The sequence below is a fragment of the Hugenholtzia roseola DSM 9546 genome (assembly GCF_000422585.1).
Taxonomy (GTDB): domain Bacteria; phylum Bacteroidota; class Bacteroidia; order Cytophagales; family Bernardetiaceae; genus Hugenholtzia; species Hugenholtzia roseola.
The window spans coordinates 115,343-172,832 of the sequence record NZ_AUGI01000025.1 but is presented as its reverse complement, the minus strand read 5'-3'; the positions used below and the strand labels follow the sequence as shown (position 1 = coordinate 172,832).

Annotated in this window: 49 protein-coding genes; 30 read left to right on the top strand and 19 right to left on the bottom strand. The window is 42.6% G+C overall.

Features of this window, described 5'->3' with window-relative positions; genetic code table 11:
• The first annotated feature begins 170 nt into the window (after window positions 1-170).
• The 3 genes from G500_RS0100820 (at window position 171) to G500_RS26420 (ending at window position 3,783) form a co-directional block, all read left to right on the top strand.
• On the top strand, window positions 171-1,535 hold the full coding sequence (locus G500_RS0100820) for a serine hydrolase domain-containing protein (RefSeq protein WP_154656960.1): 1,365 nt from the start codon (window positions 171-173) through the stop codon (window positions 1,533-1,535).
• Between the two features lie 58 nt (window positions 1,536-1,593).
• A complete protein-coding gene (locus tag G500_RS21840; protein WP_051203190.1) occupies window positions 1,594-3,513 on the top strand; it encodes an acyl CoA:acetate/3-ketoacid CoA transferase in 1,920 nt (639 codons plus the stop codon).
• A gap of 141 nt (window positions 3,514-3,654) precedes the next feature.
• Window positions 3,655-3,783 (top strand): hypothetical protein, encoded by a 129-nt coding sequence (locus tag G500_RS26420; protein ID WP_281169303.1) that lies wholly within the window; start codon window positions 3,655-3,657, stop codon window positions 3,781-3,783.
• Window positions 3,784-4,076: 293 nt separating this feature from the next.
• Here G500_RS26420 and G500_RS0100795 read toward each other — a convergent pair whose 3' ends face one another.
• On the bottom strand, window positions 4,077-5,429 hold the full coding sequence (locus G500_RS0100795; protein WP_027001214.1) for a hypothetical protein: 1,353 nt from the start codon (window positions 5,427-5,429) through the stop codon (window positions 4,077-4,079).
• A gap of 132 nt (window positions 5,430-5,561) precedes the next feature.
• Here G500_RS0100795 and G500_RS0100790 point away from each other — a divergent pair, with 132 nt between their 5' ends.
• Window positions 5,562-8,393: a T9SS type B sorting domain-containing protein gene (locus G500_RS0100790; protein WP_161626052.1), complete on the top strand. Its 2,832-nt coding sequence runs from the start codon at window positions 5,562-5,564 to the stop codon at window positions 8,391-8,393.
• Window positions 8,394-8,496: 103 nt separating this feature from the next.
• Here G500_RS0100790 and G500_RS0100785 read toward each other — a convergent pair whose 3' ends face one another.
• Window positions 8,497-9,318: a hypothetical protein gene (locus G500_RS0100785; protein WP_027001212.1), complete on the bottom strand. Its 822-nt coding sequence runs from the start codon at window positions 9,316-9,318 to the stop codon at window positions 8,497-8,499.
• Between the two features lie 45 nt (window positions 9,319-9,363).
• Between G500_RS0100785 and G500_RS25580 the strand changes: the two genes are divergently transcribed.
• The 4 genes from G500_RS25580 (at window position 9,364) to G500_RS0100765 (ending at window position 11,037) form a co-directional block, all read left to right on the top strand.
• Complete coding sequence (locus tag G500_RS25580; RefSeq protein ID WP_154656959.1) at window positions 9,364-9,543, top strand: hypothetical protein; 180 nt, start codon at window positions 9,364-9,366, stop codon at window positions 9,541-9,543.
• Window positions 9,544-9,568: 25 nt separating this feature from the next.
• Window positions 9,569-9,997: a SufE family protein gene (locus G500_RS0100775; protein WP_035755819.1), complete on the top strand. Its 429-nt coding sequence runs from the start codon at window positions 9,569-9,571 to the stop codon at window positions 9,995-9,997.
• Window positions 9,998-10,254: 257 nt separating this feature from the next.
• Window positions 10,255-10,569, top strand: coding sequence for an iron-sulfur cluster assembly protein (locus tag G500_RS0100770; protein ID WP_051203194.1), 315 nt, complete (start codon window positions 10,255-10,257; stop codon window positions 10,567-10,569).
• A 51-nt stretch (window positions 10,570-10,620) separates the two neighbouring features.
• Window positions 10,621-11,037, top strand: a complete 417-nt coding sequence (locus G500_RS0100765; protein WP_027001209.1) for a BrxA/BrxB family bacilliredoxin — start codon at window positions 10,621-10,623, stop codon at window positions 11,035-11,037.
• Between the two features lie 103 nt (window positions 11,038-11,140).
• Here the strand turns inward: G500_RS0100765 and G500_RS0100760 are convergent, their stop codons facing one another.
• Window positions 11,141-12,022 carry a YicC/YloC family endoribonuclease gene (locus tag G500_RS0100760; protein ID WP_027001208.1) on the bottom strand — a complete coding sequence of 294 codons (882 nt, stop codon included), beginning with the start codon at window positions 12,020-12,022 and terminating at the stop codon, window positions 11,141-11,143.
• 345 nt (window positions 12,023-12,367) lie between these two features.
• Here G500_RS0100760 and G500_RS0100740 point away from each other — a divergent pair, with 345 nt between their 5' ends.
• Window positions 12,368-12,931: a hypothetical protein gene (locus tag G500_RS0100740; RefSeq protein ID WP_027001207.1), complete on the top strand. Its 564-nt coding sequence runs from the start codon at window positions 12,368-12,370 to the stop codon at window positions 12,929-12,931.
• A gap of 309 nt (window positions 12,932-13,240) precedes the next feature.
• Here the strand turns inward: G500_RS0100740 and G500_RS0100735 are convergent, their stop codons facing one another.
• The 4 genes from G500_RS0100735 to G500_RS25575 form a co-directional block, all read right to left on the bottom strand.
• Window positions 13,241-13,918 carry an RDD family protein gene (locus G500_RS0100735; RefSeq protein ID WP_027001206.1) on the bottom strand — a complete coding sequence of 226 codons (678 nt, stop codon included), beginning with the start codon at window positions 13,916-13,918 and terminating at the stop codon, window positions 13,241-13,243.
• A 56-nt stretch (window positions 13,919-13,974) separates the two neighbouring features.
• Complete coding sequence (locus G500_RS0100730) at window positions 13,975-14,343, bottom strand: BAR domain-containing protein (protein ID WP_161626051.1); 369 nt, start codon at window positions 14,341-14,343, stop codon at window positions 13,975-13,977.
• A 65-nt stretch (window positions 14,344-14,408) separates the two neighbouring features.
• Window positions 14,409-16,529, bottom strand: coding sequence for a penicillin-binding protein (locus G500_RS0100725; protein WP_027001204.1), 2,121 nt, complete (start codon window positions 16,527-16,529; stop codon window positions 14,409-14,411).
• 273 nt (window positions 16,530-16,802) lie between these two features.
• The gene (locus tag G500_RS25575; protein ID WP_154656958.1) at window positions 16,803-16,964 is read right to left on the bottom strand and encodes a hypothetical protein; all 162 of its coding nucleotides are present in this window, start codon (window positions 16,962-16,964) and stop codon (window positions 16,803-16,805) included.
• Between the two features lie 103 nt (window positions 16,965-17,067).
• Here G500_RS25575 and G500_RS21835 point away from each other — a divergent pair, with 103 nt between their 5' ends.
• Window positions 17,068-17,943, top strand: coding sequence for a DUF2911 domain-containing protein (locus tag G500_RS21835; protein WP_051203187.1), 876 nt, complete (start codon window positions 17,068-17,070; stop codon window positions 17,941-17,943).
• Between the two features lie 216 nt (window positions 17,944-18,159).
• Here the strand turns inward: G500_RS21835 and G500_RS0100700 are convergent, their stop codons facing one another.
• From G500_RS0100700 to ytxJ, 7 genes are all read right to left on the bottom strand, one after another.
• The gene (locus G500_RS0100700) at window positions 18,160-19,371 is read right to left on the bottom strand and encodes a hypothetical protein (protein WP_154656957.1); all 1,212 of its coding nucleotides are present in this window, start codon (window positions 19,369-19,371) and stop codon (window positions 18,160-18,162) included.
• 116 nt (window positions 19,372-19,487) lie between these two features.
• Window positions 19,488-20,165: a TetR/AcrR family transcriptional regulator gene (locus G500_RS0100695; protein WP_027001202.1), complete on the bottom strand. Its 678-nt coding sequence runs from the start codon at window positions 20,163-20,165 to the stop codon at window positions 19,488-19,490.
• 383 nt (window positions 20,166-20,548) lie between these two features.
• The gene (locus G500_RS0100685; RefSeq protein WP_086047764.1) at window positions 20,549-22,780 is read right to left on the bottom strand and encodes an MBL fold metallo-hydrolase; all 2,232 of its coding nucleotides are present in this window, start codon (window positions 22,778-22,780) and stop codon (window positions 20,549-20,551) included.
• 127 nt (window positions 22,781-22,907) lie between these two features.
• The gene (locus G500_RS0100680; RefSeq protein WP_027001199.1) at window positions 22,908-25,652 is read right to left on the bottom strand and encodes a leucine-rich repeat domain-containing protein; all 2,745 of its coding nucleotides are present in this window, start codon (window positions 25,650-25,652) and stop codon (window positions 22,908-22,910) included.
• Window positions 25,653-25,805: 153 nt separating this feature from the next.
• Window positions 25,806-26,783, bottom strand: a complete 978-nt coding sequence (locus G500_RS0100675; RefSeq protein WP_027001198.1) for an SIR2 family protein — start codon at window positions 26,781-26,783, stop codon at window positions 25,806-25,808.
• Between the two features lie 28 nt (window positions 26,784-26,811).
• Window positions 26,812-27,954, bottom strand: a complete 1,143-nt coding sequence (gene bshA, locus G500_RS0100670; RefSeq protein WP_027001197.1) for an N-acetyl-alpha-D-glucosaminyl L-malate synthase BshA — start codon at window positions 27,952-27,954, stop codon at window positions 26,812-26,814.
• Between the two features lie 55 nt (window positions 27,955-28,009).
• A complete protein-coding gene (gene ytxJ / locus G500_RS0100665; protein WP_086047759.1) occupies window positions 28,010-28,396 on the bottom strand; it encodes a bacillithiol system redox-active protein YtxJ in 387 nt (128 codons plus the stop codon).
• Window positions 28,397-28,608: 212 nt separating this feature from the next.
• On the opposite strand from ytxJ, the gene G500_RS0100655 reads away from it, so the two are divergent.
• The 4 genes from G500_RS0100655 (at window position 28,609) to G500_RS0100635 (ending at window position 35,077) form a co-directional block, all read left to right on the top strand.
• Complete coding sequence (locus G500_RS0100655) at window positions 28,609-29,109, top strand: acyl-CoA carboxylase biotin carboxyl carrier protein subunit (RefSeq protein WP_027001195.1); 501 nt, start codon at window positions 28,609-28,611, stop codon at window positions 29,107-29,109.
• A 251-nt stretch (window positions 29,110-29,360) separates the two neighbouring features.
• Entirely contained in the window at window positions 29,361-31,646 is a 2,286-nt protein-coding gene (locus tag G500_RS0100650; RefSeq protein WP_027001194.1) for an NADP-dependent malic enzyme, read from the top strand.
• Between the two features lie 357 nt (window positions 31,647-32,003).
• Window positions 32,004-33,590: a hypothetical protein gene (locus tag G500_RS0100640; protein ID WP_027001193.1), complete on the top strand. Its 1,587-nt coding sequence runs from the start codon at window positions 32,004-32,006 to the stop codon at window positions 33,588-33,590.
• A 308-nt stretch (window positions 33,591-33,898) separates the two neighbouring features.
• Window positions 33,899-35,077 (top strand): hypothetical protein, encoded by a 1,179-nt coding sequence (locus tag G500_RS0100635; protein WP_027001192.1) that lies wholly within the window; start codon window positions 33,899-33,901, stop codon window positions 35,075-35,077.
• 95 nt (window positions 35,078-35,172) lie between these two features.
• Here the strand turns inward: G500_RS0100635 and G500_RS0100630 are convergent, their stop codons facing one another.
• Window positions 35,173-35,598: an organic hydroperoxide resistance protein gene (locus G500_RS0100630; RefSeq protein WP_027001191.1), complete on the bottom strand. Its 426-nt coding sequence runs from the start codon at window positions 35,596-35,598 to the stop codon at window positions 35,173-35,175.
• 525 nt (window positions 35,599-36,123) lie between these two features.
• On the opposite strand from G500_RS0100630, the gene G500_RS0100620 reads away from it, so the two are divergent.
• The 4 genes from G500_RS0100620 (at window position 36,124) to G500_RS0100605 (ending at window position 39,258) form a co-directional block, all read left to right on the top strand.
• Entirely contained in the window at window positions 36,124-36,711 is a 588-nt protein-coding gene (locus tag G500_RS0100620; RefSeq protein ID WP_027001189.1) for a hypothetical protein, read from the top strand.
• A 139-nt stretch (window positions 36,712-36,850) separates the two neighbouring features.
• The gene (locus G500_RS0100615) at window positions 36,851-37,063 is read left to right on the top strand and encodes a Sec-independent protein translocase subunit TatA/TatB (protein ID WP_027001188.1); all 213 of its coding nucleotides are present in this window, start codon (window positions 36,851-36,853) and stop codon (window positions 37,061-37,063) included.
• A 148-nt stretch (window positions 37,064-37,211) separates the two neighbouring features.
• Window positions 37,212-38,666, top strand: a complete 1,455-nt coding sequence (gene gatA / locus G500_RS0100610; protein WP_027001187.1) for an Asp-tRNA(Asn)/Glu-tRNA(Gln) amidotransferase subunit GatA — start codon at window positions 37,212-37,214, stop codon at window positions 38,664-38,666.
• Window positions 38,667-38,808: 142 nt separating this feature from the next.
• A complete protein-coding gene (locus tag G500_RS0100605; protein ID WP_027001186.1) occupies window positions 38,809-39,258 on the top strand; it encodes a MarR family winged helix-turn-helix transcriptional regulator in 450 nt (149 codons plus the stop codon).
• A gap of 35 nt (window positions 39,259-39,293) precedes the next feature.
• Here the strand turns inward: G500_RS0100605 and G500_RS0100600 are convergent, their stop codons facing one another.
• From G500_RS0100600 to G500_RS0100585, 4 genes are all read right to left on the bottom strand, one after another.
• Complete coding sequence (locus G500_RS0100600) at window positions 39,294-39,734, bottom strand: nuclear transport factor 2 family protein (RefSeq protein ID WP_027001185.1); 441 nt, start codon at window positions 39,732-39,734, stop codon at window positions 39,294-39,296.
• Between the two features lie 132 nt (window positions 39,735-39,866).
• On the bottom strand, window positions 39,867-41,195 hold the full coding sequence (gene rseP, locus G500_RS0100595; protein WP_027001184.1) for an RIP metalloprotease RseP: 1,329 nt from the start codon (window positions 41,193-41,195) through the stop codon (window positions 39,867-39,869).
• Between the two features lie 264 nt (window positions 41,196-41,459).
• Complete coding sequence (locus tag G500_RS24650) at window positions 41,460-42,311, bottom strand: septal ring lytic transglycosylase RlpA family protein (protein WP_051203186.1); 852 nt, start codon at window positions 42,309-42,311, stop codon at window positions 41,460-41,462.
• Between the two features lie 302 nt (window positions 42,312-42,613).
• A complete protein-coding gene (locus G500_RS0100585) occupies window positions 42,614-43,513 on the bottom strand; it encodes a hypothetical protein (protein ID WP_027001183.1) in 900 nt (299 codons plus the stop codon).
• Window positions 43,514-43,635: 122 nt separating this feature from the next.
• Between G500_RS0100585 and G500_RS0100580 the strand changes: the two genes are divergently transcribed.
• From G500_RS0100580 to G500_RS21810, 12 genes are all read left to right on the top strand, one after another.
• Window positions 43,636-44,055 (top strand): 6-pyruvoyl trahydropterin synthase family protein, encoded by a 420-nt coding sequence (locus G500_RS0100580; RefSeq protein ID WP_027001182.1) that lies wholly within the window; start codon window positions 43,636-43,638, stop codon window positions 44,053-44,055.
• A gap of 161 nt (window positions 44,056-44,216) precedes the next feature.
• Complete coding sequence (locus G500_RS21825; protein WP_051203185.1) at window positions 44,217-44,669, top strand: hypothetical protein; 453 nt, start codon at window positions 44,217-44,219, stop codon at window positions 44,667-44,669.
• A 363-nt stretch (window positions 44,670-45,032) separates the two neighbouring features.
• On the top strand, window positions 45,033-47,252 hold the full coding sequence (locus tag G500_RS0100565; protein ID WP_027001181.1) for a peptidase domain-containing ABC transporter: 2,220 nt from the start codon (window positions 45,033-45,035) through the stop codon (window positions 47,250-47,252).
• A gap of 142 nt (window positions 47,253-47,394) precedes the next feature.
• A complete protein-coding gene (lgt, locus tag G500_RS0100560; RefSeq protein ID WP_086047758.1) occupies window positions 47,395-48,318 on the top strand; it encodes a prolipoprotein diacylglyceryl transferase in 924 nt (307 codons plus the stop codon).
• Window positions 48,319-48,592: 274 nt separating this feature from the next.
• Window positions 48,593-49,102 (top strand): dihydrofolate reductase, encoded by a 510-nt coding sequence (locus G500_RS0100555; RefSeq protein WP_027001179.1) that lies wholly within the window; start codon window positions 48,593-48,595, stop codon window positions 49,100-49,102.
• Between the two features lie 34 nt (window positions 49,103-49,136).
• Window positions 49,137-51,989 carry a hypothetical protein gene (locus G500_RS0100550; RefSeq protein ID WP_027001178.1) on the top strand — a complete coding sequence of 951 codons (2,853 nt, stop codon included), beginning with the start codon at window positions 49,137-49,139 and terminating at the stop codon, window positions 51,987-51,989.
• A gap of 290 nt (window positions 51,990-52,279) precedes the next feature.
• On the top strand, window positions 52,280-53,041 hold the full coding sequence (gene sufC / locus G500_RS0100540) for a Fe-S cluster assembly ATPase SufC (RefSeq protein WP_027001177.1): 762 nt from the start codon (window positions 52,280-52,282) through the stop codon (window positions 53,039-53,041).
• 89 nt (window positions 53,042-53,130) lie between these two features.
• Window positions 53,131-54,447 (top strand): Fe-S cluster assembly protein SufD, encoded by a 1,317-nt coding sequence (gene sufD, locus G500_RS21820; RefSeq protein WP_035755811.1) that lies wholly within the window; start codon window positions 53,131-53,133, stop codon window positions 54,445-54,447.
• A gap of 80 nt (window positions 54,448-54,527) precedes the next feature.
• On the top strand, window positions 54,528-55,385 hold the full coding sequence (locus G500_RS0100530) for an MbnB/TglH/ChrH family RiPP precursor modification enzyme (protein ID WP_035755808.1): 858 nt from the start codon (window positions 54,528-54,530) through the stop codon (window positions 55,383-55,385).
• A 108-nt stretch (window positions 55,386-55,493) separates the two neighbouring features.
• Entirely contained in the window at window positions 55,494-56,288 is a 795-nt protein-coding gene (locus G500_RS0100525; protein WP_027001175.1) for a class I SAM-dependent methyltransferase, read from the top strand.
• A 9-nt stretch (window positions 56,289-56,297) separates the two neighbouring features.
• Window positions 56,298-56,822, top strand: coding sequence for a peroxiredoxin family protein (locus G500_RS21815; RefSeq protein WP_051203184.1), 525 nt, complete (start codon window positions 56,298-56,300; stop codon window positions 56,820-56,822).
• Window positions 56,823-56,907: 85 nt separating this feature from the next.
• Window positions 56,908-57,462, top strand: coding sequence for a nitrous oxide reductase accessory protein NosL (locus tag G500_RS21810; protein WP_051203183.1), 555 nt, complete (start codon window positions 56,908-56,910; stop codon window positions 57,460-57,462).
• The last annotated feature ends 28 nt before the right edge of the window (window positions 57,463-57,490 follow it).

The window sequence follows — 57,490 nt, the reverse complement described above, 5'->3', positions numbered from 1 at the left end:
AATTTGACAAAACTTTGACAAAATAAGGCTTTTTACAGAACTTAACATTACTGGGGTTTGGGGTGGGGTGCATTTAAGACTTTTATCGTTGCAACAACGCCCTCTTTTCGCTAAAAAATGCAATTTTGGTAGATTTTTATTTTACTAAAATAAACTATATTTTTACAAAAATGTATAAAAATTTCACTCATCTGTTTTTTTTGCCTATCCTTTTGGCGATTGTTTTTGTGGCAGAAGCGCAAAAAAAGGTCGTTGTGCCAACTGAAAAAATCGATTCCCTGCTGCTGCACTTCGAAAAACACGACAGAATAAAGGGGAGTCTTTCTATTTTTCAAAATGGAAAAGAGGTCTATCTCAAATCTTTTGGGCAGCCGCAACAGTCGGAATCGCCTACTTTGTACCAAATTGGTTCGGTAACCAAACTTTTTACGGCAGTTCTCATTTTTGATTTGATAGAAAAAAAACGCCTCGATTTGCAAACGTCTTTGGCTACTTTCTACCCCCAAATGCCTCAGGCTGAAAAGATTACCGTTCAACACCTGCTCGAACACAAAAGCGGCTTAGGCGATTACACCCAAAAAGAGGACAGTCTTTTTTGGCTTGTCGGAAAAAAGTGGGAAGAAACAGCTATCTTAGAAGAAATAAAAAAACAAGGCGTACAGTTTGAGGCAGGCACACAGACGGCTTATTCTAATTCGGCTTATTTTCTTTTGGTCGGAATTTTAGAAAAAATACACCAAAAGCCTTATTATCAGATTCTAAACCAAAAGATAGAAACTGTTTTGAAGCCAACTTCCGAACGCTTATTGAGTGCGCAAGAGCCGAATTGGGCGCGTTTGAAGGCTGAAAAAGTGTTTAATTCCTACGAATACAAGGGCGATACAAAGGAATGGACTTTGATAGAAGATTTCGAATTTGCCAACGTGGTAGGAGTTGGCGATTTGGCAGCTTCGCCTACTACTTTAAACCGTTTGATGGTGGCACTTTTTGAGGGCAGCCTTTTAGAGCCGAGCAGCCTCGAAAAAATGCTTCCCACAGCCGACGAGCCTACTTTTGGGCGTGGCTTGATGCGGATTCCTTTCTATCAAATTAGGTATTGGGGGCATGGCGGCGATACCTATGGCACGCATACGATTTTAGCCTATCAGCCTGAAAATCAGACAAGTATTGCCCTGTGTGTCAATGCACAGCGATATTCTCACAATGAGCTTATGATAGGCGTTTTGAGCCAACTTCATAGTGTAGCCTTCGAATTGCCAGACTTCAAGCCCCTACTTTCCTACACAGAAAACGAACTGCAAGCCTATGAAGGGACTTATAGCAGCGAGGATTTTCCGCTCCAAATCAAGATTTGGGTAGAAGCAGGGGCATTGAGGGGACAAGCCACAGGGCAGCCCGATTTTCCTTTACTTTCCTACCAAAAAGACGTTTTCGAGTTCGAATTAGCCAAACTCAAATTGCACTTTGAGCCTCAAAAAGATAAAATGACCCTTTATCAGGCAGGCATGGCAATAGAGATGCAGCGTCAGCGATAGAAAAGGGCGCGTCGGGTCTTGTTTTTAAGTCAGATTTTCCACTTTTTTCACTTTTCAGATGCAAGCAAATCGAAATAAAATTGTTTCAGCCCAAGATGCTGCTTCTTTGGTGCAGTCGGGCGATTTACTCGTTACGGGGGGCTTTGTGGGCATAGGTTTTCCCGAAGCCTTAGCGATTGCCTTGCAGGAGCGTTTCCTCAATACGGGCTATCCGCAGGGGCTTACCCTTTTCTATGCCGCAGGGCAGGGTGATGGCAAAACGCGCGGACTCAATCACCTTGCCTATCCTACCCTTATCAAGCGCGTGATTGGCGGACATTGGGGCTTAGTGCCACAACTGGGGCAGCTTGTTCTCAAAAACCAAATCGAGGGCTATAATCTGCCGCAGGGTGTGATTTCGCACCTTTTCCGCGATATTGCCGCTGCAAAAGCAGGCACAATTTCGAAAGTGGGTTTGCATACCTTCGTAGACCCGCGCATAGAGGGCGGCAAGATGAACAACCTAACCGAAGAAAATTTGGTAGAGTTGGTAGAATTGGCAGGCGAAGAATACCTTTTCTACAAAGCTCCCAAAATAGATGTCGCCTTTTTGCGTGGCACAACGGCAGACGAGGCGGGCAATATCACGATGGAAAAAGAAGCCCTTTCTTTGGAAGCCTTAGCCATTGCACAGGCAGCCAAAAATAGCGGTGGTATCGTCATTGTGCAGGTAGAAAGGGTTACGACGCGCCACAAACTGCACCCCCAGATGGTGGTCATTCCCAGCATTTTGGTCGATGCCGTTGTGATTGCACCTGCCGAGCATCATCAGCAGACCTTTTCAGAAACCTATAATCCTGCCTATACGGGCGATATTAGTGTTCCCAATTCGCTAATTGCCCCTTTGGAATTAGATGAGCGCAAAATTATTGCACGCCGCGCCGCCCAGATGCTCAAAATCAATTCTATCGTCAATTTGGGAATCGGCATGCCCGAAGGAGTGGCTTCGGTGGCAAACGAAGAAAATATTTTGGACTTTATCACCCTGACGGTAGAACCCGGCGGTATCGGCGGTATTCCTGCTTCGGGGCTTAGTTTTGGGGCAGTAGCCAATGCACAGGCGATTATTTCACAGCCCTCGCAATTTGATTTTTATGATGGCGGCGGCTTAGACCAAGCCTTTTTGGGCATGGCAGAGGTGGATAGGGAGGGAAATGTCAATGTGAGCCGCTTTCACAATCGCATTGCAGGCGCAGGAGGTTTTATCAATATCAGCCAAAATGCAAAGGCAGTCTATTTTTTGGGAACTTTCGCAGCCAAAGCCCAAGTGGAGGTGCAGGAAGGCGCACTCAAAATTGTAGAAGAAGGCACGCATTTTAAGTTTGTGGAAAAAGTAGGGCAAATTACTTTCAGTGGCAAGTATGCCCAAATGCGAAAACAGACCGTTTATTACATCACCGAAAGAGCCGTTTTCAAACTGGTAGAGGGCGGACTTCTGTTGATAGAAATTGCAAAAGGCATAGATTTGGAAAAAGACGTATTGGAAAAAATGGCATTTCTCCCCCAAATTGCCCCCGATTTGAAGCAGATGGATAGCCGTCTTTTTGCCCCTGCCCTGATGAAACTAAGGCGCGAAGAAAAGCTCGACTTTTCCAATCGCGTGCATTACAACGCCTCAAATAATACACTCTTTCTCAATTTGGAAGGCATTAGCCTTTTTACCGCTGCCGACGTGCCGCCTTTGCAAGCCTATTTGGTGAGCGAATATGATAAAATTGGTAGGAAATTTAATATTGTCGTTAATTACGACAACTTCTTTATCGGAAAAGATGCCGAACCCGCCTATTTCGAAATTTTAAAGCACAACACCGAAAAATATTTCCTTTCCGCTACTCGTTACTCTACCAACGCCTTCTTCCGCCGCAGCGAAGCGGCTAATTTTGCCGCCGTCAATGCCAAACTTTATGCCAGCAGCCTTGAAGCCTTGCAGCACCTATAAAGGCAGCCCAAGCCATTTTGGTCTTGTGCGGTCTTGCTTTTTTGCCAAATTTCTTTCATAACATATCTTAAACCCTTATTTTTGCGTTATAGAAGCAAAGTTTGCTTTTGCCCATCTTCACCCTTAAATTTTCTTTATCCTATGAAAATCTACTCAAAAATTGTAGTGGCGACGCTTTTAGTAGCACTTACGGTTTTGGCTTCTTGTTCCTACAAAACTTGCCCTACCTACGCCAAAAATCAAAATCAGGCGGCTGCGAAAAATTACTAAGCGCATTTTTCCATTTTTTTCGGCGTTGTTACAACGATAAAAGCCTTAAATGCACCCCACCCCAAACCCCGCCCCCATAGGGCGGGGCTTTGATTCGGAATCATTTTTTTTGCATAAATGCAAAAAAAATGATTTTGTTTTCGAACCCTCCCCTATGGGGGAGGGCAGGGTGGGGGTTCAGGAGGCTTGTGCGAAGCACAAAACCTCGTTTTTTGACTTTCTGACCGTTATAGCAACGCCATTTTTTCCGAAAAAAAAGACAAGCCGATTGAAACGCTCAATCGCTTGTCTTTTTATTTTTTTATCAAAATAAAAACCAAATAAGGCAAAAATCCTACCTTGTATCGCACCAAACTCCCCAAATTAGGAGCAGAAAGGGCTAAAAAAAGAGCCATCAGCAAAATAAAAATCCAGAGGCTTAGGTGTAGCAGTGCCAATTCAGAGCCGCAGTTTCGCGCCTTATTTTTTAGGTAGGCTAAAAAAAGCAGTAGCAAAAGCCAATTTTCTACCGCTGCCAAAGGCGAAAGAAGGGCAGAAAAAAAAGATTGTTTTTTGTTTTCCCACAAAAAAGGACGAAAAAGTCCTGCCCAGAGTGCGGCAGGCGCATTTTTTAATATCGAACCCCAAGTAGGTGTTAAGTTTTGATACCGAACCAAGTTATGAGCAGGCGTAGCCGCTGCAATTTGGTCGTGGCTAATTACGATAACGCGCAAAAGGCGGTCGGGTTTGAATTTGGGGTGCAAAAAAGGCAAAAGCGCAAGACCCAAAAAGCCAATTCCAACAAAAAAAAGCACCCTGCTCCAAAAAGACGACAAAAAGGAAAGGCGATTTTGAAAAAAAGTAGAAAAAGTAGATTTGAAGCCTGCCCTAAAAAAAAGTTTTTCTACCCAAAAAATAATGCCGTAGCTTATCAAAATTCCAAGCCAAGCCCCTACATAATAGAACTTTATTTTCCAAAGTGCGATTGTAATAACTCCAATCCATAACCCTTGCAGCCCTTTTTTGTAGAAACTTTCACTTTTCCAAAGGTGCGTTTTTTGTAAAAAAAAAGCCCACATAAAACCCATGCCGCCCACTAAAAGGGCTTCTTTCAAGATGCCACTGCTCCAAAAAACAACCGAAGGAAAGAGGAAAAAGGCAATTCCCAACGCCCTTACGCTTTTTGAATGGGTAGAAAGTGCTGCATTTTTTGTTTTTTTTGCGTTTAGCTGCAAAAGCGAAAGCCAACTTTCTGCGGCGGCAGCCAAACCTGCAAAGCTAAAAAGAGAGAAGTAGGCACTGCAAATCCAATAGTTTTTGCCCGAAATCAGAACCAAAAAACTCAAGATTTGGATTAGTAATAGGGAGCGGTCTTCGCGCAAAGGTGCAAAGGCTTGTCCCTCGAAGTTCAAAAGAAGTTTTGTATATTGCCAAAGGTTTCCTTCGCTGGCTTCTACTAAGTGTCGCGCCTGTGTGAAAAAATAAAACGTGTCGCCCTCTTGATAGTGCCACTGGTAGAAGATTCCTACGCCAAGCCCTGCCGCTATTTTGAGCGGAAAGCCCAAGCGCAAATAGTGGCGCAAAAGGCTATGGCGGCTTTTTTGCCACAATCGACAATAGAGCCAAACGAAAAAAAGCAGGTGCAAAAGGCTAAGAAGTAGGGACATGACAAAGCGAAGGGGAAGAAGGTAGAGCCTCGCGTGAGTTTTATCAAAAATTAAGCTACTTTCGGATTTCGCCCTTTTTAGAAAAAAATAGGGAAAGACCGAATCATTGAAAATACCAAAAATATGAAAAAAATGACTCCTTTACACGCTTTTTTGAAGCCTACATATCTTGCTTGCTATCCGCTTTGGCAAAGTTGGATAAGTGGCTGTCTTTTACTTTTCCTGACGCTGCTGCCTTTTCAGGTGCAGGCGACACACATACGCGCAGGCGACCTAACGGCAGAGCGCATCTCGGAAGCAGGGCTTACCTATCGCTTTACCGCAACCATCTACCGCGACGTAGGAGGCGTAGATGCAGACCCCGAAATTGAATTTAAGTTTGGCGATTTGGCTACCCAAATGGTGCCTTTGGCTTCGCGCCAAAATATTGGAAATGCGACAGAAAGGCTTACTTATATCACTACCTTCACCTTTCCCGGGGCAGGGCAGTATGATGTAGGCGTTTTTATCCGAAATAGAAACGAAAATGTGCGCAACATTCCCAACTCGGTCAATGTGCCGTTTTATATCGAATCGACGTTTCTTATCAATCCTTTTTTGGGTCTGAATCGCTCGCCTATTCTCTTAGTTCCCCCTGTGGATTTGGCTACCAAAGACCAGCTTTATATTCACAACCCCGGTGCTTACGACCCTGACGGTGATAGCCTTGCCTTTCGTTTTGTCTTGCCCAAACGCAACAAAAATCAGCCCGTAGATGGTTTCAGACCCTTAGATGACCCTATTTTTGGCGGCGCAAGTACAGATGGCGGTGTCGTTACGGCGACGCTAAATGCTTTCAACGGCGATTTGATTTGGGACACGCCTGCACAGACAGGGCAGTACAATGTCGCCTTTATTGTAGAGGAGTGGCGTGATGGTATTTTGATTGGGCAGGTCAATCGCGACATGCAAATTATCGTCCGCGACAATCCTAATAAGCCGCCCAAACTGCAAATTCCGCGCGATACCTGTGTCGTAGCCGAAACTTTTTTGGAAGACCGTATTATCGGTACAGACCCCGACGGCGATAGAGTGAGTCTAACGGCTTATAGTGCGCTTTTTGCCGAAGCGAATCTTATCAGCGTGCCACCGCGCAATTATGCAGAATTTGAGGTTTTGGGTTTGCAGCCGCCCAACGGACGCGAAGAAGCCGATTTTCGTTGGCAGACCGTCTGTGAAGATGTGCGCCTACAACCCTATTTCGTAACCTTCAAAGCCGAAGACAATCCGCCTCGCACTGTGGATAGGTTAGCCGATTTGCAGACTTGGGGAATTACTGTGGTCGGTCCTGCGCCTGATACCCTTTATGGCGATTTGGATATTGTCAATTCCGCCATTCGCTTATTTTGGTTCAATTATCAATGTCCTAATGCAAGCCAAATGACGGTCTGGCGCAGGGAAGGTTCGTTTGATTTTGTGCCTGATAATTGCGAAACGGGCTTGCCTGCCTATACGGGTTATCGTCAGATTGATGCCGTAGATATCAACCAAACTACTTATTACGACGACAACGGCGGCAGAGGCTTGGAAAAAGGCAAGACCTACTGTTACCGCATCTTTGCCATTTTTCCTTTACCGGGGGGAGGCGAAAGTTATGTTTCGGAAGAGTTTTGCCTTACCATTCCTACCAATGCGCCCTATTTGACCAATGTTAGTATAGAGGATACGGATACGGCGGAGGGTGAAATTCTTGTCCGTTGGGCTACGCCACGCGATATCGACACTACCGTCTTCAAACGCCCTTATACCTACACCCTTTCGCGTGCAGAAGGCTTTACAGGAGGGCAAAATTGGGCTGCCGTAGGGGGACTTTTCAATGAAAATGATACCACTTTTATCGATACGAACCTAAATACGACAGACCAAGTCTATAACTACCGCGTTACCCTTTTTGCAGAAGGAGCTGTTGTAGATTCTTCGGCTTCGGCATCTTCGGTGCGCCTTTCGCTCAATTCTACCGAAAGTAGTATCAATCTTTCTTGGCAGGCAGAAGTGCCTTGGACAAACTCTATTTCGCGCTTTCCCTTTCACTACATTTATCGGGCAGAGCGTGATGCGGCGGGCAATTTAAGTCCTTTGGTCTTGTATGATAGCGTCAATGTGTCAGAAGGGGGCTTTTCCTATCGCGATGAAGGGCGCAATCAAAATCCGCTTTTGCCCAAAACGGATTACTGTTATTACGTCATGACGCAGGGCAGTTATGACCGCCCCGATATTTTTGAGCCGCTACAAAACAAGTCGCAACTCATTTGTGGGCAGTTATTAGATTTAGAGCCACCTTGCAACCCTTCGGCTTTTACGGTCTTAGAGGTTTTGGATTGTAGTACGATAGATTTCACCGATAGCCGTTTTTGTACTGATAGTTTGTATCAAAATCGCCTAACTTGGCAAGCCTTTGCCGACCCTGCTTGCGACCCTGATATTATCGGCTATCGCCTTTATTTTGCGCGTTATGAAACCGATTCGCTTACGCTTCTGCTGCAAACGCCTGATACCTTTGCCCTTCATGAACAGGTGCGCTCGTTGGCAGGCTGCTATGCGGTTAGTGCAGTAGATGCGGCAGGAAATGAAAGCCCTTTGAGCAATCGCATTTGTTTGGATAATTGCCCTAACTACGCACTGCCCAACGTTTTTACGCCCAATGGCGATGGCATCAACGATACCTTCCGACCTTTCGATTGCCCTGCTTTTGTGCGCAAAGTCGAGTTTGTTGTCTATAACCGTTGGGGTAGGAAAGTCTATGAAAGTCAGGACGACATCTTTCTGAATTGGGACGGAAAAGCCCTCACTGGAAAGCCCCTACCCGATGGCTTGTATTATTACGAAGCCAAAGTTTCTTTTAATCGCCTCGCCCCTGATGCCGAAATCGTAACCCAAAAAGGTTGGGTTCAGATTTTGAGTCAGGAGAGTGAAAAAGGATTTTAAAAAATCGAGCAGTCATCAAAAAGTGCTTTTGCGAGGATAGTCTGAAAATAAGCAAACCTAACAGTTTTTGAAAACTGTTAGGTTTTGTTTGTTCTTACACAATTCATTCTAAAATTTCCTTTATTTTTTCTCTTTCTTTTGCATAATCAATATAGCCGCCTTTTCGTTTGCATTTTGGCTCTTCGAGTAGCCTATCTATGCGCTTCCAAATTTGCGGACTTACTTGGGTGGATTTTTCAAATAAAAAAGGCAGCATTTGTAGGAGTGTGCGCTGTGTTAGGCAAATATCTTCCATTTGGTAGCTTTCCTCGAATTGATAGCGGCTGTTATCGCGGTTATTATGCCATGCCCAAGCGTGCGCATTGTAGGTAAGTACCGCCTCAAAATGGCTTGTTTGCAGGGTGCTGTCCAAACAAATGGCAGCGAGCAACTCTACCAAACGGGTATGATTCTTTTGAGGAAAGTTTTGTTTGGGCTGTGGAATAAGGTTTGTGGTAGCGGCAAGCGTCGATTTCCAAAGAAATTCCACCGATAGTCCTCTTTGATAAATATGCTCATCGAACCTCAAAATAAAAAGTTCTAAGGCGTTTCTGCCCTGAAAGTCTTTACGTTGTAGGTAGGATAAAAAATCATTCATTTTAGATTGTGCAGCGATATGTTGAAAATATTGAATTAGTTGCTGCTCTTTTTCGTCGGTCAGACCCTGATTGAGTAGGGCGATACTTGCTTCGGCGTGCTGTTCGGTGGTATTCGCAACGGTTTGGGGGGCGTAGGTTTTCCATTGTGCCGTAAGTGGATTGTGATGAGGCGCGTCAAAAAAACTGCCCGATAGAAGATAAAAAACAGCCGTTAGGAATAGCGGAACAAGTACGAAAAAGAACAAAGCCAGTCTTTTGAGTAGGGAGTATCCTGATTTTTTTGCCATTTTAGTTTTAAAAATAAAAAGTATTTTTCAAAAATGTGTAATAATTTGAAAATAAACACCTTCGCCTGCCTGCCAAAAGTACAAAATCGCGCTCAATTTTCCAATTTCTACCCAAAGACAAGCCGCGACAAACTTTCCTATCTGCTTTCAAGCCCTGCCACAAACGGTATATCTGCTATTTTATTCGTAACTTTGCAGCCTCAAACGCATCTTTTCACCCAATAGCGATTTCAAAATCGCGCTCCTACCCATGACTACTACCATTCGCCAAATACAAGAGGAGATTGTGGAAGAGTTTGCTCTCTTCGATAACCCCAATGATACCTACACTTATATTATTGAAATTGGTAAGCAACTTTCTAAACTAAATCCTGATGCTTATTTGGAACAAAATTTGGTAAAAGGCTGCCAATCCAAAGTGTGGCTCACCTCCGAAATGGAAGAAGGCAGAGTTTTGTATGCCGCCGACAGCGATTCTACACTTGTCAAAGGGCTTATTGCGCTCCTGATTCGCGTGCTTTCGAACCAAAAACCCGAAGAAATTGCTGCCGCCGACCTCTTTTTTATAGAAAAAATAGGCTTAGGGCAGATGCTGACCATGAACCGCGCCAACGGTTTAGCTGCCATGATAAAACAAATGAAGCTCTACGCCCTTGCGTATCAAAACCAAATCATGTAATTTGCGTTATTTGGAATAAGAACAAATAAAACCAAAAACGCTTCATGCCCAATCCTTCAAAAGAGAGCCTTTCTAATGCCGAAGGGCTGCCGCAACCCCTTAGCGAACAAAACCCCGCCCCAATTTCTCATCAAACAACCAATCAAGCGTCTAATCAAATGATAGAAGAACTGCAAACTTTGCCAGAGGCAGACAAAAAACAAGCAAATGAGTCACCTGCTTCTTCACAATCCAACGCCGATTCGCCTTCTATCACGATGTACGATAGGGTCTTGAACGCTCTTAGAAGCATCTATGACCCCGAAATTCCTGTCGATATCTATGAACTTGGGTTGATTTATGAAATTAACTTGCGCCGCCTTGTTCCCCAAGCCGAACAGTACGCCGTCTTTGTTCGCATGACCCTTACTTCCCCAAATTGCCCCTCGGCAGAGGAAATTCCCGTTGAGGTCAAACAAAAAATTAGTGCCATTAGTGGCGTAGCGGAAGTGGAATTAGAACTCACCTTCGACCCGCCCTACACAACCGACATGATGTCGGAAGCGGCAAAATTGCAGCTTGGTTTTATGTAAGTTGCTTGTTTTTCTTTTTCTTTTGATTTACTTTCTTTTAAATATAAAACTATGTATCCCGAATCTCTAACCGCGCCCATGAAAGCCGACCTCACTTCGGCAGGCTTCCAAGACCTTTCCACCGCCCAAGACGTAGAAGTGGCTTTGGCACAAAAAGGCGTGACGCTTTTAGTCGTCAATTCGGTCTGTGGTTGTGCCGCAGGCGCAGCCCGTCCCTCGGTAAAGTTGGCGGTTTCGCAGGCAGCGAAGCGTCCCGACCACTTAGTTACCGTTTTTGCAGGCGTGGATAAGGAAGCCACCGCTAAGGCGCGTGAGTATATGTTGCCTTTTCCTCCTTCTTCGCCCTCTATCGCGCTTTTCAAAGATGGCGAAGTCTTGCACGTAGTAGAACGCCACCACATAGAAGGACGTAGCGCACAAGCTATCGCGCAGCACTTAGTTTCTGTTTTCGAAGAAGTTTGTGCCTAAGGTCTTTATTTTGAATAAAATACAGTTTTAAGTCTGAAAGACCCCTAACGCTAAAAATGGTTAGGGGTCTTTTTTGGTTTAGTAAGATAGGTTACTAAAAAAATTACAAAACGTTCAAAGATTGTTCTTTTATTTTTTCTAATTCTTCCTTCATTTCCACTACCCAACGTTGGATAAGGGCATGATTTGCCTTTGCGCCGATTGTGTTGATTTCACGCCCTATCTCTTGACTGATAAAATTGAGCTTTTTGCCGCTGGCTTGTGGGGCTTGTAGCTCCTGACGGAAGTAGTCGAGATGGCTTTGAAGGCGCACTTTTTCTTCGCTAATGTCTAATTTTTCTATGTAATAGATAAGTTCTTGCTCAAATCTATTTCTATCAAAATGCTCTGACTTAGTAAATTCTCCTAACTGTTTTTCCAATCGCTCCCTTACACTTTGCTGCCTTTCAGGGTCTTTTTCCGAAATCCATTGCAGCCGTTCTTCTATGGTTTCGAGGCAGGTGTGAAATTGTTTTTCCAAGTTTTTGCCCTCTTCCAAGCGAAACTGGTCGCATAGAAGCAAGGCTTTTTCTACTAATTCTAAAATCAATACCCAATATTTGTCGCGCTCTGATTCTACCTGCGAAGTAGAAATATAGGCTTCGGGTAGCCCCAAGACCAAGCGAAATAAGTCGTCTTTGTTTGCGCCCACTTCGGTAGCCAAGCCTTCTAATTCGCGATAGTAGGCTTTGATAAGGTTGGTATTGGGTCTGATAGGGAGCTGCACGCTGGTCTTGTCTGCAAATTTAAGACTTAGGTGGATTTTGCCACGTTCCAAAATTTTCCCTATTAAGTTCTTGACTTCCAACTCTTTATCTAAAAAGCCGCCTACGCTGCGGTAGCTCATGTCTAAGAATTTGGAATTGACCGAGCGCACTTCTACGGCTATCGAGAGTGTTTCTGTTTCGTGAGCTGCCGAGCCGAAGCCCGTCATGGATTTCAACATAAATTTGAAGCGGATAAAGTAGAGATAAACGTAAAGATGGCAAGCCTATGGGGTAGAGTTATGAGCCTGCCAAACAAAGATACGTATTTTTTTCAAAAAAAACTTTTTTGCCAAGAAAGTGAAATTTCAAAACTTTACTTTATTTTTTAATAAATATTTTTTTTACAAAAAAGAGAAAAAATCCAAAATGGGATTGGTCAAGCCACTGCAAAATAGAATTTTCTATTACCAAATTTTGAACAAATCTTGAAAACCAAAAAAAGCAAAGAAAAATGGCTTGTAGGTAAAACTTAAAGGCTTAATAATCGTTAAAAAACAGTATCTTCCATTCCACCAACTAAAAATATGAATCATAGTACCGAAAACGTAACCCTTTTGGCGCAGTTTATTACAGACGTGCTAACGGCGGTAGAGGCTCTCAACTTGCAAATTGATTCTGAATTTGTAGCAGAAATCAAAACAAAAGCCGACCTAACAGACCCCTACAATCAAGTGCCAATGCAGGCGTACAACGACCTTTGCGCTTGGGTAGAACAGCATTTGGGGCGGGACGCTATCGTCTCGGTTGGGGAGCAGATAGGCAAAACTGTCTATCAAATTTTATTAGAAAACAACTTAATTTCTGAATTAGCTTCGGTAGAAGAAATTTTAGGGGGCTTAGAAATTGCCGCCTCTTCCACCATTCAAGACCCCCAAGAACGCGGTTGGGATATTTTAGAAAATGGCACAAATACGGCTTTGATGCGCCGCACGCAAACTTTTAACAGCCTTTTACAGTTCGGACTTTTATACGGTTTGGTAGCGCAAGCTCCTGCCATTGATGTAGATTCTATCGATATTTTTTATGAAAAATCTATCGCGCAGGGTGATGATTTTGACGAATATAGAATTAAATGGAGTATGAATTAAAAACATTTTTAAAATCAGAAAAATCTGACATGCACTTTTCCAGTCTTCTTACAACGGTTAGAAGGGCAAGAAACAAGGTTTTCTACTTTGAATAAACCTATTGAACCAACCCTGCCCCAATAGGTAGTGATGTTAAATTTGGTGAAAAGTCTTGTTTTATTACAGTTTTTTCAAATTTGACACGAAATGAAATTTAGACTTAAACCCTAAGGGTCTTCAAGACCCTTAGGGTTTGGGGCATAGGACAAGGCATTGCCTTTTCTGCCATGAGATTGAAATAATAAATCAAATTTTTTTAATAGATAAAACTTAGTCTTTCACTACGATTGTATCGCTCCACGAATCGCCTAACGTTTTAGGGTCTTGGCGATTGAGCAGGAAGCGCAAAGGCTCGAAGGGTAGTGAGAGGGTTTTTTTAAAAGATTGCAGCAAATTCGCGCTTTCGCCTGTGCTTCTATCTATGCTTCTCAATCCTACAATGCGTTTGCCAATGCTTTTGCCGCCGATAAAATCGCGTGCCAATAGTGGAATTGTACCTACGATGATGCCTATAAAAATAACAAGTCCTTCAAAAAATAAGCCAATACTACCTAAACTTTGAACAATATTTAGAATAAATCCGATAATTTGTATCCAAATTCCGCCTAAAATAGGCAAGACCATCATATCAATAAAAAGAGCCAAAAGGCGTTCTTCTTTTTTGGCGTGTCGCAAGTCGGTTAGATTGTGTGCTACGTTTTTGCTTTTGGAAAGGGTCAGGCTCTGACTTTTGGGAAATTGTGCCAACGTTTGCCCCTGCCCACAATGCTGATTGCCCATATATTGCCACGATTCGAGCAGGAAAGCCGACCTGCAAGCGGCGCAAAAAACTATCGAATCGCCTGCCACGAAAGCCTCGCCCGTAATGGGGTCTTGCCGTTCTTCTTTCAGGAAGTGCGCCTGCGCATAAGCGTCGATTTGATGTACGTGAGGGCGAAAGGTTGCCATAGGCAAAAGTTAAAGATAAAAGTTTCGAAAAGATGATTCGAGGCTAAAAATCGCTTTCACATAAAAAAACGCTTGACATCACTTTGCAGGAGTTTTACCAAATCTACCCAATTATCAAAATATTGAATACCATTTTCTAAGTAAGTTTCTATGAAGTGGCGCAATTCGCTAAGGAGGCGGTTGAGTTCGCGGCGGCGCGTTTCGCCCAAATCGGTGAAGGGGAGGAACGTTTTGACGCGCTCGCCCAAAATTTTGAGGTCTTCCTGCCAAAAGGGTTGATAGTTTTGCACTTGTTGGGTTAGGTGGTCTAAATAGTCTGCCAAAGAAGCTATTGCGGCTTCGATTTTTTCTTTGGAAAGCTGCCAATCTACCTTTTGCAGCTCGGCTTGCAGGTTTTGAAGTTGTTGTTTGAGAGTTTCCATCAAATTCGTTAGGTCTTTGAGTTGATAAAATGGTTTTATTTCGTATAGAAAATAATCGGCTTATTTTCTTATTCCAAATAAAGTGTAATGTTAGTGCCTTTCTGCAACCTTCCCCCCGGTGTGAGCGACTGCTTGCTTACCCTCCCTTTTCCTTTGAAGCTAACTTTAAGCCCTTGATTTTCAAGCAAATAAATAGCGTCGCGCAGGCGCATGCCCCTTACATCAGGGACAAGCCCTGCCTGTAACGGATTTTCTATCCAATGGATAGTCGGATTTTTTTCTTCGCCAATTTGCGTTCCTACCCAAAAACTCGAAGTTTGCGTCTGGTGCGCAATGCCAAGTTGGGTGCAGAGCAACTCTAAATCGGGGCGGTAGCCTGCTCGCACCACAGGCAGGCGGAAATAGAGCGAATCGCTTTGTTCGGTAGCCTTTTCCAAAGGCTGATGCACATATTTGAAATAGACCAAATCGGCGATGTCGGCAAAAATAGGGGCTGCAATTTCGGCAGCATATTTAAGGCGGTCATCTTTGGGTTCGTCTATGACTACGATACAAGAGTATTGTGGGTTTTCGGCAGGGAAATAGCCCACAAAAGAGGTGTAGTGTTCTTCGGTATAAACGCCGTCTTTTACCTTTTCCGAAGTGCCTGTTTTGCCTGCAATATTGTAGAGTTTGCGTCTGATGGTTTTGGCTGTGCCGCGTTCTACTACGCCCAAAAGCATCGCTTGTAGGGCTTGCAGGGTCTTATCCGAACAGATTTTTTCTTTCAAAACCTGCGTTTCGAATTCTTGTAGGGTCTTTCCTGCATAGGAAATGCGCTTGACAATTTGGGGGCGCACCAATTTCCCTTTATTCGCAATGGCATTGTAAAAGGCTAAGGTTTGCAGCGGCGCGATTTCCAATTCATAACCAATAGACATCCAAGGCAAGGTACTACCACTCCATTCCTTATCGTTGGGGCGACGAAAATAAGGCGTAGCCTCGCCTGCCATCTGAAAGCCCAAAGGCTGTGTAATGCCAAAATTGTCTAAATGTTGTAAAAATTTCTCTGGATTCTTTCTAAAATATTTCCACACCAAAAGCGACATTCCAACGTTAGACGACTTTTCAAAGACCTCCTGCACCGAAATTTTACCCAAAGGCGATACATCTTTCATAACCGCATCTTCGAAATATTTGTGCTTGCCATCGCCCGTCTGCACCGAATCGTTGAGCGAAATAATATCGGCAGCCTCCTCGAAAAGTGCCATCATCGAGGCTAATTTGAAGGTAGAACCCGGCTCGGCAGAACCCATGTTACCAACAGCATAGTTGTTGTTTTCTACATAATCGCCATTATTATTTTTACCTAAATTGACCATTGCCTTGATTTCACCACTTGCCACCTCCATGACAATGGCAGTACCGTAATTGGCTTGATATTTAATCAAATTTTGCTTCAAAAGGCGATGTACCGTATCTTGTAAGTGGATATCGAGTGAGGTTTCGATGTCTTTGCCATTTTCGGGGCGTACCTGCGAAACATTGCTAATCGGTCGCCAATAATCGCCTGCAATAAGTTCGTAAAGAGCTTCGCCATTTACCCCTGCCAAGTATTGATTGAATGAATATTCCAAGCCGCGCCCACTGACATCGGCACTGGTGTCTTCGCTCATAAAACCGACAGTACGGCGTGCTAAGTCTGCATAAGGCAGATGGCGTTTTTCTATTTTTTCTACAATAAGCCCCCCTTTTTTGCGCCCTTCACGCAAGATGGGAAAACTCTCTAAGCGTTTTTTTTGTTGATAATCTATCAATTTTTTGCTTAAAATCTTGTACTGCTTATTTTCTTTTCGCGCGGTACGCAATTCGGCTACGTACTCTTGTGCCGTCTTTTCGCCATAAAATTCTGCCAAGAGCAAGCCCAAGGAATCTACCCCTGCGGCAAAGACGCTGCTATCGGAGATGGTAGGGTCGAGGGCAGCACGATAAAAGGGTAGCGAAGTAGCCAAAAGACTACCGTCGGCGGCGTAGATATTGCCTCTGGTGGCTTCTACCACACGATTCTCTACGCCTCGCGCTTTGCTGCTCCACTTTTCGCCCTCGATAATCTGAATGGTCATGATTTTATAGACTACTAAAATTGCCAAAACAAACATGGCGATAAAGGAAACGCGCACGCGCAATAAAATGTCCGTTTTTACTCTCACAGCAGTTTTTTGTTTTTTAGGAAATAAACGCAGCAGGGAGTTGAAAAATACTAACCCCAAACAAAAATAGCAAATTCCTTTGAATTGCGCAGCTATCTTTATCTTTTTGGGTCTGAAAATCGCATTTTTTCGCCCTCCACCGTTGAATTTTTGCCCTTCGCCCGCTCATTGCCAAATTTTATGACCCAATTTAGAATTTTTAACGCTATTTTTTTGCGTTTGCCCCCCTCAAAACTGTAACTTTGAAGCCGCTCTTGCTACTGATTCGAAAAGTTATTTTTCTAAAATGCGTCCTGAAAAAGTAGAAAGCAGGCTTGCATAGGTAGAAATACAGATAGAAATAGAGAGAAAGCAGTTGCGCCCAAAACAATAAAGGGCTACCAGCGTTTTCTTTCGGTATGAAATAAGGCTTTGGGCGGCGCGTTTTGTGCGCAAAAGCACTTATTTGGCACTTTGCTTATTTGACACTTGGTAAGATACCTTTTCCGATTCTTTTTCTGACCCTTTACACTTCCCCCCTACTCACCCACAAATAATCATGAAACAGACCTTTATCGTCATTCCGTTTTTTATTTTATTGATTTTATTGGCTTTGCAACAGGTTTTTAGCCAAGTACAGCTTCCTGCGCCCAGCCCTTCGGCTTCGGTTTCCCAAACTTTTGGCGTAACGAAAGTAAGTGTGGATTATTCCTCGCCTGCGGTACGTGGTAGAAAGGTTTGGGGCGAGCTTGTTCCCTTTGGGCAGCTTTGGCGCACAGGTGCGAATAGCCCTACACAGGTTAGTTTTTCTACGCCTGTACGTGTGGGAGGCAATGCCCTTGCCGCAGGCACTTACACGCTCATGACGATTCCAAACGAAAAAAATTGGACAGTTATTTTTAGTAAAGACGAAAAAAAGCGCGGTATTTTTGGCTATGACCAAGCCGAAGATGTAGCCCGTTTTGAGGTTGCCCCTACAAAAGCGGCTGAAAATCAGGAGCATTTGGTCTTTACCATTGTACCCAACAACGAAAAGAAAGCGACCCTTCGTTTGGAATGGGAAAACTTGCGTCTGGACTTGCCGTTGGAATCTGATACGCATGCGCATACCTTAGCCAACATCGAGGCTTCTATGAAAAAAAGCGGCGGTCTTTGGTACGATTACGCTGTTTCTGCCGAATATTATGCTAAAAATAATCACAACTTAGAAACTGCCAACCAGTGGGCAAGCACTTCTCTTACTTTGCAGCCCAAGCACTTTTTCAATAAGTGGGTCATGGCAAAGGTATTAGCGGCTCAAAACGATTTTGCAGGCGCAGCGCGTTATGCCAAAGAAGCAAAGGCTTTTGGCGACGAAAACCCAAGCGGTTTTTATGATGTCTATAAAGAGGAAATTGCCAAAAGTTTCGAAGACTGGTCTAAAAAGGCAAAGTAAAGTTTAAATAAAAATTGATACCTATTTGGGTCTTTTTTGGGGTTTTGTTGGGCTTATCAGAAATAGCCTGACAAAGCCCTTTTTTGTGGTGATGTTGAAACTTTTTTCTATTGGGGTCTAATTTTCAGCCTTCAATAGCCGTTTATTTTATTAGAAAAAATCCATTCAAACCTGTAAAATCTGTATTATCTGTGTTCTTTTTCAATTTAGTAAAAGCTAAAAAAAATCTCCTATTTTAGCTAAAAAATCGGTGATGGAAAAGCCTCTGCCCTCGAAATAACGTATCCAAACGTGTGTCAGGGTGCGTCTAAATTGTAGGAATATCCAAAAAAACAACCCAAAATAAAGCAAGATACTTATCCATTTAGCGTATCGTGGGCTGTATTTTCCAAATACACTTACGCCTGCCGAAACACTTTTGAGCAACAACATACCAAAAAAGGGATACAAGGGAAAAAGTAGTCGCTCAAAATAATAAGGGTAGTTATCTAATCGGACTAAAATAAAGATGATAAGTAAATAGAAAAAAACATACCAAATTTCAATATGAATTTTTAACAAAAAACTAAAAATATTGAAAGAAAGGTATTCCTTTTCTTTCTGCCGTTTGTGGTCTAAAAAAGAGGCAATCCCCAAAATAATACCCGCGCCTACCAAAAAGAAAAGACCTATCAATAGGCTCAACTTTTGCACCTGCTCGCCATTTTCTGCCCCCAAGTGCAGAGGAGAAAGCCAAATTCCCAACGTGGAAAGTATCGTTTCTGCCACTTTTATATCCCAAGCCTTGTGCCAAAAACGGGTATGTCCGCCTGTGAGTACGCCATAACTAAGGTAGTTGCGAAGTAGCCAAAAAAGCAGTGGAATAGACGATAAAAGGCTGAAAATCAAGGCTTTCTTATACCTTTTCTTAGCACCTTTCTTACCTAAAAAATAAATCGTTACGGCAGCTAAAAAAGCAATTCCGATATAGCGCGTCAGGGGGAGCAGACTTGCTATCAGACATAAAAGCACAAAATAAGTTTTGCTTTTTCTACTTTTATATTTTTCAAAAATAAAAATAGAAAAAATACACAATGCCATAAAAACTGTTTCCGAAAAGGCGTGGATATAAATTTTGAAAAGCACAGGCGAGGCTACAATACCTAAAATAATGGCTATCTTTTCTATCCAATTTCGTCCATAAAGTTGAATCAAACTCCAAGAAAACAACCAAAGAGCCGCCACTTGCAGCCAAAGAGCCGCTAAAAAAGTAGGAAGTTGTGTGATTAAAAGGCTGATAGCCAGCAAGATAGGAAAAAAAGGCGGAAAAAGATAGTAGGGCTGTCCCCCTTTGCCCATAAACGCTCCTTTATTTAAAAACGATTCGGCGCAGGCAGCATACGTACCCGCGTTAGAATAGAGCGTAACGCCGTCTTGATTCACTAGCAAAAAAAATAAAGGAAAGGAAAGACTCAATAGTATTTCTAAAATTGAGCCTTTTGAAGGCGAAAAAAAAGTATGGTTAAGTCTGATTTGATAGTATTTTTCCAACGTAAAAATAAAAACTAAGCCAGCGTTTTGAACACAATACCTTTTAAAAAGTGTATAACACTTTCAGGATTGTTCTTTTTTACCTCCGTCAGAACGGGAATATGCTCCGAGAAAAAACTTTGGTGGTGCGCCGTTTCTATCACCATCGCAATAAGGGCATGGGCATAGGGATAGTCGGGACGAATTTCGCTCACGATTTCCGCAATGCGATTGATGAGCTGTTTGTAGCTTGCAAAAAAGCCTTCTTTGTCGTCCATATCCACTTCTTTGGTTAGGTAGGCTTTGGCAGATTCGGAAACGATGATGCGGTAGAGAGCTTGCAAGTCCATGTCCAAATCTTGCCCCTGCAATTCCAAAGGCTTGACAAGGGTATCTATCGCAATTTCGAGGCGTTCTTGGGGCGAGGCTAAGTTGGTGGTGCGAAAAACGAACAAGTATTCTACCCAATTCCAATAAATAGATAACAGATAGATTAAAAATTTGTGCTTGTTTTCAAAATAGCGATACACCGAAGCCTCTGTCGAGCCGATTTCTTGCGCCAATTTTTTGAAGGTAAATTGTTCTAAGCCGATTTTATCTATCAAAATCATGCCCTGTCGGACGATTCGCTTGCCTAAATCGGTGCTTTCTGGGTCTTTGAGATAAACCCGCTCACTTACCTTTATCTGTAATTTGGAGAATAGAGCTTTCAATGTTTATTGGTCTTGAATGGATAGTAAAAACAGCGTTGCCCCAAAAAGGCTTTTGGGCAAAGGTAAGCATAAAAAAAATGATACGCAAACTATTCCTTTGGCTGCATTTTTTTTTGTATATGATAGTTTTACTTTTTAAAAGCCAACGCAACAAAGCCAACAGGTTTCCAAATTCGCCTCCACAGGGGCTATTTCCCTCAGTGATGTTAAATTCTAAAAAAACAGATTCAAATGTAGGGACAAGGCATTGCCTTGTCCGCAGTGCGATTGAAATAAAAAAGGATTTTCAGACCCAAAAATAGGGTTCAGTCCAAATTTTATTTCGTGTCAAGTTTGACCAAACTTTGACAAAACAAGGCTTTTTACAGAACTTAACATTACTGCTATTTCCCCGCGCCCTTTTTGAGCCTCTTTTCATAGGTTTCTAAAAACTTCCAATAGACAATCGGAATATTTTTGACCGTTTCGAAAGGAATGGAAATAAGTTCGGTATCGGCTTCGAAATCGGCATAGAAAGGCGCAGACGCGCGTGAAACCCAAACTTCCTCTGCACCAAAGAAGTTTCCTTTTTGTAGCGTTTCTACAAAATTATCGCCCAAAGTAAGGCGAACTTGTCCATTTCTGACCAAATACAAGATTTGTTTCTGCGAAATAGGCGCGTGAGTGGGTAGCTGCGCCACTTCCATCGTTTTGGCGATTTTGGTTAGGATAGGGAAAGAAACAACTTCCCCAAAAAGCCAAGTATTTTTGAGAAAGACGATATTGCTTTCCACTCTTTTTATTTCAGCATATAGATTATTTCGTGAAATAAAACGGCGATAGGCTTCAATCGGAATCTCTAAGGCGTTGATGTGGCTGGCGGTGCGATAGGTCTGGTTTGTGTTCGAATTGAGGTAATGCGAGTAAAAATCGATGAGCGAGCCTGCGGGCAAAATATTGGGGTTGCCACTGATGCTGTCGGCAAATTCTACCGAACCTGTTAGAATGAGATAGACAGTTTCGCTGATGCCCCCTTTTTTAAATAAAATTGTACCTGCATTAAAGGACGTAATGGGGTGATTGATAAGGAATTGAATTTCGTGTTCGGGTGCATCGGGAAAATAAAACTTCAAATATTGATATGAAAAATGCGTAAGATAATCTTTATTAGAAGGAATAAGGGTATCGACCATGCCAAAAGCCGCCGAGGAGCCTATTTCGCGTTCTTTCACCGTCAGGGGGCGGTGTGTATGCGCCAAGACGATTTTGTCGGAATGGTCTTGACGGTAATCTTCGGCATTGCCATGTATCATGCCGCCGCCGATGTCTATTTTTTTCAGATGTGTGGGGCGCAAATAGGCTTCTTTTACTTTTTGGTAGGTATGTTCGGAGATGATGCTCTTTTCGGGATTTGATTCTTGATACATTTTAGAAAAAGCATCAAAAGAAATAACATCTGCCAAGTGCGCATAGGTTTTATATTCGCCGTTCCAATAAACGCGAAAAAAGAAAATATTGGTATCTACGGGGTGCGGCGAAAAGACGGGCATCACTTCCAAACCCTCTATATCCGACCAAGAGTCGAAGGTGAGGTCTTGCACATCAAAAAAATTGTGAAAACTCTCCTCTGGAATAGACATAAGGGCGCAAAGTTTTTTCGTAACCGATTTGCGTACCAAAGGCGTGGCGAAGTATTTAAACTTGCGGTCGGTGCGGATAAGCGTCGTAAGTCCTGCAAAATGGTCGTCGTGGGCATGGGTATGAAAAATACCTTCTATCTCATTGACGCTGATACCCAAATAGTTAAGGCTTGTCAGGATATTAGGTCCCGCATCTATGATATACACTTTGCCCTGATAAATAATGATACTTGCCATGCAGGGGCGATTGATGTCCCAACCGTCGCCTTCGCCTGAATGTACGACGGCAAAATATTCGCGCTCTACCAAATGATAGCCTAATTGATAAGGAGCTTCATAGCGTTCTTCTAATTTTAAGTTGAGATTCACTTCTATTTTTTCTTCAATTTCGCCATCTTTGTAGGCTATTTCATAGATATTGAAGTCTTTTTTTGTGATAAAAACGTTGTTTCGAATGGCTACCGTTTCGTCTGCAATGCCGTTGTTATTGCTTTCGGGAATATAACGCGCTTCCAAAATTTCATGCGATTCTTTGATTCTGCCAAAAGCAAAATGCAGTTTCATGCGCAACATCTCCTCGGCGGTTTTTTCGCCGATACCTGCCGCCATGATTTCGGCTTTGTCTATCAAACCATAATTGCCACAATAGAAATAAGCCATTTGCGCATCTACCTGCTCCTTAATGCCGACCAGCATGGGCTTGATGCCCGTATTATTGGGGTGATTGGGAATGACCATGCCCTGCAAGTAGAGCATCTGCATGGCAGGGAATTCGGTCAGATTTGAAAAACTACCGTTTTGCATCAGGACTTCGGAAAGCAAGATGACGTTAGGACCCGTTTCGTGCGCAATGCCGCCCGTTACGACGGATTCTATCAAACCCCTTTTTTTAAGCAGTTTGACCGCATCAGCAGGACAGCCACAAAGCATAAAAATTTGTGCCTTCGGAATTTCTACCCAAAATACGCCTGATGCTACTTGTAGTTTTTTTATCATTCCCATAAAACGGTTGCGAAAGGAAGTTGGAAAATGCGTAATACTTGAAGGGTCAAGATACGTGGAAAAAATGAATTTTACAATTTTTACCTGCAAAAATCAAACTTAAAGCCAATTTTGGTTCGCCCTAACGCCGCTCCTGCGAATAGCCCGAACCCTCTTGTGAGGTCGTTGCTTCGGATAGCGTTTCGTGGTTGATGTCGCAATTAGGTAATAATTTCTTTATTTTTGCTATTTCTGAAAGTGGAATTGGATTATTTCTCAAATCCAGATACTTCAAATTTTTGAGCTTGCCTATTTCAATCGGTAGGCTTGTGAGTTGGTTGTGAGAAAGAGAGAGTTTTTCCAATCCCTTCAATTCGCTAATTTTACTGTCTAAGGACTGCAAGCGATTGTTAGGAAGGTGCAGTTCTACCAAACTGTTAAGATTGTAGAGTGAATCGGGCAATAGACTTAGTTCGGAGCCTGAAATCGTCATTTTCCTTAAATTGCTCAATTTGCCCATTTCATCAGGAAGTTCCTTAATTTTGGAGTTCGAAATAACAAGGACACTTAACTCTTCAAGCCCGCTGACACTTTTGGGGAGCTCTGTCAAGCCACAATCTAAAAGCATCATAAATTTTAGCTTCTTCAAATTGCCAAGACTATCAGGTAGGCGAATAGGGCTGTTGTCAGTGTAAATCACTAAGGTATCTAAGGCTTCCAAATTGGCAAGACGTGGCGAGAGCGACTCCAAACGCGACTCTATTTTAAGATAACGCAACTTTTTTAGATTGAAAAAGCCATCAGGAATGGTCTTCAAATCCCAATTTTGATGAATTTCGCAGGTTTCTAAGTTTTGCAAATCTCCGATGCTTTCGGGCAGGATTTTTAGTTGATTTTCAGATAGATAAAGATGACGCAAACTTTTCAAATTTGCTATTTCTGCACCAATTTCTTCCAGCCGATTTCCCGTTAGGGAGAGCCATTCCAAGGCTGGAGCTTGGTAAAATTCGGGCGCGATTTCCGAAATTTTATTCCCACGTAGGTCTAATTTTTTCAAATTTTTGAGTTGTGCCAATTCAGTAGGTACTTTTTCTATGTCATTGCGTTCGAGGTTTAAATCGCGCAAGCTACTAAGCATATATATCATCGGCGGAATTTCCGAAATTTCATTGCCTTTTAGGTGTAATTTTTCGAGCTTTGCCAAGCCCCAAAGGTGTTCCGAAATTTCTTCTAATTCATTTTCATTGCACTCCAAAATGCGCAAAAAAGGCAAATTCCCTATCTCATTTGGTAAATGTTTAAGACCGTATTGTGGAAAATAAAGTTCTTCAATATTATTGTAATAAATTTGATTTACGTCGGCACTATCTAAAAGTTCCCTATCCGTTTTGAGCTGCATCGAAGCCACTACTGCACGAAAAATGGCTTTATTTGCCTCCTCTTTCTGCTTTTCGGCGTAATAATAGGCATAGAGAGCCGCAAAAAGTGCGCCCACCGAAATAATGAGCAAGACTAATACCAAACGCAACTGCCTTTTGGCTTTTTCGCGCTTCAAGCGGTCTTGCTCGGCTTTTTCACGCGCCTCGCGTAGGGCTTGCGCTTGGGCAACTTCATAGGCGGCGCGTTCTTCGGCTACTTTTCGTTCAGCTTTGAGCTTCAAAATCGGTGGCACTAAGGTATCGTGTGCAAGTTCGTACATGTAAGTTCCTGCTACACTGTTTTCTACTTTAATAAGGCGTGTTTGTTCTAATTTTTTTAATAATTCCTGACTAATTTCACTCAAAATCTGACCCTGATACAAAGGCACACGACGTTGCTCTTTTTCAAAAATAAATTTGTCTTCTATCAAAATTCGCAACTTATTTTGAGCCGCTGTATCGCCTTCGGTGATGGATTCAATTTTGTGTTTGTAATAATTTTGAAAAATATTATCTAAATTTTCCAACATTTCTGCCGTAACTACCTTAATTTTTTCCTTGATAACCTTTTCCTCGATGCTATTACAGAGTATCTGCAACTGAAAAGATTCGATGCGCTCTCTGCCCTGATTAGAAAGAAAATCGAGCATGACCTGTAAGGCTTCGGGTGTGTAGGAAAAGGGCGCGGCTAAAAAATACTGTTCCGCAACCGATTGACTATCAGGCGTTTCACTTTCTTGATAAGAGGCAGGCAAAACGATTGCTTCCTTTGCCTGTTCGCGTGAAAGGGCGGCTAATTCATAGCAGTTTGTTAAGATATTTGGAATTTTATCTGAAAGTCTATTTAAAAGTGAAAGTTTATCTGAACGAATGGCAAAGACGGCTTTGACCTGAAAAGGGGAGTACCACTTTTCTAATTCTTCGTCTGAAAGTTCGCCCTCTTGGTCAAGTTCCTGTAAAGTTTGGCGAATGTGTTGGGGCAGGGTTGTATAAAAAAGTTCGGCAATTTGTTTTTTAAATTGCTCAATTTCCTGTTCGGGATAGTCAAATAATTCCTCAAATTGGTCAAAAATTAAGATTACTTTTTCTACTTGATTATTTTGCAAATGCTTATGACATTCCCAAAGTGAGTCTGTTCCAAATGTAGAAAAAGAGATAGTTGAAAAAGTATTTTGTATCGTTTTAATGGTATTTTCCAAAGGAGGAGTAGCACCTTCTACATAGCCCCCGAAGCGAATTTGTACCTGTTGCCATTGTCCTTGTTCCTTATTTTGGCGTTGTTGTTCTAATTTGGGGACAAGAGCCGCATTGAGCAGGGAGGTCTTGCCCATGCCCGATTTGCTGTGTAGCACTACCATTTTTTCCAACAAAATGCTGCGATACAGTTTTTCGGCATCTTCTTTACGCCCGAAAAAAAGCGGTGCGTAGTCTTTGCTAAAAGGTTGTGTGCCAGGGTAGCGGTATCTCATCTTTGGGTAAGTTTGTGTGTGAAAAAGAAGAAAAAAGTATTTTTTTAGAAAAATAGCGCGATACGAGGCTTTTCAAAAAAGAAGTAAGTTTTTTAGAAAAAAAGAATAAAAACGACCTTTGCCCAATTTTTTTACTCTTTCTAACCTACCCTTCTAATGGGCTTCGAGTTTGCCTCGAATTTCCTCTACTTCGGCTTCGAGCTGTTTGATGCGCTTATTGAGGGCAAATTTTTGCTCTACATCTGTGGCAAGGGTCTTTTCTTCTCTAAAAAAGCTAAGTTTTTCGAGCAGCCCTTCCAAATTGGTTTCCAAATCTTGGCGTTCTTTTTCGGAAAGACGGATAAGGGTAGCGTTCTCTTTTTGAACTGTACGCAGCAAATCGCGCTCCTTGCATTGCTCATAAAGGGCTGCAATAAATTCCTGTGGGGGACACTCCAAAAATTCGAGTTGTAGCTTTTCGGTATAAAAGATGCGCTTGCTTTCGCTGATGGCTTCATTTTTAAAAAGCGCGTAACCGCTCTGAAAATCAAGGAGTTTCATGATAAGTTCTGTCTGCCAAGAATTGTAGCGACAGCCCAAAAAGATGACGTTGGTAGCCTCTTGAAGTTGCTGACTAAGCGTTTTGGGAAGCCTAAAATCGCCTAAGATAGAAAAGAGAAAGTCGAAAACGTCATCTTTGGAAAGTACCACCGATTCATCTTCGCCCAACTTTCCGAAAAGATTGTAGAGCAGCGGACGCTCGGCAGTAGGCAGGGGCAAATCGGGGGCGGCTTTCTTTTTGTAGTAAAAATGAGATTCATAGGCAAAGCCCTTTTCTAAAAAGACGCGCTCCAAGAGGTTGTCAAAGTGAAGTGAAATAAGGGTATGAAAAGGAATTTGCACCAACTTTTCATAGTAGGAAGGCGGTGTAATTTTTGTTAGCTTTTCGTCTATTCGCCAGCAGATTTGTGTTTTTTCTTTTGGCTTTTGTAGATGTAAGAATCCTTCCTCATTTTTTTGGGAAAGGTCTTCGAAAAGAAAGTCTTTGAGATTTTTGCCTGCCTCTATTTCCAAGTCATCTCCTAATACAAAGACGCATTTTCCTTGTTGTAGGGGGCGAATAATCGTTCCCCAATGAATACCCTGACACATAGACCAAAAAGTTAGTGAGATAAAAAGATTATTTTTTCAAAGCTAAATGGTATAAATCCTCGTATTGCGGCAAAATATGTGCCACTTCAAACTCTTTGGCGCGGCGCAGTGCCTGTGTTTTGAAGGTAGGTAAATTGGCATCATCGAGGATAAAGAGCGCGTTTTTCGCCATATCCTCCACATCTTCCACTTGGCTCATAAAGCCACTGATGCCTTGTTCTATCAATTCGGGCAAACCGCCTGTATTAGAGGCAATTACGGGAACTTCGCAAGCCATCGCTTCTAAGGCTGCCAATCCAAAACTCTCTTTGGCAGAGGGCATCACAAAGACATCTGCCACAGATAAGACCTCCTCTATGGCTTCAATTTCGCCCAAAAACCTTACATCTTCAAAAAGTCCCTTTTCCTGACAATATTGTTCCAAACGGCGGCGTTCGGGACCATCACCCACTAAAAGCAATTTGGCAGGGATTTTTTCACGCACGCGCTCGAAAACGGCTACTACATCATCTACACGCTTTACCTTTCTAAAATTAGAAGTATGCACCAATAATTTTTCGCCGTTGGGACAGATGGCGCGTTTGAAATGTTCCTTCTTTTGCTTCTTAAAACGCTCTAAATCAATGAAGTTAGGGACGACGTGAATTTCCTTTTTCACCCCAAAAGTGTCGTAAGTTTCGTCGCGCAAACTTGCCGAAACTGCCGTAACGATGTCGGATTGTTCGATACTAAAAGCCACAACAGGTGCATAGCTGGGGTCTTTGCCTACCAGGGTAATATCTGTGCCATGCAGGGTCGTTACCACAGGAATATGCCTGCCTTCGGAGGCTAAAATTTGCTTTGCCATAAAAGCAGCGGAGGCGTGTGGAATGGCGTAATGCACGTGCAAAAGGTCTAATTTTTCATATTTTACTACATTGACCATCTTGCTGGCTAAGGCTAATTCGTAGGGCGGGTAGCGAAAAAGCGGATAGGTCTGGATATCGACTTTATGGTAAAAAACAGAATTGCTAAGTAAATCTAAGCGCGAGGGCTGGTCGTAGGTGATAAAATGGACGCAGTACCGCCCTGTTTCGGCTAAGGCTTTGCCTAATTCGGTGGCGACTACGCCGCTGCCCCCAAAAGTAGGGTAACACACGACTCCAATTTTGAGGCGAGATGAGTTTTGCATAGACGATTATTGATTGAAAATGAGGGGGTTAGTAGGATTAAAATGCGCTTCGGACTTACGCGCTTAGGTTTTGGATAGCCTCCTGCAAGGCAGGGTATGAAATCTGGTGGTGTGAAAGGTGCGCAGCGGCTCTGCCTTCTGTAATGACCAAAATTTGCGGCGATTCGTGTTTGACTTCAAAATCGTCAGCAATCAAGTTAGAAAGATTGCGGTAGCGAAGCAAATCGAGGTAAAAGATAGTGATTTTAGAATTTTCCTCATCTTGTAGCCAACCCTGTTCGAGGCGGCGCAGGGCAGAAGCACTAACAGGACATTCGGTGCTGTGCTTGAAAATGACGATAGGGTGTTGTTGGGAAAGGTTTTTGGCTTGCTCTAAATCGGCAAGTGAGGTCAGGGGTTGCCACGTGGCTTGGCGTGGCTCGAAGGAAGCGGAAGGGAGCATAAAAACGTGAGGTTTAGGGTCTGGGGTAGGAAAAGCAAGTTATGAAAAAATATTCATTTGATAACACAGCCTTTCACCTTTGCAAAGCTATCAAACATTTTCAAAAACTCACTTTGCGGCGAAGTGTTGTATTTTTTATTTTGAAAAATTTAACGCATCTTTGTCTTTTGAGTTTCCATAGTAGCCTTGCCCTCTAATCAGAATTTCCTTTTATGTTTGAAGTAAAAATTGCAGACCAGACCTACGCCCTTGAACGCAAAGCCGACCAACTTTTTATCAATGGCAGTCCCTTTCAAGCCGATGTCCAACGCCTCGATGCGCAACATTTTCACATCTTGGCAGCTACCCAATCTTATCGCATCGAAGTTCGCGCCCTCAATCGCCTCGAAAAGACGGCACAACTGCTTATCAATGGAAAGCCTTTATCGGTAGAAATTGCGACAGAAATGGACTTGTTGCTCAAAAAGATGGGGATTCAAAGCCAAAACACCCAAGCGGTGAGCCACCTCAAAGCCCCTATGCCCGGTTTAGTGGTAGATATTTTGGTCAAAGAAGGCGATACCATAGAAAAGGGCGAGCCGCTGCTTATTTTGGAAGCCATGAAGATGGAAAATGCCCTGAAAGCCCCCATAAAAGCGACTATCAAAGCCATTAAGGTTGAGAAACGCCAAAATGTGGAAAAGGGCGCGGTGCTGATAGAATTTGAAAATTAGACCCCAATTAGACCCTAATTAGACCTAATTTGGGATATTAGTCTTGAAAACAACGGCAGAGGCGAAGGCAGCATGACAGACCTTCGCCTTTTTGATGCCTGTTCCTGATTCCCGCTTCTGATTCTTGTTCCTGATTCCTGTTGGCTTGAACAAATTGTAAATTTCTTACCTTTTTATTTGCAAGAGAACGAAACTTTTGCCAACTTAACCCTATATTTCCATCAACACTTCTCAAACAGCACACCACACACATGGCAAAAATTAGAAAAGAAGATGCCTTGCGCTATCACTTCGAAGGCAAACCCGGTAAAATTGAAGTTATCCCAACCAAAGCCACCAAGACACAGCGCGATTTGGCGTTGGCATATTCGCCCGGCGTAGCCGAGCCTTGCAAAGAAATTCACGCCGATATTGAAAATGTCTATAAATACACTGCCAAAGGAAATTTGGTTGCCGTTATCTCTGATGGAACTGCCGTCTTGGGCTTAGGCAACTTAGGACCTGAAGCCTCCAAACCTGTGATGGAAGGCAAGGGGATTTTGTTTAAAATCTTTGCAGGGATTGACGTTTTCGATTTGGAAGTCAAGACCGACAACGTAGAACATTTTATTTCCGTTGTCAAAGCCTTAGAGCCTACTTTTGGTGGCATCAATTTAGAGGACATCAAAGCTCCCGAATGTTTTGAGATAGAACAACGGTTGAAGAAAGAACTCAAAATCCCCATCATGCACGACGACCAGCATGGGACGGCAATTATCACAGGCGCAGCCCTGCTCAATGCCCTCGAATTGGTAGAAAAAAGGGCGCAAGATGTCGTTGTGGTTGTGTCGGGTGCGGGTGCTTCTGCTATCTCTTGCATCAAGATTTTTATGGATTTGGGCGTGCAGAAAAAAAATATCGTCGTCTGTGATAGCAAAGGCGTAATCCGAAGCGATAGGGGCAATTTAGATGCCTCGAAAGCCTTTTTCGCCACCGATAGAGATTTGCACAAACTCGATGATGCCATCAAAGGTGCGGATATTTTCTTGGGGCTTTCTACTTCCAACGTCATGACGGCAGAGATGCTTGCCTCCATGAACGACAATCCGATTGTCTTTGCCCTTGCCAATCCAGACCCCGAAATTGCCTATGATTTGGCAATAGCGACGCGCCAAGACCTGATTTTCGCCACAGGGCGTTCCGACTATCCCAACCAAGTCAATAACGTTTTGGGCTTTCCCTTTATCTTTCGCGGCGCGTTAGATGTACGCGCTACCGAAATCAACGAACAGATGAAATTGGCTGCCGTTCATGCCTTAGCCAAATTAGCCAAAGAGAACGTTCCCGACGTGGTCAAATTGGCATACAACCAGCAAAATATGGCGTTTGGCAGAGATTACATCATACCCAAACCCTTAGACCCGCGCCTGCTTACCACCGTTGCGCCTGCTGTGGCACAAGCCGCCATCGAAACGGGCGTAGCACGATACCCCATTACCGATTGGCAAGCCTATGAAACTGCTCTTGTAGAGCGCATGGGGCGCGACCAAAGCATCATTCGCCGCCTCAATACCATTGCCAAACAAGCTCCGCAGCGCGTCGTTTTTGCCGAAGCCGACAACGCCAAAGTCCTCACTGCCGCACAAATTGCGCATGACGAAGGAATTGCGATTCCTATTCTTTTGGGTGATAAGAAGAAAATCTTGGCACTCATAGAAGAAAACCATTTAGACCTCAAAGATGCACTTATCATAGACCCACGCAGCGACGAATTTGCCGAAAAGCACGAGCAGTATGCCGAACAGTTTTTTGAAAAGAGGCAGCGCAGAGGCTACAATCGTCATGAGGCTCTCAAAATTATGCGTGAGCGAAATTATTTTGGTGCTATGATGCTCGAAATGGGGGAAGCCGATGTCTTTATTTCGGGGCTTACGCGCAAATATGCCGATACCATTCGCCCTGCCTTAGAGATTGTAGGCACATACAAAGACGGGCGCAAAGTGGCGGGTATGTATCTGATGCTCACCCAAAGAGGACCCATTTTCTTTTCCGATACGACCATGATTCCAAGTCCTACTTCGGAAGATTTGGTAGGAATTGCCTCCATGAGTGCTGCCACCGTCAAGCAGTTTGGCGTAGAGCCGCGCATTGCTTTCCTTTCCTATTCTAATTTTGGCTCGTCCGACGATACCGAACCGCGTTTGGTCAGACGCGCCGTAGAGATAATGAAAGAAAAGTACCCCGAAATTATTGCCGACGGCGAAATTCAGGCAAATATCGCCTTCAATCCGAATATTATCAAAGAAAACTATCCTTTTTCAGATTTGGCAAAAGGCGAACCCAACGTACTTATTTTCCCTAACCTTTCGGCAGGGAATATCGCCTACAAACTGATTCAGGAATTGGGCGGTGCAGAAGCCATTGGTCCCATTTTGTTGGGTATGAAAAAGTCGGTGCATATCCTACAATTAGGAAGTTCGGTGCGCGAAATTGTCAATATGATTACCATTGCCGTTGTAGATGCCCAGCTAAAAGCGCAGGCAAATAAGGGCAAATAGTGGCAAATGAAATGTTACAAAATCATTTCACTTGTAGGGACAAGGCACTGCCTTGTCCGCAGTGAGATTGAAACAAAAAAAGCAACCCTGCTTCTTAATTTTGGCACAAAAAAATGAAATCTATAATAGCAAAGGCGATACAGACGTTTAGTAGTTACGGCTGTACCGCCTTTGTTTTTTACTTCAATTTCCAACAAGGGCAGCCCTAAGTCTGTTCTAAACCTACAATCACTTTTATCTTAGTCTAAAAAGGCTTCAAAAACAGGCTAAACCAAATAAAATTTTGCTAAATTGCCTTTATGATTTTTAAAAAGGGCATTTTTGGCAAAAAAAAGACTCCCTAAGACTAAACAGACGATGATGCTATCTTTACCTTTCTATCAATATTTGTGTTATTTTTTTAAAATCCTGCAAAGGGCTTTTGCGTATCTTCTGCCCCCTAAGCTTTTGGGTAAGCATTTGGTTTGGCTGCTTCTCTTTTTGTTTTCGGCGTGTCAGAATCATATAGAAACGCATGAAAGTCCTGCTGAAATGACGGCTTTTTTTAGTCAATTTCCAAAACATTGGAAACTGCTGCAAAAGAAAGGCAATCCCCCAAATTGGTATCTTTTTGAGCCTTATGAAGGGCAGACGACCCAACTTTTTTTTCACCCCGTTACTACTTCGAAGGCGACAGCGTCTGCTCATTTTTGGGAAATGACTTGGCGTAGTGGCTTGGAATACAGCCAGTTGAGTTTGCAAAAGATTGAGCGCAATACCGAAACCGAAGAAATTTTCTTTTATTTGGGAACGCCTCCCCATCAGCAAATTTTGAAATATTTGCCTCAAAGTGAAATACCACACCAAACGGCAATTTGGCAAGAAGTGGCAGGAAAAACTAAGTTATTAGCCAAATCCGATTCCCTTTTTACCGCCGACTTCGATAAGTTTGAAGTTTGGCTCGAAAGCGGAGAGCGCATTTTGGTAGGAAAAGAGCAGGGCGAATGGATTGCGCTACAAGGCAAAATAGAACCCGACTACGCTACACGCGCCTATATTTGCCTAAGTGAGCAGGAAAGGCAGCCTTTTTTTATGAAGGGCGTGTATTTTTACGAAAAATTTTGGCGCGATTTGTACTTGGAAAACGCCTTAGATAGGAATTTTCAGCGGCGCGATTCTCTCTTAGAATGGCATTTGCAGGAAAGAGCCGCCGTAGATGCCGAGCGCGTTTCAGGGCTTTTTAGAGGCGAAACCGATTATGAGTACAATTTCAAAGGAAAGTGGCAGGCAATAGAGGATAGCAGCCGCATTTTGGCTTTTGAGTGGCAGGAAGAACTTTTGCCCTTTCGATTAGAAAATCACGTGGAGTTATTTCGCTTGCCCGACCAGACCCAACTTTGTATCCAATATCCTTATCTAACAGGTATAGAAGATTCGCTTTTGCTTCAAAATTTTAATGATTCTCTTATTGCAAAACAAGTAGCCCAATGGCAGCAGGAATTTTTGGCAGAAAAGGCGTTTTGGAAATCCTATGGCGATTGTCAAATTTCAATAGACTACCACCTCTTTTTCGCCAACGAAAACTTTATCAGCCTCTTTTTCTACCTACGACAGGGCAAAAAGCGGACAGAATATTTTGCCTTTAATTACAGTTTGAAAGATAGAAAATTGCTTCATTTAGAAGACCTCTTTCACCAAGAAAGTTTTGAAGCGCGTGTCCGTTTGCGTTCTAAAAGGCATGTGGAAGTGGAGGAGCAGCGGCAGAAAACCGTTTTAGCTCCTTATGATAGCCTTACTTTGTTTAATAATTACAATTTTTTGCCTACTAATTTGCGCCTGATGTTGTATAGTCGTGAGCAAAATCGCTTTTTTCCTATCTATCTTCCCTATAAAGATTTGAGATTTTATTTGAAAAAAGAAGCCTATCAAAAACTATTCAATCGCCCTGCCGATTTAGAACCCTAAGGCGCAGTGGGCTTCAATTCTAAATATTAGGTTCAAATGTAGGGACAAGGCATTGCCTTGTCCGCAGTGAGGTTGAAATAAAAAAGGATTTTCAGACCTAAAAAAAGGGTTTAAACCAAATTTTATTTCGTTTCAAATTTGACAAAACAAGGCTTTTTGCAGAACTTAACATTACTGCCCTAACGCATTGCCGTTTTGCTTGGTCTATATGCAGCGAAACAAAGTCATCAAAATTTGGAAAAGTTGTGCAGGTTCTCGAAATTTGGACTTTGCTTTTAAAATCTGACTTTCTGCCAACCCCCTCGACCATGAATTTGATAGAAGTAACGCTTCCTACCCATAAAAAAGCCTTTCGTGAGCTGCCCCAACAACTCTACGGACATCTCCCCGTCTGGATTCGCCCTCTGGACAAAGACATAGAGGCTGTTTTTGATGCCAAACAGAATCCGCTTTTTGAAAAAGGAGGAAAAGCCATTCGCTGGATATTACAAGACGCACAAGGAAAAACAATAGGAAAAGTTGCTGCTTTTATCAATCCTAAAACTTTTGAAAAAGAAGAGCAAGAAAAAGTAGGAGGCTTGGGATTTTTCGATTGCATAGATGACCAGCAAGCCGCTAACACACTCTTCGAGGCAGCACGCACGTGGCTTTTGGCGCAAGGCGCGACGGCAATGGACGGCTCGGTCAATTTTGGAGAGCGCAATGAATGGTGGGGCGTTTTGGTGGAAGGTTTTGATTTAGAGCCTAATTACAAAATGCCCTACAACGCGCCCTATTATCAAAAATTATTTGAAAACTACGGCTTTCAAACCTATTTCCGCCAATTTACCTACGGTAGAAGCTCGAAAGTAGGCATGAACGAACGCTTAGAAAAAGTGGCTTTGCGCGTCTATAACAATCCTGATTTTGAATTTAAACATATAGAAAAATCAAATTTGGCACAGGCAGCCCAAGATTTGCGCACTGTTTATAATAAAAGTTGGGTCAAACACAAAGGCGTGGGTGAAATGAGCCAAGAAGATGCGGCAAATATTATGAAAAAGATGAAACCTATCATAGACCCCAAACTGATATGGTTTGCCTATGATAATGAAAAAAATCCGATTGGTTTTTATATTATGATACCAGAATTGAACCAAATTTTTAAATACTTGAACGGAAAATTCGACCTACTTGCCAAGCTAAAATTTCTCTACCACCAGAAGGTAGCCAAAAGTTGTAAGAAAGCCTTTGGGGTAATTTTTGGCGTAGTGCCTGAATACCAAAATAAGGGCATCAATTTGGGCATGGGCTATGCCTATTGGCAGGAATCGCAGAAGGAAACGCACCCGTACAACTACATGGAATTTAATTGGATTGGCGATTTCAACCCCAAAATGATGCGCATGTGTGAATCGTTGGAGGCTAAAATTGTCAAGGAGCATCTCACTTTTCGCTACCTTTTTGATAGAAATAAGCCTTTTGAGCGCATGCCCATTATTGATTGAGGGTAAGTAAGGGCAATGGATTGCGGAATTTGTTTCAAAAAAATAGGACAAGGCAGTACCTTGTCCCTATAAAAAAAATATTTTTTGCCGTTTTATTAGGCTTCCTCTGCCAATACGACTTCTACCTCGATGTTGCCACGTGTAGCCTTCGAGTAGGGGCAAACGGCATGGGCTGCCTCTAAAAGGGCTTTTGCCACTTCGCGCTCCACTTCTGGAATGACAACTTCCAACTTGGCAGAGATGATAAAACCGCCTTGTGGGTCTGCGCCGATTCCTACCGTAGCCGTTACTTGTGTGCCTACTAAGGCGATTTTTTGCTGACGGGCTACCAAATTTAAGGCACTATCGAAGCAGGCAGCATAGCCTGCGGCGAAAAGTTGTTCAGGATTGGTGTAGGCACCGCCTGTGCCGCCTAATTCTTTGGGCATGCGAACTTCTAAGGCTAATACTTGGTCGGAGGATACTACTTTTCCGTTGCGTCCGCCTTGTGCTGTGGCTTGGGCTTTATAGAGTGCGCTCATGGGAGTTGGTTTGAAATTTTGAAAAATAATAAAACAAGTAGGCGTAGAAAGGGCAGTTTTGCTTACTTTCTATCAAATTTTTGTATTGTCAAATTTTTTCTATTGCAAGCGATTATATCGTATGCGATACAAAGATAGGGCGTTTTTTCTAAAAAACAAAGTCGAGGATAAAAATTTGTCTTTTCACCTTTGTTTGTTTGGGGGAACAAAAAAGGCAGTTTTAGCGGTTTTGGGTAGAAAAAAGACGGCTTTTGGTGTTTAGGCTTGGTTTTTAGCAATAATGTGTTATTTTTTAGACTAATATCTGTATTTCTATGTCATAAAAGCAGTGCTTTCTAAAAGTATTCTAAGATTTTTTTTCGCTTTTTTCTACAATTTTGCAACGTAAGTTTATTTTTTGCGTATCTCTTTTTAAAATATTTGACACACGCCTCCGCTCCTTGCCGTTTTCTAAAAATCACCAACAATTATCTACCTCTCTTACGCCTAAGCCCACTTTGTATGTTTTCGATAAAATCTTCCGTTATGGCATGGTTTTTTTTCGGAATTTCGCTTTTTCAGACAGTTCAAAGCCAATCGCCACAGCCCTATCCTACTGAATTTCAAGACACGATGCAAAACGCTGCACAAACCTATGCAGGAGCTTCGTCTGCCTCGTTGCGTTATGATACCTTGCGCATTTCGCCTCAAAATTTGGAAACGCTTTCGGCTGATTTGAGCGCGAATTTAGACACAGATTCTTTCTATTTGGCACTTTTAGAGCGACCAGAAGCGCGTATTAGCAAACATTTTTTGGAAAATACCCATCAGCCCGAACTCTACGATACTTTGGTACGAATAGAGCTTCCTGCGGCAGAGTATGAATTTTATCTCTTGCCTGATGAGGTCTTTTTGGTCAAGGCAATGGTGAGTCAGCCTCAATATCAACTTTGTCCGAAGTTGATGATGGGCATGTCGAAGAACCTTTTTTTCCAATATTATGCCTTTCAAGTGCCGCCTACGGCTTCGAATTTGGTACTGATTGTAGAAGATGAATTGGACGAAACTTTTTATAGCTTCCAATTCGAAAACGAAGTGCTGACCCAGATGCACTATCAGGGCTATGTAGATTAAAGGTTGTCTTTTGAGCAGGATTTTTTCTTTTTCCGACTTTCTTCTTTGCCTTCTCAATTTCTATGATTTTTACGCCAAGTGCATTTTTTTTACTACCTTTGCGATACGATTCTTTATCTTACCTCAAAAAAAGAAAGCCATGTTTGCATTCTTGTTTGCTTTTATCGGCAGCTTAGGCGGCTGGGAGATTATGGTGATTCTCCTTGTGATTTTATTGCTTTTTGGTGCAAAGCGGATTCCCGAATTAGCACGCGGCTTGGGCAGAGGCATACGCGAATTTAAAGATGCCACCAAAGAAATCCGCGATAGCATCGAAGAAGGCGGCGTTACGGACGAAAAGAAAAAAAACTAACGCCTTTCTCTTTACTCTTTTTCGCCTTTAAGGGCGAACCCTATTTTGTCCCCTCAATAGCAGGAACTTATCTCCTGCCCTATGCCCTGCGCTTTCCACTTTGTCTGGAAAAAAGGCAGTGCCGATAGGGTAGGCTTTTCGATACACTATGGAAAAAAACGCGATTCTTTCACACCCCACGCTCATAGATTTACAAGCCGCCTTGCAAAGGGGCGACACAACCTGTAGAGCCGTCGTAACTGCCTACTTAGAGAACATAGAAGCAGCACAAACCCTCAACGCCTTTTTGGAGGTATATGCCCAAGAAGCCCTCGCGCAAGCAGAGGCGGTAGATGCCAAGATAAAGGCAGGAAAGGCGGGCAAGTTGGCAGGCTTAGTCGTTGGCATCAAAGATGTCCTCTGTTATCAAGACCATCAGGTTTCGGCTGCCTCCAAGATTTTAGAAGGCTTTGTCGCACAATTTACGGGAACAGTGGTGCAAAGGCTTATCGAGGAAGATGCGATTATCATAGGCAGACAAAATTGCGACGAATTTGCTATGGGGTCGGGCAATGAAAACTCCGCCTTCGGTGTAGTACGCAATGCCGACGACACAAGCCGCGTACCCGGTGGCTCTTCGGGCGGCTCGGCAGTGGCAGTACAGGCAGACTTGTGCAGGATTTCGTTGGGAACAGACACAGGTGGCTCGGTGCGTCAGCCTGCGGCGTTTTGCGGTTTGGTAGGATTAAAACCTACTTATTCGCGCCTTTCGCGTTATGGTCTGATTGCTTGTGCGTCTTCTTTTGATACGATTGGTATTTTTGCTAAAAATGCCCAAGACGCTGCCCTTGTTATGGAAGTAGTGGCGGGCAAAGACCCTTATGATAGCACTTCTTCAAGCCGCCCTGTGCCTGCGTATGCTGAAAAATTGACACTCGAAGCGCATTTTACCCAAAAGCCCAAAATCGCCTACCTTCGCCAAACCCTCGAAGGGGAAGGATTAGCACCTGCGGTACGCAAGGCAATGCAAGTGCAGATAGAGCGTTTGAAGGCGCAAGGTTTTGAAGTAGAGGTCATCGACTTTCCCCTGCTCAAATATTCGCTGCCCATTTATTATTTGCTCATGACGGCAGAGGCAAGCACCAATCTTTCGCGCTATGATGGCGTGCGCTATGGCTACCGTAGCCCAGAAGTGGAAGATTTGGAAGGGCTATACAAAAATTCGCGCAGTGAGGCTTTCGGGCGCGAGGTAAAACGTAGGATTTTGTTGGGAACGTTTGTATTGAGTGCCGACTATTATGATGCTTATTTTACAAAAGCCCAAAAGGTGCGCCGCCTGATTCAGGAAGAGATGAAAAAGTTTTTCAAAACTTACGATTTTATCCTTTCCCCTACCGCACCTACTACTGCCTTTGAAATTGGAAAGTATGAGGGCGAAACCGTAGAGATTTATTTAGCCGACTTATTTACCGTTCCTGCTTCTGTGGCGGGTATCCCTGCTATTTCAGTGCCTGTGGGCAAAGACGAAAAGGGGCTTGCCATTGGTTTGCAAATCATGGGCGATTTTTTTAGCGAGGAAAAACTCTTGGCAATGGCGCATTATTTAGAGAGCCAGTCGAAATAAAATCGCACCCAAAAAATAGCTTTTCAAACCCTAAGCCGTTTAAGACGCTTGGGGTTTTGCCTTCTAACGCCTAACGTAATGGATTTCAAATGCCTCTTGGGAATTTTCCACCAGCAGAGTCAGTTTTTTTATCGAATGTAAAATGGATTCAGACGCACTTTTAAAATTAGAAAATCAAATTTGCTTTCCTTTGTATGCGGCTTCACGCCTGATAACACGCTTGTATCAGCCTTACCTCGAAGCTTGGGGGCTAACCTATCCGCAGTATTTGGTCTTACTTTTTTTATGGGAAAAGGAAAAAGGCTATGTGCAGCAAATTGCTCAATCGCTATTTTTGGAAACCAATACCGTAACGCCCTTGCTCAAACGCATGGAACAAGCGCAGTGGATAGAGCGCAGGCGATGTGTGGAAGATGAGCGAAAGGTAGAAGTGCTGCTCACACAAAAGGGGCGCGATTTGAAGGCAGAGGCACACTGTTTGCCCCAAAGGTTGGTTTCTCATCTCAATTTATCCTTAGAAGAGCTGCACCATCTAAAAGTGCAGTTGCAAAAAATAACGGAAACCTTAGAAAAAGTAGAAGACAAAAAATAATAAAAAAAGTCGAAAACAAGTCGTAGTTTAGAAAACTATTCGCAACCTTCTTTGCGCCTTGTATCGGTGATGTGGAGAATTTTCCAGCCCCCTTCGGTCTTGTGCAGTTGGAACGCATTAACGCCACAATGGAGCAATTTTTCTTTGTAGAAAAATAGGTAGGGAGTCCAGACGGTAGCCAAATAGCCATCTATTTGAATTTGGCAAGCCAAGATTCTTTCTTCTATGCTACCTGCCTCTATTTGGGTAAAGGGCTGCAAGAAGGCTTCAAAATCCGTAATGATTTGTACTTTATCTTGGTCTAAAATTGAAACTAAGCGAAAATGAGGCGAAAAGCAAGCCTTTATCCGACTTGTATCGCTTTGGTGCATGCCCTCGAATAATTCGGAAATGCAGTGGCGGATAGCCAGCGAGTCTGTTTGCGCCTGCAAAAAAGAAGGCGATAAAGCCAAAAGAAAAAGAAGTAGATATTTCATAGGTTGTTTTAAAAATAAATTGTAGTTTTTCGCTCTGTCAAAGGTTTAAAAAATCATTGGCAAAAGAAGGGACAAAGCATGGCTCTGTCCCTAATAAATCAAAATAAGGTTTGAAGATTGTAAAATAGTAGGTTATAGACCTATCCAGCCGCGAATGGCTTTCCAAATGTCCATGCCGTTGGCAAAGACCATGAGCGCGATAAGAATGACCATGCCCACTCTTTGTGCTATTTCCATCACTTTTTCGGGTGCAGGCTTTCCAGCAATCATTTCATAGAGCAAAAACATGACGTGTCCGCCGTCTAAGGCAGGAATAGGAAGCAGGTTCATAAAGGCTAAAACCATAGAGAGCATGCCTGTCAGAAACCAAAAGCGTTCCCAATTCCAGATTCCACCATAGAATTTTCCGATACTTATCAATCCCCCGACTGATTCAGACATAGGAATTGTACCAGAAACAATTTGCTTCATGCCAGCTAATTGGAGAAATACTACCTCGAAGGCGCGTACCGAACCCACTTGCATGGCTTGGGCAAAGGTATAGGATTCCTCGCGCGTTTGGAGTTTGATTTCGGGGCGAATCCCTAAAAGGGAATCCTTGCTAAGGTCGGCTTCTACTACTACTTCCTGATTTTGGCGCAGGGCTTTGATGGTGAGTTTTTTGCCTTTCCCTTCCGCAATCGCTGTTTGCAGGTCTTGGAAATAGCGGATATTTTGCTCGTTGATGCTCAAAATGCTATCGCCTACTTGCAGACCTGCAAGGGCGGCAGGTTTTTTGGGCATTACCTCGCCTACTTTAAAGGGCATAAGAGGGCTTACGAAGCCACGTGCGCTTTTGTTGGTGCTAAATTGGCGGATAAAATCGTCGGTGATGGGAAGCGAAACGATAGTGCCATTGCGTTCTACTTCGATATTGCCGCCTTCTAAGATGGTGGCAGGATTGGCAAGTTCGTTAAAACTTTGTAGCGTTCTGCCATTGACACGCTGTATTTTGTCGCCTTTCTGAAAGCCTAAACTTGTGCCTAATTCGCTGGGGTAGATGCCGTGCTTATTGACCTCCTGCATGGGATAGTAAGAATCGGGAAAGGAGAAAGTATAGATGATAAAAATCACCACGCCGACGATAACATTGACAATAATACCGCCCAGCATCACGATAAGACGCTGCCAAGCTGGTTTGCTGCGAAATTCCCACGCCTGCGGTTCTGATTTGAGTTGCTCGGTATCCAAAGATTCGTCTATCATACCTGCAATCTTGACATAGCCGCCCAAAGGAATGGCACTTAGACAGTATTCGGTTTCCCCTATTTTAAAACTAAGTAGCTTAGGAGGGAAGCCGATAGAAAAGGTTTCTACCCTAATACCAAAGGCTTTTGCAGCCCAAAGGTGTCCGAGTTCATGCACGCCGACCAAAAACGAAAGCCCCAAGAGCAACTGTAAGGCACTGATAAGAATCTCCAAAACAGATAGGATTTTAAGTGGAAGAAATGGCTGCGCCCCCAAAAGAAGGCTTGAAGATGATTTTGACCCAATTTTAAGTAGCAAAGATAACACATCAAAATCAAATCCCAAAACAGAAAAAAGCCACACCAAAGGCAGCCCCGTCTTTCAGAGCAAGAAGGGTAGCCCGTTGGTCTGTTCTTTCAAACGGTTTTAAGACAATTAAGTTAGGCAAAGGGCATTATTCGAGGTGATATTGGGTCTAAATGGGGTCTAATTTGGGGTCTAAAAATTAAAATGTGCCTTTGCAAACGCACCTTTGGCATATTTTTGTAGTGCCTGCGCCGTTTTTTTAGCACTTGCCTCATCTGTATCGCCTACAAAGACTCTAAAAATGCGCTGCTCGCGATTGTTTGTCCATGTGGTTTGGATATAGATTTGGTCGTAGCCCACTGCCATGAGTTCTTTGCCGCGTTGAATGGCGTTTTTCAAGTCGCTATAAGAAGCGATTTGCACGCCAAAGCCTTTTGGGAAGCGTTCTGTACCCCAAATGCTAAACCAGCGTGTCTTGTATTTGAGAGCCTCTTTTTCTTTGTTGATATCCACTATTGGGCGTTGCGGCTGTGTGTCTGTTTTGCCGCCGCTGTCGCTCGTTGGTAGGGTAGTGCCGTATTCGCCTACGCGAATGACGCGCAATTTTACCTTTGCAGTGCCATCATAGACCATATCAATTTTTTGCGCCGCCGCCTTCGAAAGGTCGATGATGCGGTTCTTGACATAAGGTCCTCGGTCGTTGATGCGCACGACGATACTTTTGTTGTTTTTCAGATTCGTAACTTCTACTAAGGAATTAAAACTAATGCGCTTGTGCGCAGCCGTTTCCATGTACATGGAAAAACGCTCCCCATTGGCGGTGGGTTTGCCATGAAACTGCTCGGCATAATAAGAGGCTACGCCTTCTTCCACATAGCCCAAACTATTGTGGTTGTAATCTTTTGTGCCGCTGGTCAGCATTGCCAAAACTCCTGCCCCGTAAATGGCGTGCAGGACGCGCCCAAAACGACCTACAAAGGCAGGCAGCTGCTTCCGCGCTTTGCCGACAGGCAGAGCGGAAAGAGATTTTAGAATAACACCCATGTAAAGACAACGATATTTGAATAATTAGGATAGGATTTGCCCATGCAAGAAATAAAAACTTTGCCAAATTCACAACTTTTAAGAAGAAAAAATCAATTTTTTCTACCCCAAGCCAATTTCTGTGGTGTTAAATTCTAAAAGTCAAATGCAAATGTAGGGATAAGGCAGTGATTTGTCATATACCCCAAACCCTAAGGGTCTTGAAGACCCTTAGGGTTTAAGTCCAAATTTCATTTCGTTTCAAATTTGAAAACATAAGGCTTTTCGCAAAACACAACCTGCCCCAAGCCAATCCTACTAAGCTATTCTATAAACTCGAAGGCAGCATCTTGGTAATAAACCAGCTTGTGAATGTGTGCCGTAAGGGTGCGCAAATCTTTCCCTGTGCCATAGTTGGGCAGTTGGTTGATGTGAATTTTAATCGGAATCTCCTTTGCCCAATATTGTAGCAAATCAAATAAAAGCATTGCATCATCTATCGAAACAATCTTGACTTTGAGGCTCTGAACTCTAAAGTGTTGATTGTCTGTGATTTTAAAAACAAAATAATCTACTTTTAAATTTTGCTTGATGCCCTTAATTTCTATACTTGCCGTTTGGTTCAATAAAATGCGCTTGTACTGCTCATTTGCCACTTCCACTAAAATAGACTTTGCATCGAGATAAAAATTGTGTTCGGTCTTGAAAAATGCACCTTTGGGAATTTTAAGGCGGGGCAATAAGGTGAGCGAAATAGCACCCAACGCAAAATTAAAAGGCAAAATTAGAGAAGACGGAAAGATGCTCGATACTAAAAAAAGAACCAAATTGAGCAATAAGGTAAAAATGAAAAACAAGTTTGTCAGGCTCACTTTTTTTTCTGTCTTGTCTTTTGATAATGCCCACGCTTGATTTTGTAACAAACTTGGCTCTATTTGGTAGCTCGCCACTAAGGGGTAGCCCTCGGTAGTGAAGCTGCGCTGGCGAATTTGTAGCGTTTGGGTTTTGGTAGGAAAATGGGCAAGGGTCTGATTTTGTCCGCAATGTTGGTAATTTAGGTACTGCCAAGTTTCCCAAAGAAAAACGGATTGGCAGGCGGCACAGAAAACGACTTGGTCGTCTGCCTTGATGGTATCGCCCGTAATGGGGTCTTGGCGGTTTTCGGCTAAAAAGTCGGCGTGCGTCTGGTTTTTAATATGATGGAGGTGAACTTTTGGCTTCATAGCAAAGTAGAAAAGTAGGAATTAGACTGTGGAAGGCTTGTTTTTTATTCGTGTGAAATGCCCGAAAGGTTTTGATTTTTATCGTACCTTTGCGGCAAATTTTGGCAAACTCAATCTCTGATATGGTCTTTATTTGTAGGAAGGAGCATTTTTCGGCTGCCCATCGGCTCTATAACGCCGCTTGGAGTCCCGAAAAAAACTGTGAAGTGTATGGTGTTTGTGCCAATCCCAACTGGCATGGGCATAATTTTGAACTGGTAGTAAAGGTAGGGGGTGAAATAGACCCCAACGCAGGGTGGGTCATGGATATGAAAGTCTTGGGCAGGCTCATCAAAGAGAGCATCATCGAGCGCGTCGACCATAAGAACCTAAACGAAGAGGTTGATTTTCTAAAAGGCAAATTCCCTTCTTGTGAGGTCTTGGTGATGGAATTTTGGAAAATCCTTGCCCCTCAAATTGAAGCCCATTCGCAGGGACGCGCCCGCCTGCATAGCCTTACTTTGTGGGAAACAGAGAAAAACTTTGTGGAATACTTCGGATAAAAGCCCTTTTTCTTTGAGAAGTGCCTAAAAAGTAGCGGTTTTTCGAAAAAAAGACAAGTTTTTCAAAACAAAATTTCGTGCTTTCTCTGTTTTCTATTAAATTTCGAGTATGAAGATTTTTTGCTATTCACCCAATTCTTACCAGAAAAACAACAGAAAACATGGATAGGGTCATTACCATTGCTGCAAATGCGGCTTATGATTTATACTATCACGCCGACAAAAATCGCTTTTATCTCACTTTAAAGGGTTTTTGGAAGTCTGTCGACGTTGCGCCCAACTACCTTTCTGATTGGCAGAAAGCCCTTTCGCTTTCTACCGAGGGCTTTACAATCCTAACCGACTTGCGTACTTCTAAGGTCTATACGCCCGAAGTGGCGGCTTTGCACGAAAAGGCGCAAAAAATGGTAGTAGATGCAGGGCTTTCCCAAACTGCCGAAGTGCTGCCTAATAGCGTCTTTATGGATTTTCAGACGCGCTATTTGAGCGAAAAAAGTCACATGCCCACCGACAAATTTACCGAAATAGAGGCTGCCGAAGCCTACCTCGATTCGCTACAAATTTTGGCGGAAAGCCGAAAGGAACAGACTGCTACCAAATCTGACCCCTTGTAGTTCCAGTGATGTTAAATTCTAAAAATTAGGTTCGAATGTAGGGACAAGGCAATGCCTTGTCCGCCCTAAGATAGAAACAAAAAAGGGCTTTCAGACCTAAAAAAAGAGTTTTGCCCAAATTTTATTTCGTTTCTAATGGGATAAGACAAAACTTAATATGATTACTTGTAGTCCTACTTACTGTCTTTGGCAAAGGCTTTGCAGCGTTTTTAAAGAGGGCTGCCAATAAAACTTTGCCAAAGGTCTTTCTGCTAAGGGTATTTTGATGCCAAAGCCCTGCATGAGCATCAATTTTTCGCTTATTTTTGCTTACTTTTGGGGCTATTTGGTGGCTTCTTCTCCTCTGTCTTCATTTTTAATTGTATGCCCTTTTTCAAAAAAAAGCCCAAATTTAGGCATTATACCCAGTTAGACCAAATGGATTGCGGTCCTACCTGCCTGCGTATGATAGCGCGACACTACGGAAAAAATATCCCAATCCAGCAACTGCGCGAACTTTCTTTTATCGGCAAACAAGGGGTCTCTTTTTTAGGAATTAGTGCTGCCGCCGAAAAAATAGGCTTTCGCACGCTTTCGCTCAAAGCAGACTTCGCCCTTTTGGTCAATGAAGTCCCCCTGCCCTGCATTGCGCATTGGCAACAGAACCATTTTGTCGTCATTTTTCACATCGAAAAAAACAAAAAAGGCACATGGATACACGTCGCCGACCCCGCCACAGGCATTGTCGTCTATTCCCAAGAGGAATTTTGCAGGTATTGGTTGCATGCGCAAAATAGCAAAGACGGCGAAGGGCTGCTCCTGCTTTTAGAACCCACTGCTAATTTCTACCAACAAGAAGAAAATTTAGAAAAGCGCACCGACCTAACTTTTCTCTACAAATACCTCATTCCCTATCGCCGCTATATCATACAACTGCTTATCGGCGTTTTGGTAGGAAGCCTGATTTCGCTGCTTTTCCCTTTCCTGACCCAAGCCGTTGTAGATTATGGCATCAAGACCGAAAATGTAGGCTTTGTCTATACCATACTTTTTGGACAACTGATGCTTTTTTTGGGAAAAACTGCCATCGAGATGATTCGCGGTTGGATATTGCTCCACCTTTCGGCGCGTATCAATATGGCTATTTTATCCGACTTCCTGATAAAACTCATGCGTCTGCCCCTTTCCTTCTTCGACTCTAAAAACTTGGGCGACCTCATTCAGCGCATGCGCGACCACGATAGGATAAAGGTCTTTCTAACGTCTTCTTCTTTGAGTGTTGTTTTCTCTCTTTTCAATTTGTTTATTTTTAGTCTGATTTTAGGAATTTATAGCCCCCTTATTTTGCTTTTGTTTTTGGTAGGAAGTTCTTTTTATGTGGGTTGGATTTTCTTTTTTCTAAAAAAGCGAAAACAAATAGACTACAAACGCTTCAACCAATTAGCCGCTAATCAGACCACAGAAGTACAGCTGCTCACAGGCATGCCCGAAATCAAACTCAATAATTGCGAGCGGCAGAAGCGTTGGGAATGGGAACGCCTCCAAATTCGCCTTTTCAAAATTAGCCTCAAAAGTTTGGCTTTGAGCCAATACCAAAATGCGGGCGGCTTTTTTATCAATGAACTCAAAAATATCCTCATTACCTTTGTGGCGGCAGGGCTGGTCATCAAAGGCGAAATGACTTTGGGTATGATGTTAGCCGTTTCCTACATCTTGGGGCAGCTCAATAGTCCCTTGTTCCAACTCATTGACTTTATCCAACAAGCCCAAGATGCCAAAATTAGTTTGGAGCGTTTAGCCGAAATACACAACGCCGCCGAAGAACAGAGTCAAGCCATCGGCGAAGCCTTTATCATTCCCGAAAAAGAAGACCTTTTTATCCGAAATTTAAACTTTCGTTACAACGACCCCAACAAAGATTGGGTCTTAAATAATCTCAACCTTATCATACCCAGAGGCAAGACCACAGCTATCGTCGGCGCGTCGGGAAGTGGCAAAACAACCCTTATCAAACTTTTGCTCAAATTTTACGACCCCGAAATGGGCGACATCCGTATCGGCGAAACTACCCTAAGAAGCATAGAAGCAAGCCAATGGCGCGAAAAATGTGGCTCTGTTATGCAAGATGGTTTTATCTTTTCGGATACCATTGCGCGAAATATCGCCGTCGGGGAGGATATTATCGATAAAATGAGGTTGCTCAAAGCCGTAGAAATTGCACAAATCAAAGAGTTTATAGAAACTTTGCCCCTCAATTACAACACCAAAATCGGTGCGGAGGGCGTAGGTTTGAGTGGCGGACAACGCCAGCGGCTACTCATTGCGCGTGCCGTCTATAAAGACCCCGAATTTCTTTTCTTCGACGAAGCCACCTCCGCCTTAGATGCCAACAATGAGCGAAAAATTACAGAAAAACTAACCGAATTTTGCAAAGGCAAGACCACTATCGTAATTGCTCACCGTTTGAGTACGGTGCGCAATGCCGACCAAATCTTGGTCTTAGACCATGGGCAGGTGAGCGAAAGCGGCACGCACGAGGATTTGGTAGCCAAAAAAGGACGTTACTATGAATTAGTAAAAAATCAGTTGGAATTGGGCAACTAATCTGTTGCAAATCCCGCTGCTCAAAGGTTATATTTTCATAAAGTTCCACAACTTTGCCTTTCTAATAGAGAAAATTGGTACCTTTGCCCTTCAAAAAAGGTAGTGTTTCGTCTTTTGTTTTTCCTACTCAAAAAAAAATGGTATGACATACGCTTTATTTTCTACTTGTGCAAATGGTTTGGGAGCGGCTATTTTTTCAGGCTTTGCCTCGCCTTTGGCTGCCATTTCTTGGTCGGCTTCGGATACGGTTTTTAGTTTCGGCTTTATAGAATTGCGTTGGTATGGCTTGCTTTTCGCCTTGGGCTTTATCATTGGCTACCAAATTTTTAGCAGAATCTATAAAATTGAGGGCAGACCGCAAGAGGATTTGGACATTTTACTCACCTACATTGCCCTTGCTACCATTATCGGCGCACGCTTAGGACACTGTTTTTTCTATGACCCCGAATATTATTTGAGCAACCCCATCGAGATTTTTCAGCCGTGGAAGGGCGGCTTGGCAAGCCATGGGGGAACAATCGGTATCCTGATAGCACTCTTTTTATACACACGCAAACGCCCCGACCAGCCCTACCTTTGGCTCTTGGATAGGATTGTGATTCCGATTGCCTTAGCAGGGGCTTTTATTCGCATGGGCAATTTGATGAACTCCGAAATTTACGGCGGCACAACCGACCTGCCTTGGGGCTTTATCTTCGAGCTACGTGGCGAAACAGAGCCGAAGCACCCTACCCAAATTTATGAAGCCCTTTCCTATCTTTCGCTTTTTGTGATGTTGGTCTTTATGTATCTGAAAGATAAGCGCGTACTGCCCAGCGGCAGGATTTTCGGCACTTTCTTAGTCGTTCTTTTTGGGGCGCGTTTGCTTATAGAATTTGTCAAGAACGTGCAGGAAGAGTGGGAAATCGACCTAATTGCCGCTACGGGATTGAACATGGGGCAGTGGCTTAGTGTGCCTTTTATTTTGGTAGGATTTTATTTTCTTGTCCGTTCTTTTTCGCCAAAAGCCAAACAAGAGGCGATTGATTTTGATGCAAAATTTAGTAAAAAGAGTACAAAATCATAGCCTAACTGCCTGCAAGGACACAAACAGCAGCAGTGCAGTTGTTTGTGTTAGGTTCTAAATTATCATTTGTTTTGTAGGGACAAGGCACTGCCTTGTCCCAAGTTTGATTGAAACAAAAGTGGTTTCAGAACTTGTTTTTTTTCCTATTTTCCGATAGAAATGATGGTGATAGAAACAAAGGCGATAGAAATAAGAGCGAAAGGCTTTTTACGAAACTTTGTCTTCGCTATTTCTAATATTTTTAGAAAATGATATAAAAAAATTGAAATAAAAAATGCAAGTTTCTTTGATTGTAGCCAAAGGCGAGCGTGGCGAAATTGGCGTTGCAAATGAAATGCTTTGGAAATTGCCTGCCGATATGAAGTTTTTTCGCCAAACCACAACGGGGCATACCCTTTTAGTAGGGCGCAAGACCTTCGAAAGTTTCGGAAAAGGTTTGAAAAATAGATTTTGTATCGTACTGACAAGTCAAACCGATTACGAACACGACCCTACTTTGGCAGCACTTTGTCCCGATTTGGATACTGCCTATCAAATGGCACAGGCACGCGGCGAAAAGGAGTGTTTTGTAGTAGGGGGAGCGCAAATTTATGAACAAGTTTTACAGAAAAAATGGCTTACCAAATTGTATATTACCGAAGTTTTAGCTACTTTTGAACGTGCTGATGCCTTTTTCCCCTCGATAGAGGAGGCAGCGTGGCAGCTCGAAAGCGAAACCTACTATGCGGCAGATGCACAGAATCAATACAATTTAGTTTTTAAGAGATACACAAAAAGAACCTAATAAGTCCTTTTAAGTTTTAAATTTTTCCCCTGCTATGGTCAATCTTCGCCTGCGCTCGCTTCGGTGGCGCATCTTAGCCAATCAATACTACAAAAAATACTACCAAGAGCGTCCCTCGAAAGAGCGGTTCTATGTGGGCGCGATGGCTTTGGTCTTGTTTTTTGTCGTGATGCAGGCTTTTTTTTGGCTTTGGCGCACCTACAGACCCGTAGAAATTTGGCAGATTATCCCCCATCAAGCCGTTTTGGTACTCGAATCGGATAATGCCGCTCGCGATTGGGAAAATTTGCAAGCCTTTCCACTTTGGGAGCAGATAAAAAAATTACCTTATTTTAAAGGACAAAATGCCAAACAAAATCTGATACAGACCCTAAGCACTGATACTTTGGGGTGGAAGAAATATTTGGTAGATAAAAAAGTTTATGTTTCATTGCACTTGGTTTCTCAAAGTGAAGTAGATTTCCTTTTTTATACTCAACTATCTGAAACAGAACTACTTTGGTTGCCTTCTTTTTTAGAAAGGTGGGCAAAAGACAAAAAATGGGAGTGGCAGGAGCGGCATTTGGAAGGGCAGACCATTTACGAGGTAATAGAAAATGGAGATGTACTTTTTGCCTGTACTTTTTATGACAAATTTTGTATCATCAGCCATACGCCACTTTTGGTAGAAGATGTCATGCGCAAGACGGCAAAAAATATGAGCGAATCTTTTTTGGGTGCGCCCAAAGCATTGCAAAATTGGTCTAAAATTGAAAACGAACAGGTCAAAATCTATATCAACTTTAATCAATTTCCAAATTTTATCGCTGCCTTTACCAACGAAAGCCAACAGCAATTATTGGAGGATTGGAAACGGTGGGCGCAGGCGTTTCTATTAGAAGGGCTTTTGCAAAAAGATGGCATGGTGCTAAATGGTACGCTTTTATATCAAGACGATTACCAAGAGAGCGACTATCTGACGGTCTTGTCTTCGCAAGAACCCACTGATTTTGAAGATATTTTGGCTTACATTCCCAAACAGACCGCCATTTTTTATAGAATTGGAATAGCCCAACAAGCACTTTTTTTGAAAGATTTAAAGGCTTATTGGAAAAAATTTGAGCCACAAAGTTTGCAAGCGCGTGAATCTTTGGCAGATGAATACAGTTTCCAAACAGACGAATTTTTGTCCTACCTTTCCCAAGAAGTAGCCTTAGCCGTCTTCGAAACTTCCGAAAGCCGCGAAGAAGCCGAAAAGATTTTATTTTTAGAAATGCGCGATTCGGCACAAAGTCAGGCACTATTAGAACTTTTAGCCGAAAATGCGGCGGCGAAATGGGCAGCAGAAAGTGAGGTTTCCATTTATGAAAAGTATGAAAAAAATACCATTCTTAGAATTGAAGTAGAAGAATTACCACAAAAACTATTAGGAAAAGTCTTTGCGGGTTATCCGCGCACCTATGCCACTTGGGTAGGGGCAGGCAAATATTTGGCATTTGCCAACACTTCGGAGGCTTTGCATACCCTTATCGACGACCAAGCCGACGAGCAGGTTTGGGCAAAGTTGGTGCGCCAACGCCAATTCTTTAAAGAGGCAGGCACAAAAGCAACCCTGAATCTGACCGTAGATTTGCCTCGCGCTTGGAACTGGATTTTTCAGCGGCTTTCTTCCGAAAAACAGCAGGAATGGGAAAAATATAAGTACATTCTCTTAAATGCTGAACTACTTTCCTTTCAGGCACAAAGCCAAAAGGAAACCCTTGAAACGGCATTTTTGCTCAAAAATAGAAGCGTTCCTGCCAAAACGGAGGGAAAGAGCTATCAGGTAAAAGCCAAAAGTACCTTTTCGCAGGTTTTGGAATCGAAGCCCTATTTGGTTAGAAATCATATTGATAGAAGCCGCGAAATTTTGGTACAAGATGCAAATGATAATCTAAGTTTGGTAGCCGATGATGGCAAAATTCTTTGGACAATTCCTCTCAATGGCACGCTTCGAAACCAAGTCTATCAAATTGATATTTACAACAATAACAAACTGCAATATTTATTAGCTACCCACAATCGCATCTATGTTTTGGATAGATTGGGACGCAATGTAACGGGCTTTCCTGTTCAAATTGGAGGCTATATAGATGAATTAGGCTTGATAGATTACGAAGGTAAGAAAGAGTATAGAATTGCAGCTTCCACTACCGAAGGCGAGGTTTTTTTATACAATAAAGAAGGACGCTCTTTGGCAGGTTGGCAACCCAAACGCCTTAATTCCGCCCTTTCAACGCCTTTGCGCCATGTTCGGATAGGAAACAAAGACGCACTTTTGGCATTACAAGAAAACGGACGCATGTATGTTTTGCAAAGAAATGCAAATACTTACCCCAAATTTCCGCTTCCTTTTGATGTTCCCGTACATTCGCCTTTTTTCTTGCAGTATGGCAAGACGTTGGAAGAATCTATCCTCACTTTTGTTTCCGAAAAAGGCGAAACTATCCGCCTCAATTTGGCAGCGAAAGTGTTGGAGCGCAAGGAATTGTATCGGGCTTCGCGCCATACTTTTTTTAGTTTGTGTCTTGATGAAGTAAATAAAAAGAACTATGTAGTAGTTCGTTATGATGACAAAGAAGTTGCTATTTTGAAGCCCAACGAACAACTTTTGTTTGCCAAAACGTTTTCTAATAGCAATCCTAAAAAAGTTCAGTATTACAACTTTGGAGGTAGCACCGAAATTATCGCCATCTCTGATTTGCAGGAGCAAAATACCTACCTCTACTACCCCGACGGCACACTTTTTACGCAAGAGCCAATTCCAAGCAATGGTGAAATTGTGCTATTGTATTCCGAAAAGAAAGAAGAATTTTATCTCTATCGTACCTACAATAAAGAATTGGATTTACTGGTTTTAAAAAAATAACTTTTCCAAAATAATTCATACAATAGCTCATAAAATAGCTCATAAAGTAGTTTCCAAAACTTCGGCTAAAAATTTCGTTTTCAGACCTTGCGCCATCAGCAGAGGCAGGTGGCGAATTTTCGCCGCTTTTCAAACATTTTCCACTTTTTTGCGCTTGTAAAATTGCTTGTTCTGCTTTTCTTTGCGAACTTTGCGCAGGCTTTAATAGAATAAGTCTAAATAAGGAAAGTGCTTTTTATTTGTCGAAAAGCACAAACCCCATTCGCAATCCATCTCAAAACGAAAATAATATGTTGTCTATAAAAAACTTACACGCCAAAATCGAAGACAAACCGATTCTAAAAGGTTTAAACTTTGAAGTAAAAGCGGGCGAAGTGCATGCCATCATGGGCCCTAATGGGTCGGGCAAAAGTACGTTGGCTTCTGTTTTGGCAGGAAAAGAAGACTATGAAGTTACCGAAGGCGAGGTGATTTTTCAGGGTAAAAATCTGCTGGATTTAGCCCCCGAAGAACGTGCCGCCGAGGGCGTTTTTTTGGCGTTTCAGTATCCGATAGAAATTCCGGGCGTGAGCAATGCCAATTTTTTGAAAACGGCGGTCAATGAAATTCGCAAGTACAAAAATTTAGAACCGCTTGATGCCGTAGGTTTTTTAAAATTGATGAAAGAAAAGGCAGCAATGATGGAAATAGAGGCTTCTATGTTGTCGCGCTCGCTTAATGAAGGCTTTTCGGGTGGCGAAAAGAAGCGAAATGAAATTTTGCAGTTAGCAGTGCTAAACCCTGCCTTAGCGATTTTAGACGAAACCGATTCAGGTTTGGATATAGATGCTTTAAAAATTGTAGCAAATGGTGTCAATAAATTCAAATCAAAAGAAAAGGGTGTAGTTGTCATTACACACTATCAAAGGCTTTTGGATTATATCGTACCCGACTTTGTGCATGTCTTGTATCAGGGTAGAATTGTGCGTTCTGGCACAAAAGAATTGGCGTTGGAATTAGAGGAAAAAGGTTACGATTGGATTAAGGCAGAGGTGGCGGCACAGATGCAATAAGTGTAAGTCTTTGATTTAAAGGCTCTTACACTAAAAATGCCTCTCTCTTTGTTTCTACATTTCTTGTTTTTTTCCGAACCTTTCTTGCCATGACCTCACCTACTTCTCTCGACCTGAAAGCACAGTTTTTAGCACCCTTCGAAGCCCTGCTGGAAAGTCCCGCCCTTGCGCCCTTGAAAAAAGAACGCGCCGCCGCTTTCCAAGCCCTAAGTGAGCAGGAGCTTCCCACACAAAAGCACGAGGAGTGGAAATATTTTCCGCTCAAAACGCTCTGTGAAACTCCTTTCGAAACCGAAACCGACACACAGATTGCAGAATCCGACTTTGAGCCTTTTCTTATTCCCGATTTGGAGGCAAATCTTATCGTCTTTGTCAATGGAAAATTGGCGTTTAAGGGCTTAAAAGAAAACCATAAAGGACTAAGGATTGCGACTTTTTCAGAAATTGCACAAGAAAAGCCCGATTTATTAGAAAAGCACTTCAATCAATATACAAATTTTGAAGGTAATTTCTTTACCAAACTCAATACTGCCGCCACACAAGAGGGCATGCTGATTGAAATTCCGAAGAATACAACGTTGCGTTATCCTATCGTGCTGCTTTGGATTTCGAAAACCGAGCAAGACAATTTGGCTACTCAAATTCGAAATTTGGTTTTGGTAGGCGAAAATAGTCAAGCCAAAATTATTCAGCAAAATGCCGTTATCGCGACCAAAAATCAGCAAAAAAATGGTAAAAATTGGACAAATAGCGTAACCGAAATTGTATTAGAACGATACGCGCACTTAGAACATTACCGCCTGCAAGACGACCCTGCACAAGATTTTTACATAGGTTCTACCTTTGTTCGCCAAGCCGACAATAGCCACTTCGAGGATTTTACCTTCTCTTTTGCGGGCAAACTGATTCGAAACAACTTAGTCTTGTCTTTGGGTAGTCAGGTAGAAGGGTATATGAACGGACTGTATCTTCCTGATAGTCAGTGTGTTGTGGATAATCATACGGCTGTGGCGCACGAAAAACCGAATAGTTATAGCAACGAACTATACAAAGGCGTTTTGGGAGCGCAAAGCAAGGCGGTCTTTAATGGTAAGATTTTTGTCATGCCTGATGCCCAAAAAACAAATGCTTTTCAGTCTAATAAAAATATTTTGTTAGATGATTCAGCCATTATCGATACCAAGCCACAGCTCGAAATTTGGGCAGATGATGTGAAATGCTCGCATGGCGCAACCACAGGGGCGATAGACCAGGATTCTATCTTCTATCTGCGTGCGCGTGGGATTCCGCAAAAGCAGGCAAAGGCACTTCTGATGCAGGCTTTTGCCTTAGAAGTAGTAGAAAAAATTAAAATAGAAGCCTTGAAAAATCATATAGAACAAAAAATCTATAACCGTTTTTCATAATAGCTTGCTCCTCTCAAAAAGTTGCGCGTGAAAGTACGCGCAACTTTAATCTTTGTGTGCATTTTTAATAAAAAACAAAGATGAAAGTAAAAACTGACTTTCAAAACCAAATCCCCTTTTTAGGGGTAGGAATGGGCTTTCGCACACCTTTTCTGCCTGCTTTATGGCATCATAAAAAGGAGGTCGATTTTTTGGAAATTGTAGCCGACCACTATTTAGAGGCAAAAGGACAGAAAAAAGAAGAATTAGACTTTTTAAAAGACAATTTTATCCTCATTCCCCATGCGTTGGATACTTCTTTGGGCAGCAGTGAGGGACTTTTCGAGCCTTATATAGAAAAATTGGCACGTCTGATAGACTACCTAAATCCACCTTATTGGAGCGAACATTTGGCTTTCACAAGGGCGGCAGGCGTAGGCATTGGGCATCTCACGCCCACTACTTTTTCTACTGAAATGCTCGATATTTTTACAAAAAATATTGAGAAAGTGAAAAGTTATATCAAAAAGCCTCTTATTTTAGAAAATATAACCTATGCCTTTCGCCTTCCTGATAGCGATTTAGAGGAAGCCGATTTTATTAGTCAGTTAGCCCAAAGAGCCGACGTAGGTTTGCTTTTAGATGCTACTAATTTATATATCAATAGCGTTAATCACAATTTTAGTTATATGGATTTTTTAGCTAAAATACCCAAAGAAAAAATTATTCAACTGCATTTTGTGGGTGGGCAGGCGCAGGGCGAATGGCTTATAGATAGCCACAGCAGCAAAACGCCTCCTCAAATTTTGAAAGTGATAGAAGAAATTGTAAAATTAGCCCCTCATCTAAAAGGTGCAATTTTAGAGCGAGATGAGAATTTTCCGCCTTTTTCCGAAATAAAAGAGGAAATGGCGACGGTAAGAGCCTTATTTGAAAAGCATAAAAACAGCGAAAAATAAATTTTAAAAAATAAACTATTTTACTGACGACATAAAAGAAAACGCAAAAAAATCGCTACTTTTGTCCCGACTTTCACCTTATTCTTCATCAAGATTTTCTTTCAAGACATGTTCAAGACCACAGAAATTACGGCTTATACCATTCCGAGCGATAACGTTATTCACCAGCGGTTGCTCTTTGCTTATGAAAAAACGGTTGAAACGATTTTAAAATCAAATCAGAAAGTTTCGGTCTTAGAAATTGGCAGTGGAGCAGGCAAAGGCGCGGAACTTTTGGCAGCACACCCCGAAGTAGTCGCCCATTATACTGCGATTGATAAAAACAACCAACTTGTGCCTCACCTGCAAAATAAGTATCCTCACTTCAAATTTGTGGAAGGTTTTGTACCCCCTCTGCCTTTTCAAAATGAAAGTTTCGATTGGGTTATTACCCAACAAGTAATAGAACATATAGAAGATGATTCGTTTTTTTTAACTGAAATTCATAGGGTTTTGAAAAAAGGCGGAAAGGCTATCATCACAACGCCTAATAAGCCTATGTCGCTTACGCGCAATCCTTGGCATGTGCGCGAGTACAATCCCAAAGAGATGCACGAACTGGCGGCGCAATTCTTTGCAGAGGTAGAATTGTGGGGCATTACAGGCGATAAAGTAGTTTGGGATTATTACGAAAAAAACAAGCAATCGGTGGCAAAGTTCAAGCGTTTGGACATCTTTAATTTGGAGCAAAATCTGCCTCGTACCCTATTACAAGTTCCTTATGATTTATTGAATCGTTGGAATAGAAATAAATTGAAAGACCAAAATGATGGTTTAGTTGCTGCCGTAACGACGGAAAACTACCGCTTTACAGAGGATTTGGATACCTGCTTCGACTTCTTTTGTATCGTAACGAAAAACTAATTTCCAAACATGAAAATCAGACAAAAAAAATCGACGCTGCTAATAGCGTTGCTGACGCTTCTTTTTTGCACCCTTAATGCCTGTTCGGGTGATGAACTTGGGCGCGGCGCACCTGCGCCCGATTTCGAGGCGATAAATCTCACAACGGGCAAAAAGGTAAAACTTTCTGACTACAAAGGCAAAGTCGTGATGCTTTATTTTTGGGCAGATTGGTGTCCTACCTGTAAGAAAGAGTTTCCCGAAACACAAGCCTATTATGCTGAAATTCAACAAGATAAGGCTGCCGATTTCGAGCTTTTAGCCATCAATTACAAGCAAGAAATAGAGGCTTCTGAAAAGTTTAAACAAGAATTTAATATCTCTTTTCCTATGCTACCCGATAAGGAAGGCGAAATAGCTGCACTGTATCAGGTAGATGAAAGACTGCCTACTAATTATTTCATCGACCCCGAAGGCAAGATTATTCGCAAGATTTTGGGCTGGGTAGATAAAAAACAGGTTAATATTATGATTGAACAACACAAACAAAAATAAGATTTCTGCGTTTTGTAACATCTGTTACTGAAAGCAGAAAAAAGACTTTCTATCTTCGTTATCAAATCATCTTACCATCAAAAAAATGAAAAAAATCTCAAATCATCTTACTATTCTTGTGTTGCTTTCTTTGCTTTTCTTTTCGGCTTGCGCCCAAAAACAAGATAGCGGAGCGCAAATGAGCCAACAAGAAGGCATGACCCAAACAGGGACTGAAACTGGTTCTGAAACAAATACAGAAATAAATTATGACTGTGTAAATTGTGGCATGCCCTCGCAGGATTTCCCTAATTGGCAGGCACTTGTCAAAGAAACAGGGGGCAAAGAAGTTTATTTCTGTGCGCCGCGCTGCTTATTTATGCACCTAAGCGAGGAAGAAGCGGCGGCGAGAGCTTCCGAAATTCGCGTTGTCAATTATTACAAAGCCCCTGAAAAAATAGATGCCAAAACTGCCTTTTTCGTTACAGGCAGCGACGTAACGGGTCCTATGGGCGTAGATTTTGTGCCTTTTGCAAATCAGCAGGACGCAGAGGCTTTTAAAAATGAGCATCAGGGCAAACAAATTTATAGCTTTTCCGAAATCACGCCCGAAGTCTTGAAGGCGGAACTGGGGGGAAAAAAACACCAAATGGCGCACTAATCTTATTTTGATGGCGTTGGATTTGTAA

Coding starts and splice junctions, on each gene's coding strand:
- G500_RS0100820 (WP_154656960.1), top strand. CDS start 171: ATGTATAAAAATTTCACTCATCTGTTTTTTTTGCCTATCCTTTTGGCG.
- G500_RS21840 (WP_051203190.1), top strand. CDS start 1,594: ATGCAAGCAAATCGAAATAAAATTGTTTCAGCCCAAGATGCTGCTTCT.
- G500_RS26420 (WP_281169303.1), top strand. CDS start 3,655: ATGAAAATCTACTCAAAAATTGTAGTGGCGACGCTTTTAGTAGCACTT.
- G500_RS0100795 (WP_027001214.1), bottom strand. CDS start 5,429: ATGTCCCTACTTCTTAGCCTTTTGCACCTGCTTTTTTTCGTTTGGCTC.
- G500_RS0100790 (WP_161626052.1), top strand. CDS start 5,562: ATGACTCCTTTACACGCTTTTTTGAAGCCTACATATCTTGCTTGCTAT.
- G500_RS0100785 (WP_027001212.1), bottom strand. CDS start 9,318: ATGGCAAAAAAATCAGGATACTCCCTACTCAAAAGACTGGCTTTGTTC.
- G500_RS0100775 (WP_035755819.1), top strand. CDS start 9,569: ATGACTACTACCATTCGCCAAATACAAGAGGAGATTGTGGAAGAGTTT.
- G500_RS0100770 (WP_051203194.1), top strand. CDS start 10,255: ATGTACGATAGGGTCTTGAACGCTCTTAGAAGCATCTATGACCCCGAA.
- G500_RS0100765 (WP_027001209.1), top strand. CDS start 10,621: ATGTATCCCGAATCTCTAACCGCGCCCATGAAAGCCGACCTCACTTCG.
- G500_RS0100760 (WP_027001208.1), bottom strand. CDS start 12,022: ATGTTGAAATCCATGACGGGCTTCGGCTCGGCAGCTCACGAAACAGAA.
- G500_RS0100740 (WP_027001207.1), top strand. CDS start 12,368: ATGAATCATAGTACCGAAAACGTAACCCTTTTGGCGCAGTTTATTACA.
- G500_RS0100735 (WP_027001206.1), bottom strand. CDS start 13,918: ATGGCAACCTTTCGCCCTCACGTACATCAAATCGACGCTTATGCGCAG.
- G500_RS21835 (WP_051203187.1), top strand. CDS start 17,068: ATGAAACAGACCTTTATCGTCATTCCGTTTTTTATTTTATTGATTTTA.
- G500_RS0100685 (WP_086047764.1), bottom strand. CDS start 22,780: ATGATAAAAAAACTACAAGTAGCATCAGGCGTATTTTGGGTAGAAATT.
- G500_RS0100680 (WP_027001199.1), bottom strand. CDS start 25,652: ATGAGATACCGCTACCCTGGCACACAACCTTTTAGCAAAGACTACGCA.
- G500_RS0100675 (WP_027001198.1), bottom strand. CDS start 26,783: ATGTGTCAGGGTATTCATTGGGGAACGATTATTCGCCCCCTACAACAA.
- bshA (WP_027001197.1), bottom strand. CDS start 27,954: ATGCAAAACTCATCTCGCCTCAAAATTGGAGTCGTGTGTTACCCTACT.
- ytxJ (WP_086047759.1), bottom strand. CDS start 28,396: ATGCTCCCTTCCGCTTCCTTCGAGCCACGCCAAGCCACGTGGCAACCC.
- G500_RS0100655 (WP_027001195.1), top strand. CDS start 28,609: ATGTTTGAAGTAAAAATTGCAGACCAGACCTACGCCCTTGAACGCAAA.
- G500_RS0100650 (WP_027001194.1), top strand. CDS start 29,361: ATGGCAAAAATTAGAAAAGAAGATGCCTTGCGCTATCACTTCGAAGGC.
- G500_RS0100640 (WP_027001193.1), top strand. CDS start 32,004: ATGATGCTATCTTTACCTTTCTATCAATATTTGTGTTATTTTTTTAAA.
- G500_RS0100635 (WP_027001192.1), top strand. CDS start 33,899: ATGAATTTGATAGAAGTAACGCTTCCTACCCATAAAAAAGCCTTTCGT.
- G500_RS0100630 (WP_027001191.1), bottom strand. CDS start 35,598: ATGAGCGCACTCTATAAAGCCCAAGCCACAGCACAAGGCGGACGCAAC.
- G500_RS0100620 (WP_027001189.1), top strand. CDS start 36,124: ATGGCATGGTTTTTTTTCGGAATTTCGCTTTTTCAGACAGTTCAAAGC.
- G500_RS0100615 (WP_027001188.1), top strand. CDS start 36,851: ATGTTTGCATTCTTGTTTGCTTTTATCGGCAGCTTAGGCGGCTGGGAG.
- gatA (WP_027001187.1), top strand. CDS start 37,212: ATGGAAAAAAACGCGATTCTTTCACACCCCACGCTCATAGATTTACAA.
- G500_RS0100605 (WP_027001186.1), top strand. CDS start 38,809: ATGGATTCAGACGCACTTTTAAAATTAGAAAATCAAATTTGCTTTCCT.
- G500_RS0100600 (WP_027001185.1), bottom strand. CDS start 39,734: ATGAAATATCTACTTCTTTTTCTTTTGGCTTTATCGCCTTCTTTTTTG.
- G500_RS24650 (WP_051203186.1), bottom strand. CDS start 42,311: ATGGGTGTTATTCTAAAATCTCTTTCCGCTCTGCCTGTCGGCAAAGCG.
- G500_RS0100585 (WP_027001183.1), bottom strand. CDS start 43,513: ATGAAGCCAAAAGTTCACCTCCATCATATTAAAAACCAGACGCACGCC.
- G500_RS0100580 (WP_027001182.1), top strand. CDS start 43,636: ATGGTCTTTATTTGTAGGAAGGAGCATTTTTCGGCTGCCCATCGGCTC.
- G500_RS21825 (WP_051203185.1), top strand. CDS start 44,217: ATGGATAGGGTCATTACCATTGCTGCAAATGCGGCTTATGATTTATAC.
- G500_RS0100565 (WP_027001181.1), top strand. CDS start 45,033: ATGCCCTTTTTCAAAAAAAAGCCCAAATTTAGGCATTATACCCAGTTA.
- lgt (WP_086047758.1), top strand. CDS start 47,395: ATGACATACGCTTTATTTTCTACTTGTGCAAATGGTTTGGGAGCGGCT.
- G500_RS0100555 (WP_027001179.1), top strand. CDS start 48,593: ATGCAAGTTTCTTTGATTGTAGCCAAAGGCGAGCGTGGCGAAATTGGC.
- G500_RS0100550 (WP_027001178.1), top strand. CDS start 49,137: ATGGTCAATCTTCGCCTGCGCTCGCTTCGGTGGCGCATCTTAGCCAAT.
- sufC (WP_027001177.1), top strand. CDS start 52,280: ATGTTGTCTATAAAAAACTTACACGCCAAAATCGAAGACAAACCGATT.
- sufD (WP_035755811.1), top strand. CDS start 53,131: ATGACCTCACCTACTTCTCTCGACCTGAAAGCACAGTTTTTAGCACCC.
- G500_RS0100530 (WP_035755808.1), top strand. CDS start 54,528: ATGAAAGTAAAAACTGACTTTCAAAACCAAATCCCCTTTTTAGGGGTA.
- G500_RS0100525 (WP_027001175.1), top strand. CDS start 55,494: ATGTTCAAGACCACAGAAATTACGGCTTATACCATTCCGAGCGATAAC.
- G500_RS21815 (WP_051203184.1), top strand. CDS start 56,298: ATGAAAATCAGACAAAAAAAATCGACGCTGCTAATAGCGTTGCTGACG.
- G500_RS21810 (WP_051203183.1), top strand. CDS start 56,908: ATGAAAAAAATCTCAAATCATCTTACTATTCTTGTGTTGCTTTCTTTG.